General features: G+C 73.3%; 44 protein-coding genes and 1 riboswitch (1 of these 45 running past the window's edge). Of the genes, 22 read left to right on the forward strand and 22 right to left on the reverse strand.

Annotated elements, in window-relative coordinates; genetic code table 11:
* The first annotated feature begins 93 nt into the window (after positions 1 to 93).
* The 7 genes from shc to ACFVS9_RS26785 all read left to right on the forward strand — a co-directional run bounded on the left by shc (position 94) and on the right by ACFVS9_RS26785 (position 8,265).
* A complete protein-coding gene (gene shc / locus ACFVS9_RS26755; RefSeq protein WP_389936155.1) occupies positions 94 to 2,106 on the forward strand; it encodes a squalene--hopene cyclase in 2,013 nt (670 codons plus the stop codon).
* A gap of 4 nt (positions 2,107 to 2,110) precedes the next feature.
* On the forward strand, positions 2,111 to 2,770 hold the full coding sequence (locus ACFVS9_RS26760) for a 1-hydroxy-2-methyl-2-butenyl 4-diphosphate reductase (RefSeq protein ID WP_383119008.1): 660 nt from the start codon (positions 2,111 to 2,113) through the stop codon (positions 2,768 to 2,770).
* 6 nt (positions 2,771 to 2,776) lie between these two features.
* The gene (hpnH, locus tag ACFVS9_RS26765; RefSeq protein WP_383119009.1) at positions 2,777 to 3,796 is read left to right on the forward strand and encodes an adenosyl-hopene transferase HpnH; all 1,020 of its coding nucleotides are present in this window, start codon (positions 2,777 to 2,779) and stop codon (positions 3,794 to 3,796) included.
* A gap of 206 nt (positions 3,797 to 4,002) precedes the next feature.
* Positions 4,003 to 5,913, forward strand: coding sequence for a 1-deoxy-D-xylulose-5-phosphate synthase (dxs, locus tag ACFVS9_RS26770; RefSeq protein ID WP_389936160.1), 1,911 nt, complete (start codon positions 4,003 to 4,005; stop codon positions 5,911 to 5,913).
* Positions 5,910 to 7,304 carry an aspartate aminotransferase family protein gene (locus ACFVS9_RS26775; RefSeq protein ID WP_389936163.1) on the forward strand — a complete coding sequence of 465 codons (1,395 nt, stop codon included), beginning with the start codon at positions 5,910 to 5,912 and terminating at the stop codon, positions 7,302 to 7,304. Before dxs ends, ACFVS9_RS26775 begins: the two co-directional genes overlap by 4 nt.
* 83 nt (positions 7,305 to 7,387) lie before the next feature.
* Positions 7,388 to 8,002, forward strand: coding sequence for a helix-turn-helix domain-containing protein (locus tag ACFVS9_RS26780; protein WP_383118918.1), 615 nt, complete (start codon positions 7,388 to 7,390; stop codon positions 8,000 to 8,002).
* An 89-nt stretch (positions 8,003 to 8,091) separates the two neighbouring features.
* Positions 8,092 to 8,265, forward strand: a complete 174-nt coding sequence (locus ACFVS9_RS26785) for a DUF6126 family protein (protein WP_383118919.1) — start codon at positions 8,092 to 8,094, stop codon at positions 8,263 to 8,265.
* 35 nt (positions 8,266 to 8,300) lie between these two features.
* Here ACFVS9_RS26785 and ACFVS9_RS26790 read toward each other — a convergent pair whose 3' ends face one another.
* Positions 8,301 to 9,128, reverse strand: a complete 828-nt coding sequence (locus tag ACFVS9_RS26790) for a tyrosine-protein phosphatase (protein WP_383118920.1) — start codon at positions 9,126 to 9,128, stop codon at positions 8,301 to 8,303.
* A gap of 424 nt (positions 9,129 to 9,552) precedes the next feature.
* Positions 9,553 to 9,711: riboswitch (cyclic di-AMP (ydaO/yuaA leader) on the forward strand.
* Positions 9,712 to 9,715: 4 nt separating this feature from the next.
* Here ACFVS9_RS26790 and ACFVS9_RS26795 point away from each other — a divergent pair.
* On the forward strand, positions 9,716 to 10,618 hold the full coding sequence (locus ACFVS9_RS26795) for a peptidoglycan DD-metalloendopeptidase family protein (RefSeq protein WP_389936168.1): 903 nt from the start codon (positions 9,716 to 9,718) through the stop codon (positions 10,616 to 10,618).
* 163 nt (positions 10,619 to 10,781) lie between these two features.
* Positions 10,782 to 11,609, forward strand: coding sequence for an SGNH/GDSL hydrolase family protein (locus tag ACFVS9_RS26800; RefSeq protein WP_389936171.1), 828 nt, complete (start codon positions 10,782 to 10,784; stop codon positions 11,607 to 11,609).
* 75 nt (positions 11,610 to 11,684) lie between these two features.
* Here ACFVS9_RS26800 and ACFVS9_RS26805 read toward each other — a convergent pair whose 3' ends face one another.
* The 7 genes from ACFVS9_RS26805 to ACFVS9_RS26835 all read right to left on the reverse strand — a co-directional run bounded on the left by ACFVS9_RS26805 (position 11,685) and on the right by ACFVS9_RS26835 (position 18,685).
* Positions 11,685 to 12,608 carry an STM4011 family radical SAM protein gene (locus ACFVS9_RS26805; RefSeq protein WP_383118188.1) on the reverse strand — a complete coding sequence of 308 codons (924 nt, stop codon included), beginning with the start codon at positions 12,606 to 12,608 and terminating at the stop codon, positions 11,685 to 11,687.
* An 8-nt stretch (positions 12,609 to 12,616) separates the two neighbouring features.
* Entirely contained in the window at positions 12,617 to 13,984 is a 1,368-nt protein-coding gene (locus tag ACFVS9_RS26810; protein WP_389936175.1) for an STM4012 family radical SAM protein, read from the reverse strand.
* On the reverse strand, positions 13,981 to 14,793 hold the full coding sequence (locus ACFVS9_RS26815) for an STM4013/SEN3800 family hydrolase (RefSeq protein ID WP_389936288.1): 813 nt from the start codon (positions 14,791 to 14,793) through the stop codon (positions 13,981 to 13,983). The genes ACFVS9_RS26810 and ACFVS9_RS26815 overlap by 4 nt, the downstream gene beginning before the upstream one ends.
* 37 nt (positions 14,794 to 14,830) lie before the next feature.
* The gene (locus ACFVS9_RS26820; protein ID WP_389936178.1) at positions 14,831 to 16,057 is read right to left on the reverse strand and encodes an STM4014 family protein; all 1,227 of its coding nucleotides are present in this window, start codon (positions 16,055 to 16,057) and stop codon (positions 14,831 to 14,833) included.
* Positions 16,054 to 17,019 carry an STM4015 family protein gene (locus ACFVS9_RS26825; protein WP_389936181.1) on the reverse strand — a complete coding sequence of 322 codons (966 nt, stop codon included), beginning with the start codon at positions 17,017 to 17,019 and terminating at the stop codon, positions 16,054 to 16,056. Before ACFVS9_RS26825 ends, ACFVS9_RS26820 begins: the two co-directional genes overlap by 4 nt.
* A gap of 7 nt (positions 17,020 to 17,026) precedes the next feature.
* A complete protein-coding gene (locus tag ACFVS9_RS26830; RefSeq protein ID WP_389936184.1) occupies positions 17,027 to 17,986 on the reverse strand; it encodes an STM4015 family protein in 960 nt (319 codons plus the stop codon).
* A gap of 276 nt (positions 17,987 to 18,262) precedes the next feature.
* Positions 18,263 to 18,685 carry a hypothetical protein gene (locus tag ACFVS9_RS26835; protein ID WP_389936187.1) on the reverse strand — a complete coding sequence of 141 codons (423 nt, stop codon included), beginning with the start codon at positions 18,683 to 18,685 and terminating at the stop codon, positions 18,263 to 18,265.
* Between the two features lie 174 nt (positions 18,686 to 18,859).
* Here ACFVS9_RS26835 and ACFVS9_RS26840 point away from each other — a divergent pair, with 174 nt between their 5' ends.
* Positions 18,860 to 19,186, forward strand: coding sequence for a hypothetical protein (locus ACFVS9_RS26840; RefSeq protein ID WP_383118193.1), 327 nt, complete (start codon positions 18,860 to 18,862; stop codon positions 19,184 to 19,186).
* 128 nt (positions 19,187 to 19,314) lie between these two features.
* Entirely contained in the window at positions 19,315 to 20,316 is a 1,002-nt protein-coding gene (locus ACFVS9_RS26845; protein WP_389936190.1) for a DUF6745 domain-containing protein, read from the forward strand.
* A gap of 706 nt (positions 20,317 to 21,022) precedes the next feature.
* Here the strand turns inward: ACFVS9_RS26845 and ACFVS9_RS26850 are convergent.
* Together ACFVS9_RS26850 and ACFVS9_RS26855 are read right to left on the reverse strand one after the other, a co-directional pair.
* Positions 21,023 to 21,634 carry a TetR/AcrR family transcriptional regulator gene (locus tag ACFVS9_RS26850; protein WP_383118195.1) on the reverse strand — a complete coding sequence of 204 codons (612 nt, stop codon included), beginning with the start codon at positions 21,632 to 21,634 and terminating at the stop codon, positions 21,023 to 21,025.
* Between the two features lie 9 nt (positions 21,635 to 21,643).
* The gene (locus ACFVS9_RS26855) at positions 21,644 to 22,888 is read right to left on the reverse strand and encodes a Glu/Leu/Phe/Val dehydrogenase dimerization domain-containing protein (protein ID WP_389936193.1); all 1,245 of its coding nucleotides are present in this window, start codon (positions 22,886 to 22,888) and stop codon (positions 21,644 to 21,646) included.
* Positions 22,889 to 23,042: 154 nt separating this feature from the next.
* Here ACFVS9_RS26855 and ACFVS9_RS26860 point away from each other — a divergent pair, with 154 nt between their 5' ends.
* Together ACFVS9_RS26860 and ACFVS9_RS26865 are read left to right on the forward strand one after the other, a co-directional pair.
* A complete protein-coding gene (locus ACFVS9_RS26860; protein WP_389936196.1) occupies positions 23,043 to 23,483 on the forward strand; it encodes a PPOX class F420-dependent oxidoreductase in 441 nt (146 codons plus the stop codon).
* 120 nt (positions 23,484 to 23,603) lie between these two features.
* Positions 23,604 to 24,800: an MBL fold metallo-hydrolase gene (locus ACFVS9_RS26865; RefSeq protein WP_383118198.1), complete on the forward strand. Its 1,197-nt coding sequence runs from the start codon at positions 23,604 to 23,606 to the stop codon at positions 24,798 to 24,800.
* A gap of 283 nt (positions 24,801 to 25,083) precedes the next feature.
* On the opposite strand, the gene ACFVS9_RS26870 is transcribed toward ACFVS9_RS26865, so the two are convergent.
* The 3 genes from ACFVS9_RS26870 to ACFVS9_RS26880 form a co-directional block, all read right to left on the reverse strand.
* Positions 25,084 to 25,710, reverse strand: a complete 627-nt coding sequence (locus ACFVS9_RS26870) for an SMI1/KNR4 family protein (protein ID WP_389936199.1) — start codon at positions 25,708 to 25,710, stop codon at positions 25,084 to 25,086.
* 126 nt (positions 25,711 to 25,836) lie between these two features.
* Positions 25,837 to 27,057 carry a metallophosphoesterase gene (locus tag ACFVS9_RS26875; protein WP_383118200.1) on the reverse strand — a complete coding sequence of 407 codons (1,221 nt, stop codon included), beginning with the start codon at positions 27,055 to 27,057 and terminating at the stop codon, positions 25,837 to 25,839.
* Positions 27,058 to 27,491: 434 nt separating this feature from the next.
* Positions 27,492 to 28,430 (reverse strand): LysR family transcriptional regulator, encoded by a 939-nt coding sequence (locus ACFVS9_RS26880; RefSeq protein ID WP_383118201.1) that lies wholly within the window; start codon positions 28,428 to 28,430, stop codon positions 27,492 to 27,494.
* Between the two features lie 273 nt (positions 28,431 to 28,703).
* Between ACFVS9_RS26880 and ACFVS9_RS26885 the strand changes: the two genes are divergently transcribed.
* Both ACFVS9_RS26885 and ACFVS9_RS26890 read left to right on the forward strand, forming a co-directional pair.
* Positions 28,704 to 30,035: an MFS transporter gene (locus tag ACFVS9_RS26885; RefSeq protein WP_389936202.1), complete on the forward strand. Its 1,332-nt coding sequence runs from the start codon at positions 28,704 to 28,706 to the stop codon at positions 30,033 to 30,035.
* Positions 30,036 to 30,075: 40 nt separating this feature from the next.
* Positions 30,076 to 31,722 carry an amidohydrolase gene (locus ACFVS9_RS26890; RefSeq protein WP_383118203.1) on the forward strand — a complete coding sequence of 549 codons (1,647 nt, stop codon included), beginning with the start codon at positions 30,076 to 30,078 and terminating at the stop codon, positions 31,720 to 31,722.
* 398 nt (positions 31,723 to 32,120) lie between these two features.
* Here ACFVS9_RS26890 and ACFVS9_RS26895 read toward each other — a convergent pair whose 3' ends face one another.
* The 6 genes from ACFVS9_RS26895 to ACFVS9_RS26920 all read right to left on the reverse strand — a co-directional run bounded on the left by ACFVS9_RS26895 (position 32,121) and on the right by ACFVS9_RS26920 (position 46,090).
* On the reverse strand, positions 32,121 to 33,152 hold the full coding sequence (locus ACFVS9_RS26895) for an LLM class flavin-dependent oxidoreductase (RefSeq protein WP_389936205.1): 1,032 nt from the start codon (positions 33,150 to 33,152) through the stop codon (positions 32,121 to 32,123).
* A gap of 140 nt (positions 33,153 to 33,292) precedes the next feature.
* A complete protein-coding gene (locus tag ACFVS9_RS26900) occupies positions 33,293 to 35,110 on the reverse strand; it encodes a hypothetical protein (RefSeq protein WP_389936208.1) in 1,818 nt (605 codons plus the stop codon).
* Complete coding sequence (locus ACFVS9_RS26905) at positions 35,107 to 38,838, reverse strand: DUF5682 family protein (protein WP_389936211.1); 3,732 nt, start codon at positions 38,836 to 38,838, stop codon at positions 35,107 to 35,109. The genes ACFVS9_RS26900 and ACFVS9_RS26905 overlap by 4 nt, the downstream gene beginning before the upstream one ends.
* A 3-nt stretch (positions 38,839 to 38,841) precedes the next feature.
* Positions 38,842 to 40,077: an AAA family ATPase gene (locus tag ACFVS9_RS26910; protein ID WP_383114677.1), complete on the reverse strand. Its 1,236-nt coding sequence runs from the start codon at positions 40,075 to 40,077 to the stop codon at positions 38,842 to 38,844.
* A complete protein-coding gene (locus tag ACFVS9_RS26915) occupies positions 40,074 to 45,233 on the reverse strand; it encodes a hypothetical protein (protein ID WP_389936214.1) in 5,160 nt (1,719 codons plus the stop codon). The genes ACFVS9_RS26910 and ACFVS9_RS26915 overlap by 4 nt, the downstream gene beginning before the upstream one ends.
* Entirely contained in the window at positions 45,230 to 46,090 is an 861-nt protein-coding gene (locus tag ACFVS9_RS26920) for a DUF4132 domain-containing protein (RefSeq protein ID WP_389936217.1), read from the reverse strand. Before ACFVS9_RS26920 ends, ACFVS9_RS26915 begins: the two co-directional genes overlap by 4 nt.
* Positions 46,091 to 46,487: 397 nt before the next feature.
* On the opposite strand from ACFVS9_RS26920, the gene ACFVS9_RS26925 reads away from it, so the two are divergent.
* Positions 46,488 to 47,078: a TetR/AcrR family transcriptional regulator gene (locus ACFVS9_RS26925; protein ID WP_383114674.1), complete on the forward strand. Its 591-nt coding sequence runs from the start codon at positions 46,488 to 46,490 to the stop codon at positions 47,076 to 47,078.
* A 12-nt stretch (positions 47,079 to 47,090) separates the two neighbouring features.
* Here ACFVS9_RS26925 and ACFVS9_RS26930 read toward each other — a convergent pair whose 3' ends face one another.
* Entirely contained in the window at positions 47,091 to 48,113 is a 1,023-nt protein-coding gene (locus tag ACFVS9_RS26930) for an SMP-30/gluconolactonase/LRE family protein (RefSeq protein ID WP_383114673.1), read from the reverse strand.
* A 196-nt stretch (positions 48,114 to 48,309) separates the two neighbouring features.
* On the opposite strand from ACFVS9_RS26930, the gene ACFVS9_RS26935 reads away from it, so the two are divergent.
* Positions 48,310 to 50,112 (forward strand): flavin-containing monooxygenase, encoded by a 1,803-nt coding sequence (locus ACFVS9_RS26935; protein WP_389936221.1) that lies wholly within the window; start codon positions 48,310 to 48,312, stop codon positions 50,110 to 50,112.
* A 575-nt stretch (positions 50,113 to 50,687) separates the two neighbouring features.
* On the opposite strand, the gene ACFVS9_RS26940 is transcribed toward ACFVS9_RS26935, so the two are convergent.
* Positions 50,688 to 51,575: a ScbA/BarX family gamma-butyrolactone biosynthesis protein gene (locus tag ACFVS9_RS26940; RefSeq protein WP_389936224.1), complete on the reverse strand. Its 888-nt coding sequence runs from the start codon at positions 51,573 to 51,575 to the stop codon at positions 50,688 to 50,690.
* A 171-nt stretch (positions 51,576 to 51,746) separates the two neighbouring features.
* On the opposite strand from ACFVS9_RS26940, the gene ACFVS9_RS26945 reads away from it, so the two are divergent.
* Both ACFVS9_RS26945 and ACFVS9_RS26950 read left to right on the forward strand, forming a co-directional pair.
* Entirely contained in the window at positions 51,747 to 52,373 is a 627-nt protein-coding gene (locus ACFVS9_RS26945; RefSeq protein WP_383114670.1) for a ScbR family autoregulator-binding transcription factor, read from the forward strand.
* A gap of 82 nt (positions 52,374 to 52,455) precedes the next feature.
* Positions 52,456 to 53,229, forward strand: a complete 774-nt coding sequence (locus tag ACFVS9_RS26950) for an SDR family NAD(P)-dependent oxidoreductase (protein ID WP_383114669.1) — start codon at positions 52,456 to 52,458, stop codon at positions 53,227 to 53,229.
* Between the two features lie 64 nt (positions 53,230 to 53,293).
* On the opposite strand, the gene ACFVS9_RS26955 is transcribed toward ACFVS9_RS26950, so the two are convergent.
* A complete protein-coding gene (locus ACFVS9_RS26955) occupies positions 53,294 to 54,562 on the reverse strand; it encodes an IS701 family transposase (RefSeq protein ID WP_389936228.1) in 1,269 nt (422 codons plus the stop codon).
* A gap of 410 nt (positions 54,563 to 54,972) precedes the next feature.
* Between ACFVS9_RS26955 and ACFVS9_RS26960 the strand changes: the two genes are divergently transcribed.
* The 3 genes from ACFVS9_RS26960 to ACFVS9_RS26970 all read left to right on the forward strand — a co-directional run.
* A complete protein-coding gene (locus tag ACFVS9_RS26960) occupies positions 54,973 to 55,587 on the forward strand; it encodes a TetR family transcriptional regulator (RefSeq protein ID WP_383114667.1) in 615 nt (204 codons plus the stop codon).
* Between the two features lie 492 nt (positions 55,588 to 56,079).
* Positions 56,080 to 57,324 carry an NAD(P)/FAD-dependent oxidoreductase gene (locus ACFVS9_RS26965; protein ID WP_383114666.1) on the forward strand — a complete coding sequence of 415 codons (1,245 nt, stop codon included), beginning with the start codon at positions 56,080 to 56,082 and terminating at the stop codon, positions 57,322 to 57,324.
* Positions 57,325 to 57,388: 64 nt separating this feature from the next.
* Positions 57,389 to 57,671, forward strand: the 5' portion of a protein-coding gene (locus ACFVS9_RS26970) for a cupin domain-containing protein (protein WP_383114665.1). 71 nt of this gene lie beyond the right edge of the window; 283 of the gene's 354 nt are visible here — the first part of the coding sequence; the start codon lies at positions 57,389 to 57,391; its stop codon lies off the right edge, out of view.

Below are 57,671 nucleotides of genomic sequence, written 5' to 3' on the forward strand. Positions count from 1 at the left end.
ATTTCCCTCCCTGTCGCGGGGGGGCCCCCCAGGGGGCGCCCGCCGACGGAGACCCCAGCACAGCAGAGGACCAAACTGCACGAAGGGGAAGCCATGACAGCGACGACCGACGGAAGCACCGGGGCCGCGAACCTCCGCGCAGTCCCGGCCAGCGATCCGACCGAATCAACCACCGCCGCCGACGACCTGACGACCGTCGCACGGCATGCCGCCGAACGCTCCGTGAAGCACCTCCTCGGCAGGCAGGACGAACAGGGCTGGTGGAAGGGCGACCTCGCCACCAACGTCACCATGGACGCCGAGGACCTGCTGCTCCGTCAGTTCCTCGGGATCCAGGACCTGGACACCGTCAAGGCCGCCGCCCGCTTCATCCGCGGCGAGCAACTCGGCGACGGCACCTGGAACACCTTCTACGAGGGACCGCCCGACCTCTCCGCCACCATCGAGGCGTACGTCGCGCTACGGCTGGCCGGGGACCGGCCGGACGATCCCCATATGCTCCGCGCGGCCGGCTGGGTCCGGGAGCAGGGCGGTATCGCGGAGTCACGGGTGTTCACCCGGATCTGGCTCGCGCTCTTCGGCTGGTGGAAGTGGGACGACCTCCCCGAACTCCCTCCCGAGCTGATGTTCTTCCCGAAATGGGTCCCGCTCAACATCTACGACTTCGGCTGCTGGGCCCGCCAGACGATCGTGCCGCTCACCATCGTGTCCGCCAAGCGGCCCGTACGTCCGGCGCCCTTCCCCCTGGACGAGCTGCACACCGATCCGGCGTGCCCCGCCCCCTCCAGGCCCACCGCCTCCGTGACCAGCTGGGACGGTGTCTTCCAGCGGCTCGACAAGGCGCTGCACCTGTACCACAAGGTGGCCCCGCGCGGGCTGCGGCGCGTCGCCATGAACGCGGCCGCCCGCTGGATCATCGAACGCCAGGAGAACGACGGCTGCTGGGGCGGCATCCAGCCGCCCGCGGTGTACTCCGTCATCGCCCTGCACCTGCTCGGCTACGACCTCGACCACCCGGTCATGCGGGCGGGACTCGCCTCGCTGGACCGGTTCACCGTATGGCGCGAGGACGGCGCCCGCATGATCGAGGCCTGCCAGTCCCCGGTGTGGGACACCTGCCTCGCCACCATCGCCCTCGCCGACGCGGGGGTCGCCCCCGACCATCCGGCGCTCGTGAGAGCCGCCGACTGGATGCTGGGCGAGGAGATCGTCCGCCCCGGCGACTGGTCCGTACGCAGACCCGAACTGGCCCCGGGCGGCTGGGCGTTCGAGTTCCACAACGACAACTACCCCGACATCGACGACACCGCCGAGGTCGTCCTGGCCCTCCGCCGTGTCCGGCACCCCGACCCGGCCAAGATCGAGGCGGCCATCGGACGCGGAGTGCGCTGGAACCTCGGGATGCAGTCCCGCAACGGCGCCTGGGGGGCCTTCGACGCGGACAACACCAGCCCGTTCCCCAACCGGCTGCCCTTCTGCGACTTCGGCGAGGTCATCGACCCGCCGTCCGCCGACGTCACCGGGCACGTGGTGGAGATGCTGGCCGTCGAGGGGAAGGCGGAGGACCCGCGTACCCGACGGGGCATCGAGTGGCTCCTCGCCGAACAGGAGGCGAGCGGCGCCTGGTTCGGCCGGTGGGGCGTCAACTACATCTACGGCACGGGCTCCGTGGTGCCCGCGCTCGTCGCGGCCGGGCTGCCCGTCGCACACCCCTCGGTGCGGCGGGCCGTCGACTGGCTGAAGTCCGTGCAGAACGACGACGGGGGCTGGGGCGAGGACCTGCGCTCCTACCGCGAGGAGAAGTGGATCGGGCACGGCAGCTCGACCGCCTCCCAGACGGCCTGGGCGCTCCTCGCGCTGCTGGCCGCGGGGGAACGGGAGACCAGGTCGGTGGAGCGGGGCGTCGGCTGGCTGGCCGAGACCCAGCAGGCCGACGGTTCCTGGGACGAGCCCCACTTCACCGGGACCGGTTTCCCCTGGGACTTCTCCATCAACTACCACCTCTACCGGCAGGTGTTCCCCCTCACCGCCCTCGGCCGCTACGTGTACGGCGAGCCCTTCGCCACCGCCGCCGGTATCGGCGCCGGCACCGGTAAGGGGGTCTGAGCCGATGGGTGGTGCACCGGAGCCGGCCGGTCCCGCCACGCCACTGCTGATCGCCTGCGCCCTCGGGATCGAGCGCTTCGCCCTGCGCACCGGCAGGCGGAGCGGAGTCCCGGGCCCCGGGCCCGTCAGCATCATCAGGTCCGGGATGGGTCCCCGGGCCGCCGAGAACGCCGTCAGGCGCGCGCTGGGGCAGCCCGGGGCCGGAGGCACCGCGGTCATCGCCTCCGGCTTCTGCGCCGGGCTGGAACCCGGCATGCACCCGGGCGACCTCGTGGTGGCCGAGGAGACCCGTGACACCGGCGGTACCACGGCCTGCGCCGGCACCGGCCTGCTGGTCGACGCACTGGTCCGGGCCCTGCCCGGACGAACGGTCCACACCGGTCCGCTGGCGGGCTCCGGACATGTCGTCCGGGGCCCGGAGCGGGCCGGGCTCCGGGCGACGGGCGCCGTCGCGGTGGACATGGAGTCCGCCGCGATGCTCCGCACGGCCGTACGGACGGGGCCACGCCCCGTTGCGGCCGTACGGGTGGTCGTGGACGCTCCGGAGCATGAGCTCGTCCGCATCGGCACGGTGCGCGGTGGAATATCGGCATTCCGCGTTCTTCGTGCTGTCCTTCCGGCTTTCCACGAATGGCACCGATCTTTGCTGCTCCCCAGGAGGTGAGCCCAGATGGCCATGCCGCTCCGTCAGTCCATCAAGGTTGCGACGTATCTCTTCGAACAGAAGCTCCGCAAGCGGGAGAAGTTCCCGCTGATCGTGGAGCTCGAACCCTTGTTCGCCTGCAATCTGGCGTGCGAGGGCTGCGGGAAGATCCAGCACCCGGCCGGAGTGCTCAAGCAGCGCATGCCGGTCGCCCAGGCGGTCGGGGCGGTGCTGGAATCCGGTGCCCCGATGGTCTCCATCGCCGGCGGCGAGCCGCTGATGCACCCGCAGATCGACGAGATCGTGCGTCAGCTGGTGGCGAAGAAGAAGTACGTCTTCCTCTGCACCAACGCCATGCTGATGCGCAAGAAGCTCGACAAGTTCACCCCGTCGCCCTACTTCGCCTTCGCCGTGCACATCGACGGACTGCGTGAGCGGCACGACGAGTCGGTCGCCAAGGAAGGCGTCTTCGACGAAGCCGTGGAGGCGATGAAGGAGGCCAAGCGGCGCGGTTTCCGGGTCACGACCAACTCCACCTTCTTCAACACCGACACCCCGCAGACCGTCATCGAGGTACTCAACTTCCTCAACGACGAGCTGAAGGTGGACGAGATGATGATCTCGCCCGCCTACGCCTACGAGAAGGCACCCGACCAGGAGCACTTCCTGGGGGTCGAGCAGACCCGGGAGCTCTTCAAGAAGTCCTTCGCGGGCGGCAACCGCGGCCGGTGGAGGCTCAACCACTCACCGCTCTTCCTCGACTTCCTGGAAGGCAAGGCCGACTTCCCCTGCACGGCCTGGGCGATCCCCAACTACTCGCTCTTCGGCTGGCAGCGCCCCTGCTACCTGATGAGCGACGGGTACGTTCCCACCTACCGCGAGCTCATCGAGGACACCGACTGGGACAAGTACGGCCGGGGCAAGGACCCGCGCTGCGCCAACTGCATGGCGCACTGCGGCTACGAACCCACCGCCGTGCTCGCCACCATGGGGTCGCTGAAGGAATCCCTGCGCGCGGCGCGGGAGACCGTCGGCGGGGGCCGGTGACGGCCTGACGGCGTGAGAGCCGGCCGCCCCGGGTCACCCGGGGCGGCCGGCGTCGCCGCGTGCGGTGCGGGCGGGCAAGCCCGCGCCGTGCGCGGCGGGGCGAGGGGGCCATGAAGACCGCGGCGGGTGCGGACGAGGCCGGCCCCCCACCGGGGCCCCGGCCCTTGCCGTGGACCGAGAGCAGCACGAGAGAGAGGGGCCCGAGCGTGACGTTGCTGGAAACCGTCAAGGGGCCGCAGGACCTCAAGGCGCTGAGCCGACCGGAGCTCGGTGAACTCGCCCGGGAGATCAGGGCGTTCCTGATCGGGGCGGTGGCGAGGACGGGCGGTCACCTCGGCCCCAACCTCGGAGTCGTCGAACTCACCATCGCCCTGCACCGGGTCTTCGACTCGCCGGTGGACCGCATCCTGTGGGACACCGGCCACCAGAGCTATGTGCACAAGCTGCTGACAGGCCGTCAGGACTTTTCCAAGCTCCGCGGCAAGGGCGGTCTCTCCGGCTACCCGTCCCGCGAGGAGTCCGAGCACGACGTCATCGAGAACTCGCACGCCTCCACGGTGCTCGGCTGGGCCGACGGCCTCGCCAAGGCCGACGAGGTCCTGGGACGCGAGCGCCATGTCGTGGCGGTCATCGGCGACGGAGCCCTCACCGGCGGCATGGCCTGGGAGGCGCTCAACAACATCGCCGCCGCCGGGGACCGGCCGCTGATCATCGTGGTCAACGACAACGAGCGCTCGTACGCCCCCACCATCGGAGGCCTCGCCGACCACCTCGCCCTCCTGCGCACCACCGACGGCTACGAACGCTTCCTCTCCTGGGGGAAGGGGGTGCTCCAGCAGACGCCGGTCATCGGCCAGCCGCTGTACGGGTCGCTGCACGGTGCGAAGAAGGGCTTCAAGGACACCTTCGCCCCGCAGGGCATGTTCGAGGACCTGGGTCTCAAGTACGTCGGACCGGTGGACGGGCACGACACCGCCGCGGTGGAGTCCGCGCTCCAGCGGGCCAAGCGCTTCCACGGCCCCGTCCTCGTGCACTGCATCACCGAGAAGGGCCGCGGCTATCCGCCCGCCCTGGCCGACGACGCAGACCGCTTCCACACCGTCGGCAGGATGGACCCGCTGACCTGCGAACCGCTCGTCGTGCCCGCCGCACCGTCGTGGACCTCCGTGTTCGGCGACGAGATCGCGCAGATCGCCGCCGAGCGTCCGGACGTCGTCGCGATCACGGCGGCGATGCTGCACCCGGTCGGACTGACCCGTTTCGCGCAGGAGTTCCCCGACCGGGTCTGGGACGTCGGCATCGCCGAGCAGCACGCGGCGGTCTCCGCCGCGGGCCTGGCCACCGGAGGCCTGCACCCGGTCGTCGCCGTCTACGCGACCTTCCTCAACCGGGCGTTCGACCAGCTGCTCATGGACGTCGCCCTGCACCGCTGCGGGGTCACCTTCGTGCTGGACCGGGCCGGTGTCACCGGGGCCGACGGCCCGTCGCACAACGGCATGTGGGACATGTCCGTGCTCCAGGTCGTCCCGGGGCTCCGGATCGCCGCCCCGCGCGACGCCGACCGGCTGCGTGAGGAACTGCGCGAGGCGATGGACGTGGACGACGCGCCGACCGTCGTCCGGTTCCCCAAGGAGCCGGTGGGGGAGCCGGTCGTCGCCGTCGGAAGGGCCGGCGGGATGGACGTCCTGCACCAGGACCCCGACCCCGACGTCCTGCTGGTGGCCGTCGGGGTGCTCGCCCCGGTCTGCCTGCGGGCCGCGGACCTGCTCGCCGGCTCCGGCATCCGCTGCACCGTCGTCGACCCGCGCTGGGTCAAACCGGTCGACGAGCAGCTGCCCGTGCTCGCGGCGCGGCACGAGCTGGTCGCCGTCGTCGAGGACAACAGCCGGGCGGGCGGGGTCGGCTGGGCCGTCGGACAGGCTCTGCGGGACGCCGGTGTCGACGTACCGCTGCGGACGTTCGGCATCCCCGAGCGGTTCCTCGCGCACGCCGGGCGCGGTGAGGTGCTCGCGGAGATCGGACTCACACCGGTGGAGATCGCCGGAAGCATCGGCGCGGCGCTGGAGCGCCGCAGGACGGCCGGGGAGCGGAACGTGCCGGAGGAGGACGGGGCATGAAGGACGGACGACAGGGATTCGACCTGGCGCGGCTCATCGAGGAGCGGGGCGCCGAACGCTACGAGCTGCACGCCCGCCACCTCAACCACCAGCTCCCGCGCATGCTCCACACCCTCGGCTTCGACAAGGTCTACGAGCGGGCCGAGGGCGCGTACTTCTGGGACGCGGAGGGCAACGACTACCTCGACATGCTCGCCGGATTCGGGGTGATGGGCCTCGGCAGGCACCACCCCGTCGTACGCCGGGCGCTCCACGACGTGCTGGACGCCTCGACGGCGGACCTGACCCGCTTCGACTGCCAGCCGCTGCCCGGACTGCTGGCGGAGCAGCTGCTGGCGCACAGCCCGCACCTGGACCGGGTGTTCTTCGGCAACAGCGGCACGGAGGCGGTCGAGACCGCCCTGAAGTTCGCCCGGTACGCCACCGGCAGGCCACGGATCCTCTACTGCGACCACGCCTTCCACGGGCTGACGACCGGCTCGCTCTCCGTCAACGGCGAGAGCGGCTTCCGGGACGGCTTCGCGCCCCTGCTGCCGGACACCGCCATCGCCCTCGGCGACCTAGACGCGCTGAGGCGGGAGCTGAAGCGCGGTGACGTGGCCGGGCTCGTCGTCGAGCCGATCCAGGGCAAGGGCGTCCACGCCTCACCCCCCGGCTTCCTCCGCGAGGCGCAGGACCTGCTGCACCGGCACAAGGCCCTGCTCATCGCGGACGAGGTGCAGACCGGACTCGGCAGGACCGGTGACTTCTACGCGTACCAGCACGAGGAGGGTGTCGAGCCCGATCTGCTCTGCGTCGCCAAGGCGCTCTCCGGCGGGTACGTGCCCGTCGGTGCGACGCTCGGCAAGGACTGGATCTTCAAGCGCGTCTACTCCTCCATGGACCGGGTCCTCGTCCACTCGGCGAGCTTCGGCTCCAACGCCCAGGCCATGGCGGCGGGGCTCGCGGTCCTCGCGGTGATGGAGCAGGAGGAGACCGTCGCGAACGCCCGCCGCACGGGCGATCTGCTGCGGGAACGGCTGTCGGCGCTCGTGGGGCGCTACGAGCTGCTGCACGAGGTGCGCGGCCGCGGACTGATGATCGGCATCGAATTCGGCCGGCCGTCCTCCCTGAAGCTCCGCAGCCGGTGGACGATGCTCCAGGCGGCCCGCAAGGGTCTCTTCGCGCAGATGGTGGTCGTGCCGCTGCTGCGGAAGCACCGGATCCTCACCCAGGTCTCCGGCGACCACCTGGAGGTGATCAAGCTGATTCCGCCCCTGGTCATCGGGGAGCCGGAGGTCGACCGCTTCGTGACGGCCTTCACCGCGGTCATGGACGACGCGCACAACGGGAGCGGCCTCATGTGGGACTTCGGCAGGACCCTGGTGAAGCAGGCCGTCGCCAACCGCTGAGCACGGCCGGGTCGCACCCCCACGGGTTTTGCCTCAGAGGCAAGTTATTTGCCCGGGAGGAAAGATCCTGGCTCAATGGAGGTATGAACACTCCTGAGGAAGGGGTGGCCGACGAGCTTCCGGGGATCGCGCCACGCCTGCGTGACCTGCGCCGCAACCGCGGTCTCACCCTGGAGGCCGCAGCCGGGCGGGCCGGACTCTCCCCGGCTCACCTCTCCCGGCTGGAGACGGGCCGGAGGCAGCCCTCGCTGCCGATGCTGCTCGGCCTCGCCCGTGTCTACGGTACGACCGTCTCGGAGCTCCTGGGCGAGATGCCCCCGGAACGTGACGCGATCGTCCGCGGCGGCGCCGAGGGCGCGGGTGGCACCGGAGCCGGAGGCTGGGTCTACCGCCAGGCCGGCGCACCGGGCCGTGCCATGCAGGCACTGCGCGTCCGCGTCCCGTACGGCACCGAGGGCGACCTCGTACGCGTCCACCCGGGGGAGGAGTGGCTGTACGTCCTGGACGGGCGGCTCCGGGTGGTGCTCGGGGAGACCGTGCACGACCTCGCCCCGGGGGACAGCGCGCACTTCGACTCGCTCACCCCGCACCGGATCGCGGCGCTCGACCTGGGCGGGGCGCGCCTGCTCTTCGTCCACACGCTGCTGCAGAGCCCGGCCGCCGAGCTCTGCCTCGGCGGCGGGATCCACCGGCTCTGATCCCGCACGCCGTACACCACACACCGCGCCCCCCGGCCCCGACGGCCGGACGGTCAGCCCGGCCCCAGCGGCCGGAAGAGAGGACTGCCATGTCCGATTCGGAGCACTACGACCCGCTCACCCCGCGCAGGCCGAAGAGCGCGGACACCCAGGAGCGGCGGATGCCCCGCGGCGTCGTGATCCGGCTCATCGCCTACCTGGTGGCCGGACACGTCATCGCGGCCTTCCTCTTCCTGCTCTTCACCGTGGCGGGGAAGGGCTGAGCGCGCCGCGGCGGGGAAGGGCTGAGCGCGCCGCGTCACACGCCTTCGACGAGGCGCTCGCGCAGCTTCGCGCGGGTCCCGTCGCCGACCTTCAGCCCGTCGCGGAGGTAGCGGTCGGTGCCGCCCCAGACCTCCTCGATGGTCGCGAATGCCGCCGCGAGGTACTCGGCGCGCGCCCCGAAGAGCGGATTGAGCAGTTCCATCACCTCGTCGGACATGCCGGCCGGCGAGGTGTCGGTACGCCGCACCCTGTAGCGCCGGTGCGCGTCGTTCGACTTGAGGTAGTCGGCCTCGATGGCCTCCCTCTCCACGCCGACCGCGAGCAGTGAGACCGCGACCGACAGGCCCGCCCGGTCCTTGCCCGCCGCGCAGTGCATGAGCGCCGGCACGCTGTCCTCGGCCAGCGCGTGCAGCACGCGGCTGTGTTCGGCGGTGCGGTCCTTGATGATCGAGCGGTACGAGGCGATCATCCGCTCCGTCCCCTTGCCGTCGGCCAGGATCGAGCGCAGCTGCTCGATGTTCCCGTCGCGCACCAGCCGCCAGAACTCCGCCCCGTCGGCCGGATCGGAGAGGGGAATGCTCACATTGCGGACGCCGGGCAGCTCCACGTCGAGCCCGTCCAGCTTGTGGTCGGCGGCGTTGCGGAAGTCGAAGACCGTGTGCAGGCCGAGCCCCGCGAGGAAGGCGGCGTCGGCCTCGGTGGCATGGGCGAGGTGGCCGCTGCGGTAGAGGCGCCCGTACCGCACGGTACGGCCGTCCTCCGTCGGAAGTCCGCCGACGTCGCGGAAGTTGCGGACCCCGGTCAGGGCGACGTCGTCCTTCGGCTCGGGGCCGGCCGGCGGGAACTCTGGCAGCTGCGTCACGAGGGCTCCTGGGGTGTCGGGCGTCGGCGCCGCTCGCCGACGGGGCACGCCCGCGACGATACGACATGGCTGCATCGGGCAACCGTCCTCAGGGTCCGCCGGTGGGGCCGGGGCCGGTCGGCGGACGTGGCGGCGACCGGCCTGTGTCCGTATTGCCTTATTTAATAGAACATGCCCCGCTTGTGCGGGAGATGGGGGGAGGCGGGTGAGCGGGATCATATCCGTGACGGTGTGTGGTGAAGCCGCCGACGGGTATTCCGGACGCCGTGCGGAATGCCAAGATCCGTAATCCACGGAGTGTGACGGGAATTCTCCGCAGGAATTGAAGCGTGGATTCCGGTCGGCAATCCGTGGCTTGTTCGCGGCGTCCCGGCTCGCTTACGGTCACGGTCAATCCGGTCGGAACGCCTAATCCTGCCGCCGCCCGGAATCCGCACCGACCCACGTGTGGCAGGAGCGGGGGAACCAGGTAAGTCGCCGGCCGGAGGGATCCGGTACGGCTTGGGGTCAAGTCGCGCACCGCGCGGCCGGGCATCTCCAGTCCGAACCCGACAGCTCACCTCGCAGGCGCCGGAGAGGACACCCCCATGCCCGCACAAGGCAAGCACCGACGTACGAAGACCGGCGCGATCTCCCGAGGCGTCCTCGCCGCGGGGACCGGTGGCGCCGTTCTCGCCCTTCCGCTGATCGGCGCCACCGGCGCCCACGCCGCCGAGCAGGCCGCGCCGGCCAAGGCCGTCGCCGCCCACAGCGCTCCCGCCTCGGTGGCCAAGAGCTCCCCGAAGACCTACACGGTCGTCTCCGGCGACTACCTGGCGAAGATCGCGACCGCCCAGAAGATCAAGGGCGGCTGGCAGAAGCTGTACCAGGACAACCGTGACGTCGTCGGCGAGAACCCGAGCCTGATCCTCCCGGGCATGAAGCTGACGCTCGGCGCCAAGGCCTCCGCCCCCGCCGAGGCGGCGCCCTCCAAGGCCGCCCCGTCGGCCGCCGAGACGGCCGCCCCGGCCGAGAAGACCGCCGCCCCGGCCCAGGAGACGGCTGCGAAGACCGCCGACTCCGCCGCCTCGGAGAGCAACAGCTCCGGCTGGACCACCCCGGTCGAGAACGCCAACGTCACCACCCAGTACCGCGCCTCCGGCGCCAGCTGGTCCAGCGGCTACCACACCGGCTCCGACTTCCAGGCCGCCTCCGGCACCAGCGTCCGGTCCATCGGCGCGGGCACCGTGGTCTCCGCCGGCTGGAGCGGTTCGTACGGCAACGAGGTCGTCATCCAGCACAGCGACGGCATGTACTCCCAGTACGCGCACCTGTCCTCGCTCGGCGTCTCCGCCGGCCAGACCGTCAGCGGCGGCCAGCAGATCGGCCTCTCCGGCTCGACCGGCAACTCCACCGGCCCGCACCTCCACTTCGAGGTCCGGACCGGCCCGAGCTACGGCTCGGACGTCGACCCGATCGCCTACCTGCGTTCGCACGGCGTCTCCATCTGAGACACACCACCCGAGGGTGGAGGCGAGGGGCGGTGCGCTGCGGCGCACCGCCCCTCGCCTTATTCCGGCTTTACCAAAAACTGACCGGGTGGTCTTTCTCACCACCCGTCAACCCCTTATTACGGTCGCGTAGGTCACATTCGAAGGTGCAGGATAAGCGCTTGTGGCAGACGATTCGAGAAACAGACAACGAGGCACCATCGGGTCGTACGCAGCGATTGGCGACAGCTTCACGGAGGGCGTCGGCGACCCCGGCCCCGGCGGGACACCCGTCGGCTGGGCGGACCGCCTGGCGGTCCTCCTCGCGGACCAGCTCCCGGCCCCCGATGCGATGGTCGGCCCCGCGGACGACCCGCACGGGAATTTCCGGTACGCCAATCTCGCCGTACGCGGACGACTCCTCGACCAGATAGTCGAGGAACAGGTCCCCCGCGCCAAGGAGCTGGCACCTGACCTGGTGAGCTTCTGCGCGGGCGGCAACGACATCCTCCGCCCGGGCTCGGACCCGGACGACGTGGCGGAACGCTTCGAGCGCGCCGTCGCCGAGCTGACGCAGGCGGTCGGCACCGTCATGGTCACCACCGGCTTCGACACCCGTGGCATCCCCGTGCTCAAGCACCTGCGGGGCAAGATCGCCATGTACACCGCGCACGTCCGGTCCATCGCCGACCGGTACGACTGCCCGGTGCTCGACCTGTGGTCCCTGCGGTCCGTGCAGGACCGGCGGGCCTGGGACAACGACCGGCTGCACCTCTCCGCCGAGGGCCACACCCGGGTCGCGCTGCGCGCCGCCCAGGTCCTGGGCCTCGACGTGCCGGCCGACCCCGACCAGGCGTGGCCCCCGCAGGCGCAGCGCGGGACGCTCGAGGTGCGGCGCGACGACATCCACTGGGCGCGCGAGTACCTCGTCCCCTGGATCGGACGCCGGCTGCGGGGGGAGTCCTCCGGTGACCACGTCGAGGCCAAGCGCCCCGATCTGCTCCCGCTCTGACCCCCACGGCGGCGGACCTGCCCTTCAGGCCTGCCGCCGCCGCGCGGGCCGCTCCCCTCGCGGGCCGTCGCCCCGTCAGCGGCTGACGAAGGGGAGCGGGCGACGGCCCCCGGCCGGTACGACGAGCCCGTCCGGCTCGGGCCTCCGCCACGGACGGGCGGGTATCCGCTCCAGCACGCCGCCCGCGAAGACGTCGTACAACGGCAGTGTCTCCAGGTGCACATAGCCGATGTGGCAGTCGCACACGTCGAGCGGACAGCCGCGGGGGCCTAGCGCGCTCCGGTAGCTGCCGTCGTAGAGGTTCCCCAGCTCCGCGCGGACGAAGTGACAGCGGCGCACCGTCCCGTCACCGTCCACCGAGACCACCGACTCGCCGGTCCGGCAGGGCAGGCCCGCGGAGCGGTGCGGATGCCTGCTGTAGGGGAACAGCGGGTCCAGGGCCGTCCACCGGTCCGCCTGTTCGTCCGTGTAGGTGTGCCCCTCGGCGGCGTTGACCCAGAGATACACCTCGGGCGGCAGCGCCGAGCGCAGGCGGCGGGCCTCCTCCAGGTGCTCGTCGAGACCGACGATCCCGACGCTGTGACGCACCCCGAGGTCCGTCAGCTCCCGGCACCGGCCGAGGAAGCGCTCGTACGGTGTCTGGCCCGGGTGGTAGGTGCACCACAGGGCGACCTTGTCGCGATCGGCCTCGGCCAGCCAGGCCGTACGGCCGCTCAGATTGGTCTGGACGGCCACCCGCGCGACGTGCGGCAGCCGTGACATCCCGACGACCGCCCTCCGGTACCAGGACCGCACCAGGCCCTCGCCCCACGGGGTGAACAGCACCGACAGCCGGTCGCCGGTCTGCGCGGCCGCCCACGCGGTGAACCGCTCCAGGGCCGCACGGTCCGTCCTCAACTGCTCCCCGGTGTCCCGGCGCTTGGCGAACGGGCAGTACGGGCAGTCGTAGTCGCACGAGGCCAGGGGGCCCCGGTAGAGGATCGTCAGGTCCGTGCCCACGGGCCCGCTCACTTCGCCTCGTACGCGGCCATGGCGGCCCGCACCGCCGGGGAGAACAGCTCCGGGCCCAGGGCGTCGGAGTGTGCCAGGCCCTCGGGCGAGAGGCGCAGCAGGCCGGGGCCCGCCGAACCGTCCAGCCAGCCGCGTCCGGCGAAGAGCTCCAGTTCGGTGCGGAAGTCGTCGTACGCGTCGGTGCCGAAGCGCGCGTGGTACTCGGAGGGCCGCATGCCCTCGGCCTGGAGCAGCGACTGCAGCAGGTGGCGCCGGCGGGCCTCCTCGTCGTCGACGTACCTGCCGACCTCCGCGCGGGAGAAGTCCTCGGTGCCGGTGAAGCCGTCGATGATGCCCCGGATCTCGCGCATCTCCACCGCGTAGTCGAAGGAGTAGTGCAGGCGCGAGGTGTACGAGCGTGCCCCGCAGCCGAGACCGATCATGCCGTCGGTCTGGCAGGCGTAGTCGTCGGGTCCCGCCGGCGGGGCGTCCGCGCGGCGGAACATCCGCATCGACACCTGCTCGTAGCCCCGGGCCAGCAGATGGTCGCGGCCCGCCCGGTACAGCCGCAGCCGCTGTTCGTCCCAGGCGGTGTCCGGGCCCTCCGGCTCCTGTGCGCCGGCGCCCAGCCGTCCGAGACCGGTCAGCGGGCGCACGTACAGCGGGTAGAGGTACAGCTCCTCCGGGCTCCACGCCAGGGCGGCGTCCAGCGAGGTGCGCCAACTCGCCTCGGTCTGCCCCTCGATGCCGTAGATCAGGTCGATGTTGAGGACCGGGATGCGGGCGTCGCGGATGCGGCCGAGGGCAGCCTCCACCTCGGAGCGGTGCTGCGGGCGGACCGCGGCCCTGGCCTCGGCGTCCACGAAGCTCTGCACCCCGATGCTGATCCGCGTGGTGCCCCGGTCGGCCAGCACACCCAGCCGGTCCGCGGTGGCCGTCGACGGCGAGGTCTCCACCGACAGGGGGACCGCCCGCAGGGCGGCGCCCATCCGCTTCTCCGCGATGTCGCAGAGCCGCTCCAGCTCCCCGGCGGTGAGGAAGGTGGGGGTGCCGCCGCCGAACGCGGCGGCGGCGAAGCGCACGGGTTCCCCGTCCCCCAGGGCGTCCCGGACGGCGGTGGCCTGCCGGTCGAGCGCGTCGAGGTAACGCGTCGTCAGCTCGTCGGGGGCGCCGATCCTGGTAAAGAGGTTGCAGAACCCGCAGCGCACCTCGCAGAACGGTATGTGGACGTAGAGGGAGAGCGCGTCCTTGCGCTCCGCCGCCCAGAGTTCGCCCAGCTGCGGACGGCCGGCGGGGTGGTTTTCCAGGGGGCGGTAGGCGGTCTTGTGCGGGTAGGCGTAGACGTAGCTGCGGTACGGGCTGGTGCGGTGCGTGGTGCCGGTCATCGGCTCGCCCCCTGTTCGAGGAAGAAGTGGGCATAGGGAACGGTCCATACGGCCTCGTGACCGATCCGGTGGCCGGTGTAGCCGTCGTCGCCGTAGGCGGTGCCGTGGTCGGAGCAGACGATGGCGAAACACCTGCGCCTGCTGCTCGCGGCCGCGAAGAGACGCCCGATGTGCCGGTCCACGTACTCCAGGGCCGCGGCGTGGGTGGCCCTGGAGTCCCCCGCTCCGGGGGTGGCGCCGGGCAGGTGGAACCAGTTGGGCTGGTGCAGCGCCGACACGTTGACGAAGAGGAGGAGCCTCTCGTCCGCGGGGAGTTCCGAGACGACCTGCTCGGCGCGGGCCACCTGGGCCTCGAAGGACGTGGGGGAGGCGACCGAGAACTCCGGCTCCCAGTGGCTCTCCTGGAACATGCCGGGCAGCACCGAGCCGAGCGGGGGACGCCGGTCGAAGAAGCCCACGCCGCCGACGCACACCGTGCGGTAGCCCACGGCGGCGAGGCCGGACAGGATGTCGGGGGACTCGTGGACGAAGGTGCCGGGCGCGGTGGACTCACTGCCCGCGAACCGTGCCGCGAACAGCCTCGGGTGAGGGCCGGGCGCGGCGGGCGTCGGCAGGAAGCCCGCGAAGATCGCCTGGTGGGAGGCGTACGTGAAGCTGCCCGGAGCATGCCTCTTCTCCCAGGTGCCGCCGGGCAGATGCCGGGCGAGGTTCGGGATGCGCCCGGCCGCGGCCAGTTCCTCGGCGACGTCGTAGCGCAGCGTGTCCAGGGTGACGAGAAGGATGTCGTGGCTGCCCACGACCTCGTTCATGTCGGGCTCCGTGGCCAGCGGGTCGGGGTTCGCGGGATCAGGGGGTATCGATGACACGGTCGTTCCTCGTTCGGTCGTCACTCGTCGGGCCGGTCCTGCGGCGGTCGTCCTCCGGGCGGGCGGAGGGCGGGGAGGACGCCAGAACGGCGGCTATCTGCGCACCGTAGGTGTCCAGGCCCTCCGCGCCGCTGCCCGGCAGGCCCGTCAGTCCGGGCAGGAGGTCCCCGAAGGCGTTCACCTCGCCGACGGCGAAGCGCCGCCAGCCGGTGGCGGGCAGCAGGTCCACGCCCACGCACAGCGTGTCGGGGAAGCAGGCCGCGGCCTGCTCGCACACGGCCAGGGCGGCCTTCCAACTGCCGCCCGCCGCCTCGACGGAGGCCCGGGCCCCGTCCAGATCACCGCGCGCGCCGCCCAGGTGCAGATTGGTCATGGGGGACCTGCTGGTCCGCACGACGGCGTGCGTCGCCCGTCCCGCCACCACCACGACCCGCAGGTCGGCGGCCCGCCCCCGCTGGGAGGCCTTGGGCAGCCAGCGCTCGATGTGCAGACCGTCCGGCGCCAGGGCGTCGACGAGCGCCGCCACCTCGCCCTCCGTGGTGAGGTGGCGCACCCGGAGGGAGTTGAACAGCCGGCCCTCCCCGTCCCGCTCCACGGAGGTCGCCGCCCTGATCCGGCCCCGGCCCGCCGTCTCCACGGCCATCACCCCGGAGGCGGAGGAGCCGTGCGCGGGTTTCACGAACACCCTCGGCATGCGGTGCTCGGCCATCAGCCGGCGCACGTCCGTCCACCCCCGCACGGGGGCCGCGCCGGACCCCGAGGTGGGGGAGTCCGGCACCGGGACCCCGGCGGTGTCCAGAACGCCGTGGCAGAGCCGTTTGTCGAACATCACCCCGATGTCCCGGGGGCCGTCCAGCAGCACCGCCCCGGCCGACGCCGCCGCCCGCGCCACCTCGTGGACGGCCGCGGTGAAGCGCGCGTACCAGCGGGCCGAGCCCTCGACCCTGGTCGGATCGTCGCCCCCGCGCAGCAGCCGGTCCACCTCGGCGTCCTCGCCCGGTGAGTCGACGCGCACGGTCTCCCCCGGAAGGAAGACCGCCTCGCCACGCAGCACCTCCGGCCAGGACACGGTGCGCGCCGCCGGCAGCCCGGCGGCGCGCACTGCGTCCTGGAAGAGGCCGACCCTGCGGTCGGCGGGGATGCCGACGACCGCGAGGCGCGGCCCGCCGCTGGTCGCCGGCAGCCGCACAGCGGCCCGCGTACTCATTCGCTGACGGCCACGTAGCGGGCCTCGTCCTCGGCGTCCCAGCGGTCCGCCGCGTCGAGCAGGACCTGGACGCCCGCCCGGGCACACAGCTCCTCGATGCGGGAGACGACGGGATCCGAGAGGTAGTGATGGTGCAGATCCAGCACCGACAGGTGGGTCAGGGGCTGGCCGTCGAGCAGCGCCCCCGCCCCCGCGTCGCCGAGGGTGCCCATCGCCAGGGACAGGGATTCCAGCCGGGCGACCACCGGTGCCGAGGCGACCGCGGCCGCCAACTCGTCCTGCAACTCGCTGTTCTGCAGCCCCAGGTGGCGCAGACGCGGGAACGAGGGGCCGGAGAGCACGGGCGCCAGGTCCGCGACCGTGGCGTCCCCGCCGTACCCCTCGGAGCCGAACCAGAACTCCAGGTGTTCGAGCGCGGGCAGTTCGGACGCGCCGACCGCGCGCACGACGTGCCCCGGAAGCCCGCCCGACTCGAAGCGGAGCACCTTCAGCGACGGATGCCGCACCGGCCGCAGCCGGAGATTCTCCTCCCCGGGCACGGCGTCACCGCAGCCGCGTACGCCCAGTTCCTCCAGCAGGGGCAGCGCTTCCAGCACCGGGGTGATGTCGCAGAGCTGAAGCCAGGACACCTGGCACTCCTCGTCATCCACATCGGCGAGGAACAGGGCGCGCAGGGCCGGGAAGCGGTGCGCGTCCGAGACGAGCGCCGCGACGACCGGCTGGAGGGAGATGTAGTCGTCGTACCACCAGGGGCCGATCAGCAGTGCGCGGACCCGCTCGGTGTCGACCTCGTCGAGGAAGCGCCGCCAGACCTCCTCGAACGGCGCCTCGTGAGGCGGGCAGTCCAGCCGCCACGCCACGGATCCGGCGGTGGGCGGTGACCCGGCCCCGGTCGCGCCGGGCGGCGGCGGGGTGTGGACCGGCAGGCCGTGGAAGACGTCGGGATGGCTGGTTCCGGTCATCGGGCCCTCACTCCGAGACCGCGGTGTAGCGGCCCTCGGGGCCGCGGTTGTCCCACGGCTCGCACCGGTCGGCGAGGTCGACCGACACACCGTGCGGCTCCAGAGCCGCGGTGACGCGGCCCTCCATCGGCTCCGTCAGGAAGTGGTGGTGCAGGTCGAGCGAGGCGAGGTGGGTGAGCGGCTGGCCCTCCAGCAACGCGGCCGCGCCCTCGTCGCCCAGCGTGCCGTTCGACAGGTCGAGGGAGCGGAGCTGCGCGACGACGGGCGCCGAGCCGATCGCGGCGGCGATCTCGTTCTGCAGCTCGCTGTTGCGCAGGCCCAGGTGGCGCAGCCGGGGGAAGCGGGTACCCGCGAGCAGCGGCGCCAGATCGGGGAGGGACGCGTCGCCCCCGTACGCGGACACACCGAGCCAGAGCTCCAGACGCTCCAGCGCCGGGAACCCGCTGTCCAGCACCCCGCGCACGGCCTGCGCGGGCAGACCCCCGCTCTCGATGACGAGCTCCCGCAGGGAGCCGTGCTCGACGGGCGGGAACTCCAGGTCGGTACCGCCGCGCACCCCGAGGTGGGTCAGGTCCGGGAAGGCGGTGAGCAGGGCGGTGACGTCGGACTGCTCGATCCACGAGATCTCGGCCTCCTCCATCACCAGGTCCCCGACGAACACCGCCGTGAGCGAGGTCAGCCGGCGGGCCGCGGCGACAACGAGCCCGATGGGATAGGCCGACGTCTCCTCGTACGACTCACCCCACTGACCGATGATCAGGGCCCGGACACCTGACGGATCGACGGCTTCGAGGAAGGCGTCGAACTCCTCCTCCCAGCTGGCCGAACCCTCGTCGGGGCCGTACGGGTCGACGCTGACGCGCCAGGCCACGGCATCGGCCGGGGGACGCGCCGCCCCCTCGGTCCCACGCCGGAAATCGACGGCCGGGAGGCCGGACAACTCGTGCAGACGGTCCGCGTCGGACATGGCGCTGAGCTCCTGGTGCTGGAGGCGACTGATGTCTGCCAGGTTTATCAAGCGCCACTGACAACGGCGCGATCGGCCCCGCGACCACGGGCCGTTCCGGGACCGGGAGACGGCAACCGGCGGCTCGCGCACCTCACGTCCTCCTGCCGGTGCACCCCACTTCTCCCCGCCGGTGCACCCCAGTTCCCCCCGCCGGTGCAGGCCGCCGCGACCCGTCCCGGGGGCCGTCGGCGATGCTCCCGCCGCCGGTCGGGGAAGCGGAGAGCCCGAGGGCGGTCAGGTTCGGTACGGGGGGAGGGTGACGTTCTCCGTTCCGACGTCGATCTCCACCCAGGACTCATCCACGCCGACGGGGATGGGGGACGCCAGGTCGAACAGCACCGGCCGGTGGCCCATCCGGAGGCGGGCCGCCCCGTAGTCGGCCAGGTGGAGGAGGCCGCGCATGACCACCCGGTCGCCCTCCTGCCGGAGTTCCGGCACGGTGCCGGCGGCCGGCCGGGTGTTCCGGCCCCGGCGGAGGTCCGCGTCGACGGTCCGTTCGACGAGGTGCCGGCCGTCGGGTTCGTGCGGGACACCGATCCAGGGCACCACGGCGGACCCGATGGGGGTGTGCACCCGAACCCTCATGTGCGGCCGCGGGACCTGCGGCAGGCTCTCCGTGCGGACGAACATCGCCCCGTCGTGCATGACGCCACGCATCGGAGCCACGGTGAACGGGCCCCGGCTGCCCCTGCGGCCGGACGGCCCGGCAGGGCGTCAGCGGGACCTGAGCCACGACCGCCGGAACCCGCTGCGGGTACCGATGTCAGACCCCCCTCGTAGCGTTTTCCCTGTGGCCGGCACAGCGGGTGCCGGGACGGAGGGGAGACGTCTGTGTACCGGCAGGGCGATGTACTGATGGTGGCTCTGGACGAGTCGGAGGTGCCCGCGCACTTCCTCGAGGCGCCGGGTGAACTGCGCGACGGGCGGGGGAGGCTGGTCCTGGCGCTGGGTGAGGTCACCGGTCACGCGCACGCCGTTCAGGGGCCGGGCCGGCTGATGCGGGAGGCCGGGCCGTTCGGTCCGATGCTGCTCCATCTCCCCGAGGGCGGACGCGTGGTGCACGAGGAGCACGCCGCGATAGCCCTCCCGAAGGGCTGGTTCCGGGTGGTGCGTCAGCGCGAGTACGCCCCGGGCGCGGTCCGGATCGTCGCGGACTGATCCTGCGGTGCTGCGCGGTCCTTGGTGGTGCGGTGTGCGGGCCGGTTCCTCCGGAGTCGGTGGTGATCCGGTGGGAGGCGGCCCGGTGAAGTGTGGTCGAGAACAGGAACAGGGGACGGGGAATACCGATGCAGTACGTGAACGCGTGGCGGTCCGTGGCGGCGGCGACGGGCAGGGCCGACCGGGCCGCGGCCGAGGACGGGGTGCGGCGCGCCTACCGTGGCGCGGGGCTCGCGGAGCCGGAGCGCTTCATCTGGGCGGACTCGCCCAGGGCGGCCGTCGAGGTGGTGGAGAAGCTGGCGGGTGCGGGACGTTCGGTGCGTGAGGAGGTCCGCACCCGCCCCTGGGCGGAGGAACGCCGCCGGATGTACGACGAGCTGGGCCCGGCCGGATGGTCCGCCCTGTGGTCGGCCACCGGGGCCCAGCTGTGGGAGACGACGGCCGCGCTCGCCGAGCGGATACGGACGGGAGTCGTCGCCGAGCTCGCCCCGCGGCCCGAGGACGAGGCGTCCGTCCGCCTCGTGCTGCTCGACGCCGTCCTCGGCCAGCACGACGCGGCCTGGCTCGCGGCCTTCGACGGACGTGGGGACCGGCTGACCGGGCTGGCCGAGGTGGCCAGGAACGCCGGCTGGTGGTGGCCCTACGAGCACGCGGTGGTGATCAGCGAGAGGCCCGAGGCGCTCCACCGCGACGAGGCCGGACGGCTCGACCGGGGTGACGGCCCGGCCCTCGCCTACCCGGACGGATTCGCCCTGTACGCCTGGCGGGGCATGCCGGTTCCGGCCGAGTTCCTGGACGGCCTGACGAGCCTGACCCCGGACCGGATACGCGCGGAGGGGAACGCCGAACTGCGCCGCGTCATGCTCGAGTACTACGGCTACGACCGCTACCTCGCGGAGTCGGGAGCCAAGCCCGTGCACAGGGACCGTACCGGAATCCTCTGGCGTATCGCGATGGAGGGGGACGAGGACGTCGTGATGGTCGAGGTCGTCAACTCGACGCCCGAGCCCGACGGGACGCACCGCACCTACTGGCTGCGGGTGCCGCCCAGGACCCGCAAGGCGAAGGAGGGTGTCGCCTGGACCTTCGGGCTCGAAGGGGAGGAGTACGCGCCGGTGCGCCAGACCTGACGGGCCGTGCGGCCGTCCGCAGAAGCCTGCCGGACGGGGGGCCGGGGTTGCTGCGTTGCCAAGCTGGGGGCAGGGGTGAGGGGTGACGGGGGCTGCGGCCCCGGCGGGGGCCGGGCCAGTGGGCGGGGGAGGTGGCCGTGCGTGCTCGGGCGGGGCTGCGGCCGTGGTGCGCGCGGAGGGGGCCATGCACGGGGGAGCGATGCGCGGCGGTTCGGGTCGGCGTATGGCGAAGGGCGCCGGGTGTGCCTGGGCGGGAGCGCGGCCAGGGATGCGGGGAGGCCGCGGCGAGGGCGTTCGGGCCGGTGGCGGTGGTCCAGCGGCCGAGAGATCCGGACCGTGTACGGCTGTGAGGGCCAGGGGCCAGGGGCCAGGGGCCGGAGGCTGCGGGGTGTCCGCGCGCCATGACAGACCTCCGGTCGCCGGAGATCCAGGGCCCGTACGTATCCCGGCCCGTACGAATTCCGGCCCGTACGAATTCCGGCCCGTACGAATCCCGATCCGTGGGACTCCGGTCCGTGGGGTCCCGGTCCAGGGGCCGCCGATCCTTCGTACCCCTGATCCTTGGGGCCCTGGGCTGTGGGGGACCGGGCAGGGCTGTGACCCCCGGGGGTGGGACCTCACCGGGTTCTGGGACGGCGCCGGACTTGGGGGACGGTGCCGCGCTGTGGGAGACACCGGGCCTGGCGATGGTCTGCGGCAGTTGGGCTCAGGCGGTCAGAACCTCGTGGTCGATGCCGAGTTCGCGCGCGAGCGCCTCTTCCGTCCACCGCAGCATGGTGGCCCTGGAGAGCGGGCCCGCGTAGGACGTCATCTGGACGGCCAGCCCGTCCAGGAGGGCGGTCAGCCGCCAGGCCACGGACATCGGGTCCTCGCAGCGGAACTCACCCGCTGCGGCTCCCTCCTCGATGACCTCGGCCAGCTCGGCCTTCCACTGCTGGTCGAGATCTCCGGCCACGTCGCGCAGCACCGGATCACGCAAGGAGGAGGACCAGCCCTCGATCCACAGCCGCCACCCCTTGGCCTGACCCGTCGGCGCGTACCAGCGCACGGCGGCCCGGAGCCGCCGGACCGCGCTGGTGCGGCGGGTCAGCAGCCTGCGCAGATGGGCGAGGTCGGACTCCGCGGCGTAGGCGAACGCGGCGGCGACCAGCTTCTCCTTCGACGAGAAGTGGTAGAGCACCAGGGCGTTGCTCACTCCGAGGACGGCGGCCACATCGGCGATCCGTACCGCCGACACGCCCCGGACCTCGATCTGTTCGACGGCAGCGCGCAGAAGTTCCTCGCGACGCTCCGCCACGCTCAGCCGTACTCTCGCCACGCGGTCACCTTAGCCAACGCCCTGCTCCGCACGTCCGCCCGCGTCCCCGCCGGACGGCCCGTACCAGCCGAACCGCTCGGCCATCACCGGCAAGCGGTCCGCGACGAGCGCGTGCGCCGCCGCACGGGGAGTGCTGCCGTCCGCCGCCGCTCGCTCCAGCACGCGGTCGACGAGGGCGCGCATGGAACGGCGGGTGTACCCGAAGGCCTCCTCCGCGCCGGGTCCGATGTCCCCGAACAGCGTCCACCACCACCACGCGTTGGTCGCGGAGTTGACGACCACATCGGGCAGCACCGTGATCCCGCGCGCGGCGAGCAGCGCCTCCGCCTCCGGAAGCACCGGCATGTTCGCCGCCTCGACCACCCAACGAGCCTTGACCAGAGCCTGATTCACGGCATCCACGGCGTAGGACACGGCCGCCGGAACCAGGATCTCGGCGTCCGCGGCCAGCCAGGCGTCGGCGGGCAGCTCCAGGTCCCGCGCGCGCAGCGCGCCGCGGTCCACCGTCCCGTAGGCATCCCGCGCGGCGAGCAGCGCCTCGACGTCCAGGCCCGCGGGATTGGCGATCGTGCCCTTGACGTCGGCGACCGCGACGACGGTCAGGCCGGCCTCCGAGAGGAAGCGCGCCGTCGCCCCGCCCATGGTGCCGAACCCCTGGAGGGACACCCGGGCACCGCCGTGGGCCACACCCGCCCGCTCCAGTGCGGCGAGGGCGGATTCCGCGACCCCGCAGCCGCCGACCAGCTCGTCCAGCCCGATCCCGTCCACCGTGACCGCGAAGGCGTCCGCGAGGCGCCGCCGTGCCTCCGCCTCGTCGTCCAGCAAGGGGTAGACGGCCTGGACCGTGGAGACGAGCCCGGCCTCCGCCGCGGCCCGGTCGACGAGGTCCTGGCGGAGCCCGAGATCCTCGCCGGTCGTCCAGACGCTCTCCACGTACGGGCGCACGGCCCGCAGGAAACGGACGAGCACCCCGTAGGCGGCCGGGTCCCGCGGGTCGCAGTCGATGCCTCCCTTGGCGCCGCCCAGGGGGATGTAGCGCGCCCGCGGGGCGTCGGCGTCGAAGTGCAGCGCCTCCTTCATCGTCATGCCCCGTGCCAGGCCCGCCACCTCCGCGAGGGTGCAGCCCTCCCGCATCCGCAGCCCCCCGCTCGACACACCGCGCACCAGCCGGTCGACGACGAGGTACCCCCTGGTGCCGGTGACGTGGTCCGTCCAGGTCAGGGAGATCAGCGGGGCGGGGGCGGGGGACGGCACGGCGCGGCTCCTGGGTGGCCTGAGTCGATCTACTGAACAGCGAGTCAGTATCGGGAAGCGCCGCACCGCTGTCAACGCGGTCCGGAGGGCGGGGGTGACATCGCCGTGCGGCGGAACGAGGAATCCTTCGGCTGGTACGGACGTTGGAGTCGGCATGACGGACATCGAATCCGCGCGCGAAGCGCTGCTCCGGCTCTTCGGGGAGTACGACGGCGGAGTGCTGGTCACCCTCAAGCGTGACGGCAGGCCCCAGCTGTCCAACGTGAACCACGCCTACTACCCCGACGAAGGGGTGATCCGTGTATCCATCACGGAAGGCCGTGCGAAGACCCGTAACCTCCGTCGGGATCCCCGGGCCGGCTACCACGTGACCAGCGACGACCGCTGGGCCTGGACGGTCGCCGACGTCACCGCCGAGCTCACGCCGCCCGCCGCGGACCCCCACGACGCGGTCGTGGAGCAGCTGATCGCCCTCTACCGGGACGTCCGGGGCGAGCACCCCGACTGGGACGACTACCGCAGGGCGATGGTCGAGGACCGCAGAGTCCTCCTGACCCTGAGAATCGAACACGTATACGGCCAGCCGCGTGCCTGACGCCGCACCCGCGACACGGCTCCGGGGAGGGCGCGAACGTTGCTCCGTTCACCGTCGTGCTCTCGCTCTGTCGTACCTCCCGACCATAATGAGACGACACCGACTCCCTCAGGAGATGTTGTGACCGGCGCAGACAACCAGCCCTCGCTCCGTACAAGACTGCGCTCGCTGCGCCCCGACTCCTTCGGAGCGGACCCGGCGGGGGCGCGGATGGAGCGGATCCGCCGCTCGCCCAATTTCGCCGACGGAGTCTTCCAGAACCCGGAAGGGGCCCGGACCAGGCCCACGGGCTCCATGCTCGAATTCGCCAAGGTGTACTTCCAGAAGGAGGAGCGGGCGCGCAGGTCCCCGCTCGGTACCGTGCCCGTCCACGCCACGACCCTCGCCGACCTGGCCGCTCCGGCGGCGACGGGCCTGAGGGTGACCTGGCTGGGCCACTCCAGCGTGCTCGTCGAGATCGACGGACGCCGGGTGCTGTTCGATCCGGTCTGGGGGGAGCGCTGCTCGCCGTTCCCGTTCGCGGGACCCAAGCGGCTGCACCCCGTACCGCTGCCGCTCGCCTCCCTGGGACCCGTCGACGCAGTCGTGATCTCCCACGACCACTACGACCACCTGGACCTGCCGACGATCAAGGCCCTGGCGGGGACGGACACGGTCTTCGCCGTGCCCCTCGGGGTTGGCGCCCACCTGGAGCGATGGGGCGTCCCCCTGGACCGCATCCACGAGCTCGACTGGAACGAGACCGCCCGCGTCGCGGGCATCGGCCTGACCGCCACCCCCGCGCGGCACTTCTGCGGCCGGGGCCTGCGCAACCAGCAGCACACACTCTGGGCGTCGTGGGTCGTGACGGGGCCGGAGCACCGGGTCTACCACAGCGGGGACACGGGGTACTTCTCCGGCTTCCAGGACATCGGTGCCGCGCACGGCCCCTTCGACGTGACCATGATCCAGGTCGGCGCCTACTCGGAGTACTGGCCCGACATCCACATGACACCGGCCGAGGGGCTGCGGGCACACCTGGACCTCCAGGGGGGCAAGGCGCACGGTGCGCTGCTGCCGATCCACTGGGGCACGTTCAACCTCGCCCCGCACCCGTGGTCCGAGCCCGGGGAGTGGATGCGGGAGGCCGCCGCCGAGGTCGGGCAGGCGGTGGCGCTTCCCCGTCCGGGTGAGCCGTTCGAACCTGCGGGGAAGCTGCCCGCGGACGCCTGGTGGCGTGCCGTCTCGGCGCCCATCGCGCCCCACTGGCGCCGTGCGGAGGTCGCGGAGACCGCACCGGTGCAGCAGGAAGAGGTGGACCTCGCGGGCGAGCGGTGACGGGGGAGCGCGCGGTGCCCGGCGACGGCCTCGGACGCTGAGCGGCCTGCCGCGCGAGGCACGGGATCGCGTTGCGGGCGGCCGTCCGAGGTCCCGTACGGGAGGGAGGCCGGGCGGCGGTGCGGCGACGTCCGTGCTCCCTCCCCTGCGCCCGGTCCTCCGCAGCTCGCCGTAGTCCCATGGAGGTGGGGGCGGGTGTGGTCCCGGGCGGAGGTTCGGGGCCACGTGAGGACGGCGTTGCCGCCCGCAGGGTGCCCGGCCTCTCGGGGTGTCCCGGCCGGGTTCACCAGCCGACGAGGTCCGTGGAACGTCGAACGAGCCAGTCCGTGAACGACACGGGCTCACCGTCCAGGTGCAGAGGCAGGATCTGGTCACAAGTGGCCCGGCCGTCGAACCACAGGGAGCCGGAGTGCGGACCGGTGACGACGAGCAGGGTCGAGAAGCCGCAGCCGTTGTCCTGGAGGAAGACGGCTCCGGACGTCTTGCGTTCCTGGAGCACCGCGTATTCGGCGTCCCACTGTTCGTACGCCGCCCGGTAGCCGCTGTGGTCCGGGAAATGGTCCGGCAGGGGCTCGCGCGCGTCCAGGTCGTCCTCATGGGCGCGGTACGAGTCGGGATGCGGGAAGGCCGTGGCGAGAAGCCCGTAGTTGGTGTGCGTGTCCCCGTGCCAGCCCCACCCCGCCGCGGATCGGCACAGGTGGTTCACCGTGCCGCGCACCTCCTGCCGGAGCAGGTACTGACGGTACTGGTCCGGGAACGCGATGCCCAGCGCCGCCTCCGCTTCGCCGATCTCCGCTTCGGACAGCGGCGCCGCCCGGCAGGAACTCCGCACCGATGGGGGAGAGCTGGACTGCGCGAACCGCCGCCCCCGGGCCAGGCGTTCTGCTTCCGCGATCCAGTCGTTCGTCACGGGAGCGAGGGTAGACCGGCTCCCGCTCCGGACCGGGTGGGGAGCTGACGATGCCCCGTAGCCCCGTAGCCCCGTAGCCCCGTAGCCCCGTGGAGCGCTTCGGGCGGAACGCGGGCCCGCCTTCCGTTACGGGGCGGGAGGCCGCTGAGGGGAGCGCAGGACGAGCAGGGTGATCTCGCTGGGGGCGAAGACGCGGAACGGCGGGCCCCAGAAGCCGGTGCCGCGGCTGGTGTAGAGGAGCGTGCGGGCGCCGTGGCGGCTGAGGCCGGCGAGGGCGGGCTGGTCGATGCGGACCAGGTGGTGGAAGGGCCAGATCTGGCCGCCGTGGGTGTGGCCGGAGAGCTGGAGGTCGACACCGCCGGCCGCTGCCTGGTCGATGAACTTGGGCTGGTGGGCCAGGAGCAGCACGGGCAGGTCGGGGTCGGCCCCGTCGAGGGCTCCGGCAAGGTGGGCGCGGTGGCCGGCCAGGCCGGAGGACTCGGCGGTGACGTCGTCCACCCCGGCGACCACGAGGGTGTCGCCGCCGCGTTCGAGCAGCAGATGGCGGTTGCGCAGCGGCTCCCAGCCCAGTTCGTCCATCAGGTCGACCCAGCCCTGGGCCTCGCTGTAGTACTCGTGGTTTCCGGTGACGTAGACCAGGGCCCGCGTGGCTCGTACGGTGGCGAGCGGCGCGGCCTGGGCGCGGCGGCGTTCGGCCGTGCCGTCCGCGATGTCGCCGGTGTGGCAGACCAGGTCGGCCTCCAGCGTGTTCACCGTCTCGCAGACCCGTGCCGACCAGCGTGCGCGGTCGAGCGGGCCGTAGTGGGTGTCGGTGATCAGGGCGACCCGTGTGCCGTCCAACCCGGCCCCCAGGCGCGGGAGTTCGACGTCGAGCCGGCGTACCCGTGGCACTCGGCGGGCCTCGGCGTACCCCCAGGCGAGCAGCACGGCCGAGGTGCCGAGGACCGCCCAGGTGACGATGCGGGCCCGGTCCTGGCCGTCCCCTACGCCGGCCACGGCCAGGGCGGGACGCAGCAGGACGCCGAAAAGGACGGACCAGGTGAACAGGACCCAGACGGCGCCCAGCAACGTGTCCCCGACGATCGCGGCCCGGTCCTGCTGCCGCCGGCCGTGGCCGCGCATCATCGCGATGGGCATGCCGATCAGGCCGAGGGCGAACAGGGCGGTGCCGGTCAGTGCGACGGGGAGCGGCCAGCGCTGGCCGGTGTGGAGCAGCACCCAGCAGGGCACGGCCCACAGCAGGACGGGGGCGATCAGGGGGATGTACCGCATCAGGCGGCCCAGCAGGGTCCGCCGATTCGCGTCCGCCGTGCTGTCGCTGGGCCGGGTCTCGCTGGTGTCGGTCACGCTTCCCCTCCGGAAGTTGCCGGGCTGCCGTCGCGCGCACTGTATCCGGTGGTGCTCGGGCCGGTGCCACGGGCGGGGTGCTCACGGTGGCAGCCCCGTGCGCGGTCCCGTACGGCGAAAGCGTCGAGGCGGCCACCACGGCCAGTCTCGCTCACCCGGCGTCGGCCCGGTCCTCGCCCGGCAGCCTCCCGGGGCGCCGGGCCGACGTGTGACCGCCCGCCGTTCCACCCGGGGTGGCTGAACCGCGCCTCGCGCAGAGCGTTGCCGCAGACCTCCGGGCCTCGGGGCCTCCGGGCTTCCCGGGGCGGTGGCGTCCCCCGCCCTCCGGCCATGGACGGCGCGGTCGGGCAGCAGCAGCACCCTGCCACGGGCGTGCCCACCCCCCCCGGCGATCACCGTCCGTCGAACGGTGCCGCCGATCCGTCGAACGGTCCTCAGGCGCCGGGGCCGGGTCGGTGCCGGTCGTCGGCCGGGTTCGCGCGGCTGCCGGGCCTCCTGCCGCCGTCGTTGGCCATGAGCCAGCTCGACAGCTCCCGCATGGCCGCGTCGATCTCGTCGTGCGCGTAGTGGTCGGGGTCCCATCCGGCGTACAGGGAGATGGTGAGCGGACGGCCCAGGCAGGTCAGGCCGCGGGTGCGCAGGTCGAACTGCGGGTGGTCGACGACGACGCAGACGCCGTGGCCCGCGGCGGCCAGCGCCTGGGCCATGGCCTCGGACTGCGGCTCGAACGCGGGGCGCAGCGGTGTGCCCTGCTCGTACAGGGCGCCGTCGAGGGCGCGGCGTACGGCGCTGGCCCGGCTGCTCACGATGACCGGGTGGCCGAGCACGCTCACCAGCTCCAGGTCGCCGCTCCCCTCCAGGGCCAGGGGGTGGGAGGAGGGAATCTGGACGCTGATCCTCCGGCCGCCGAGGCGCCGCGCGGCCATACCCCCGGGCGGCGGACCGGTCGAGATGCCGATGTCGACGTCCCCGGCCGCCAGCCGGTCGTAGACCTGATCGGGTTCGCAGGCCCGGGCGTCGGCGAAGGGGCCGCCGAGTTCGGCGACGAACGGAGCGATGACGTGCGCGATGGTGGAGGCGGGGCAGGCCACCCGGAACTGGAGCGGGCTCTGCCCCGAAACGGCTTGCAGCAGTTCCGTACCGCGGGCGGCGCGCAGGGTGAGGTCCCTCGCCACGGGTACGAAGCGCCGTCCGGCGGCCGTCAGCTGGACCCCCGCGCTCGTCCGCCTGAGCAGTTCCGCGCCCAGTTCGCGCTCCAGGGACCGCAGCTGCCGGGAGATGGAGGGCTGGGCCACGTGGACGCGTGAGGCGGCCGCCGTCATGGAGCCGGTGTCGACCACCGCCAGAAAATAGCGCAGGACCCGCAGTTCCACAGTGCCTCCTCATGCCGGGCAGGTTCGCCTTCCCGGCGCCCTCGCAGCCCCGGTCGGCTGCACTCGGCGAGGGCCATGCCTCCGGGCTATGGCCGTGCAGCTCAGAAGGTACTGGACTGTATGGCCGGTCCGCCACGACACTATGGCGAACCGGACAACGCAGATCGAACGGGCACCCGCAGCGTCGCGGTCAGCGCAGGGCCCAGCCCATCGCACCTCGCGCCCCGCACCGGTCGAATCCGCCGGAACCGCAGCTCACTCCCGGAGTCAGCCATGCCCCAAGCCACACCCAGCCGCAACGCCAGACGCGCCACCACCGCGTCCTTCATCGGGACCGCCGTCGAGTGGTACGACTTCTACATCTACGGCACCGCCACCGCCCTGGTGTTCGGCAAGCTGTTCTTCCCCGGCGCGAGCCCCGCCGCCGGTACGCTCGCGGCCTTCGCCACCTTCTGGGTCGGCTTCCTCGCCCGCCCTCTCGGCGGGCTGATCTTCGGCCACATCGGCGACCGGGTGGGACGCAAGAACGTCCTCGTCACCACCCTGGTCCTGATGGGGACCGCCACCACCCTCATCGGCCTGCTGCCCACCCACGCCAGCATCGGCGTCGCCGCACCGGTCCTGCTGGTCCTGCTGCGCGCCATCCAGGGCATCGCGGTCGGGGGTGAGTGGGGCGGTGCCGTGCTCATGGCCACCGAGAACAGCGACCGCGAACGCCGCGGCATCGCCGGCATGTGGGTCCAGCAGGGCTCACCGGCCGGGTCCATCCTGGCCACCCTCGTCTTCATCGCCGTGGGCCGCCTGCCCGACGACGCGTTCATGACCTGGGGCTGGCGCGTGCCCTTCCTGCTCTCCGCCCTGCTGGTGGTCATCGGCCTGGTCATCCGGCTGAAGGTCACGGAGTCCGCCGAGTTCGAGGCGGCCAAGCGGCAGGAGGACGCCGCTCCGAAGATTCCCGTGGTCGAGCTGTTCCGCAGCTCCTGGCCGCTCGTCCTGCTCGGTGTGGGCGCCAGCGCCATGGGCATCTCGTCCGCCTACTTCACGAACACCTTCGTCCTGTCGTGGGCCACGAGCGACCTGGGCGTGCACCGGGGAACGATGCTCAACATCCTCCTGGTCCTCGCCGTCATGCAGTTCCTGTGGCAGCCCCTCGCGGCGCTGCTCGCCCAACGGGTGGGAACCGTACGCCTGATGGCGGGCGCCTTGATCGCCAACATCGTCGTCGCGGTGCCGATGTTCCTCCTGATCGCCACCCGCGACAGCACGCTCATCGGGGTGGGGCTCGCCCTGGGCGTACTCACCGGGTGCAGCTACTACGCGCTGCTGGCCGGCTTCCTGTCCCAGGCGTTCCCGGTCAAGGTCCGCTACACGGGGGTCTCGCTGGCGTACCAGCTGTGCAGCACCATCATCGGCGGCTCCACGCCCTTCGTCGCCCAGTGGCTGCTCACCCGGGGAGGCGGCCACTGGCCGGTGGTCGGGTACTACATCACGCTCCTGCTGCTGACCACGGTCTGCGTACTGGCCCTGGCCCGGCGGAGCTCCGGCCGCCCCGAGGCCGCCGGATCCGGCACCCGGGAGCCGGAGGACGTGCCCACCGTCGCGTAACTCCCGCCGCACGCACGAACTCCCCCGGAGGGAACCAGCCATGCACCTGGACGCACTGTTCACCAACGGCCGCTTCACCACGCTCGACGCGGACCGGCCCACCGCCCACACCGTCGGAGTCGTCGCCGGACGCGTCGTCGGCCTCGACGACGAGGTCTCCGGATGTACCGCCGACCACGTCCACGACCTGCGGGGCGCCCCCGCGGTCCCCGGCTTCAACGACGCCCACCAGCACCTGAGCCTGCGTGGCCGCCGCCTCCTCCAGCTCGACCTGCACGCGGGCACCGTCCCCACGCTCGACGCCCTCTACGCCGCGGTACGGGAACGGGCGTCGCGCCTCGGCCCCGGCGAATGGCTCTTCGGAGCGGGCTACGACCAGAACAAGATCGGTGCCCACCCCACGGCCGAGGCACTCGACGCAGCGGCCCAGGGACACCCCGTATGGCTGGAGCACGTCTCCTGCCACATGGGAGTGGCCAACACCGCCGCCTTCGCCCGCGCCGGATACACCGACCGGACCGGCGTTCCCGACATCGACGGAGGCCACGTCGAACGCGCCCCGGACGGCCGCGCGACCGGTCTGCTCCAGGAGACCGCGCAGCACCTGGTGACCCGGGCGTTCCGCCCCACGCCCGTGGACGCGGTCGTCGCCGCCATCAAGGCCGGCAACGACCAGGGCGTGACGGAGGGCATCACCAGCATCACCGAACCGGGGATCGCCGCCGCCGAACACGTCGGGCACGGGCCCGCCGACCTGCACGCCTTCCACCGTGCCGTGCAGGAGGGCGTGCTGGACATCCGCACCACGGTCATGCCCTACATGACCGTGCTGCACGACCTGGGCGCCGTCGGTGACGGGGACACCTGGTTCGGACTCGACCTGGGGCTGCGCAGCGGCTTCGGCGACGACCGCCTGAAGATCGGCGCCACCAAGATAGCCACGGACGGCTCCCTCATCGGCCGCTCCGCGCACATGTGCTGCGGGTACCACGACGAACCGGAGAACTCCGGGTTCCTGCAGTTCGACGAGGACTGGCTGCACCGCACGATCACCGAGGCGCACCGGTGCGGCTGGCAGGTCGCCGCCCACGCCATCGGGGACGCCGCCATCGACGTCGTCCTGGACGCCTTCGAAGCGGCGCAGGCCGCACACCCGCGCCCGGACGCACGCCACCGCATCGAGCACTTCGCCGTCGCCTCCGACGCACAGGTCCGCCGCCTCGTCGCCAACGGCGTCGTCCCCGTCCCGCAGGGACGTTTCGTCTCCGAGATCGGCGACGGCATGATCACGGCCCTGGGCCCCGAGCGCTCCGCCCTCTGCTACCGGATGCGCAGTCTCCTGGACGCCGGAGCCGTCCTCCCCGGCAGCAGCGACGCACCGGTCGCGCACGGCAGCCCGCTGCTCGGCATCCACGACATGGTCAACCGCCGCACGGCCACCGGAGTCCCCCTGGCACCCGCCGAGGCGGTCACCCCCGCACAGGCGCTGTACGCCTATACCGTGGGTTCCGCCTACGCCGAGCATGCCGAGGACCGCAAGGGCAGGCTGGCGCGGGGCATGCTGGCGGACTTCGCCGTCCTCTCGGACGACCTGCTGACCGTCGCTCCGGACCGGATCGCCGGTCTGTCCGTCGGGGCCACGGTGATCGGCGGCCGGGTCGTCCACGACGACGGCGCACTCGGCTGACGTGACCTGACCTGACCTGACCTGACCGGCCGGCCCGGCGACGTCGCCGGGCCGGCCGTCGGGGCCGTGCGGCACCGATGGGACGTCAGGACCGTGCGGCGCCGGGCCGTCCGGCCGAAGCGGCGGAGGAACCGCCCGCGCGGGACGCGGTGTCCGCCCGCGGTGTGCGAGCGGTGTGCGAGCGGTGCCGATCGGGCGGACGGGGTGGGTCCGGCTGCCGGGCCGGGGGCGCCGGGACGCGTGCGTGCGCCCGGTGCTCCCGGCCCGCGCCCGTTCACCGCGTCCGCCCACGAGGCCGGCCGGGCGGTGCGTTCCGTCCGGCCTGTTCCTCGCCGTGGCCACGGAACGCCCCGCGGCCCGTCCGCGTACGACCGGTCCGGCCCCGGGGTGGCCCTGCGTCAGGGGCCGGATGTGCGGCCGAGCGCAGGGGCCAGCTTCATCGCGATGTCGGTGAGTATCTGCTCGTAGTCCTCGTGCTCGAAGGTGAAGGGAAGCGCGAAGGCCACCTCGTCCACCTCACGGAACGCCGCGTGCGCCTGCAACCGCTCGGCGATCATGTCCGAGGTACCGACCAGGTCGGGCGCGAACATCATGCGTGCCGGGCCCTGCGGCGCCGTCGTACGGGGCAGCCGCTCGGCGGCGTACCGCTCGTACCTGGCCCGCTGCTCCGGTGACGCCGAGTCGGTGGGAACGACGACCAGGCCCTGGGAGACGCGGGCGGCCTCCCCGTCGGGGTGGGCGGCCCGGAAGGCGCGGATGTGCGAGAGCTGGATCGCGGCGAAGTCGGCCGGCTCGTCGGCGGGTGTCTCGGCCTTGACGACGCTGCTGGTCAGCAGGTTCATCCCGTGCTCACCCGCCCACCGGGCCGACCGCAGGCTGCCGCCGCCGTACCACATCCGCCGGGACAGCCCCGGTGCGTGCGGCTGCACCCGGTCGGAGAAGACCTCGAAGCCCTCCGTGCCGCCGGATCCGGTGGCGGGTTCGCCCCGCACCAGGTCCAGCAGCCTTTCCACCCGCCCGTAACCGAAGTCCTCGGCGTCCCCGGTCTCCGGGTAGAGGGCGTCCTTGACCCGGTCGTAGAACATCGGAGGACCGACGCTGACACCTGGATTGAGGCGGCCGCCCGACAGGACGTCCACCGTGGCCAGGTCCTCGGCGAGCCGCAACGGGTTCTCCCAGCCGAGCGGGGTGACCGCGGTGCCGAGCTCGATGCGCCGGGTGCGCTGCGTGGCGGCCGCCAGCACGGCGACGGGGGAGGAGATGCCGTACTGCAGATGGCGGTGGCGGACCCAGGCACTGTCGAAACCGAGCCGCTCGCCCAGCTCGATCAGCTGGAGCGTGGACTCGTGTCCCCGGCCCGGGTCGGTCCCGTCGAACAGTCCTATGGTCAGGAACCCCAGCTTGCGCAGCGGTCGTGATGTGAGTGGCACTCAGCCCTCCAACGGTGGGTCGCCCAGCCCTACGGGCGTGACAACAGGAGGCCGTCCCACGGTGTTCCCGCCGGCCGGGTGTGCTTCCCGGCCCGGCCGGGAAGAGGGCCGCCGTCCGCCCGCTTCCCGGAGAGGGCTGGTCAGGCGGGGGCGGGGAGTATGTCCGGTGCGGCCGTCCCCGCCCGTGCGGCGTCCCAGGCCGCCGCGCACAGCGAGTCGGACACGGCGGACACGTAACGGGCGGCGGAGAGCCAGTGGGTGGCGAAGCCGTCGGGGTCGGCGGGCAGCAGGCGGCCGAAGGGGTCGCGACCGCGCCGGGCCGCCGAGTCGCACAGGGCCGAGAGCAGGCCGGCGGCCGTGGGAAGGCCCGCCGTGCGGAGGCGGCGGGCCTCGGCGGAGAGGTCACCGAGCATGCCGAGTGCGGCCCGGCCCCCGGGGACGGCCTGTTCGACACGTCGCTCCAGGAGGTGCAGGGGTGAGCCCGCGTCGCGGTCGCCGGGCCCCGGCGGCACCGGGTGCACGCGAGCGGCCGGGGCGGGAAGGTCGGCACGGCGCAGACGGTCGAAGCCGAGGTCGACCGTGCCCTCACCGGTGGGGTGCGAGCAGGCGAGGAGTGCGAGCCGGGGATGGGGCGCGGGTACCAGGCGGCCGATGACCCGCAGCCGCGTCCCCGGCGCCGTGGCCAGGAGCATCACGTTGTCCCGGTGGGCCAGGGCGGGGTCGTCGTCGGCGACCGTGAGCCGGACGGGGATGCCACCGTCGCACAGGGCGAGCAGGCAGGTACCGCCCGGATCCCGTACGGCGCCCAGGAGTTCGACGTCCAGGAAGAGCAGGTCGCTGCCGCCGCCGTCCGGGTCCCCGTAACGCGACACGGCCGCCAGAGCCCGTGCGGCCTGCTCGGAGGGCGGTACCTCCCACAGGGCGGCGAGCGGCGGCTCCGTCCACGCCGCGCCCCGGGCGGTCACGGCCCTGACCCCCTTGCCGGCGCCCAGCCGGCCGTCCGGCGAGACCGTGGCCCCCGAGACGGCCAGCCCGGCCCGGCCCAGTTCCCGGTGGGTGAGCGCGCTCTCCCCGAGGCGGACCGCCCGGTCGGCCACGCCCAGGGCGCGTCCGACGCCGCCGGGTGCCACGTCGCCGACCGTGCAGAGACGGCCGTCGGCCCCGGCGACCCAGGTACGGGCGCCGCCGTGCCCCGAGGCGGTCACCACGGGTTCGGTGAACAGGCCGTACAGGCGCAGCGAGCCGTCCGGGCTGTACGGGCGGCGTGCCCGGCCCCGGACGGCGGCCAGCTCCTCGCCGGACGCCGTCCCCACCCGGTGCGCGGTGCCCAGGACTTCGGCCAGCGCGGTGACGAGGTCGGCGGTGCGGTAGGACGGGTCACCGGCACGGGCCGCGCGCAGCAGCGTGACGACGGACAGAGCGGCGCCCGCGGCACGTGGCAGGTGTTCGAGCCGGGCGGTGTGCGCGGCACGGAGGAGTGCCGCCTGGGCGACGGCACCGGCCCCGTCGACGCCGGCCTCCAGCACGGCAGCGGCCGCCGACCACACGGCCTCGGCCGCCGCGCGCTGGGCGGGGCTCGCCACCTCGGGTGCCGGGGCGGTGCCGTCGGGGTGCGGTGCGGGCAGCGGCGCGGCCGGGGCCGGCTGCCCGGCCGGCCCGGGGGCCGGGTCCGAGGCCGGCGCGGCACAGGCGGCGGCCGCGCGGTGGACGCAGGCCGGGGCGAGAAGACAGCCACAGGTGATGGCGTCCGCCGTCGCCACCACCCCGCCCGGGGCGTGCAGACGCAGATCGGTCTCCTCGTCGACCGCGATCGTCACCGTGTCCCCGTCGCGGCGCGCCGGACGGGCGCCGAGCTTGGTGACCGCCGCGTCCAGCCGCTTGCGCAGCCGGGGCGAGAGGTCCTCCACCAGGGTGGCCGTGACATCCGGCGCGACGGGCGGCAACTGGGCGGCGGTCATGCGGTCTTCTCCCCTATCCAGCGGGCCAGTTCGAGCGGGCTGAGCGCGGCCACGGGCATACCGGCGGCCACGAGCTGTCCGGCGACGCCCGTCGAGTAGCGGGGGCGGCCCGCGTCGTCGAGACTCGCACACCCCAGGACGTGCGCCCCGGTGGCCACCAGGGCCCGCACCTCGGCCAGCAGTCCGCCGAGCGGGGCGCCCTCCTCGAAGTCGCTGATGACGACGACGAGCGTGCGGGTGGGCACCGTGACGAGGCCGCGCGCGTGCCGCAGCCCGGCGGCGATGTGCGTGCCGCCGCCCACGCTCACCTCCAGCAGGAGCGAGAGGGGGTCGTGGACATGGCCCGTGAGGTCGACGACCTCCGTGGAGAAGGCGAGGAAGTGGGTGCTCAAGGCCGGTACACCCGCCAGTACGGACGCGGTCAGCGCGGACCAGATCGTGGACGCCTCCATGGATCCGGACACATCGGTGACCAGGATCAGCCGCCAGTCGGCCGAACGGCGGGCGCGGCTGCGGAACACCGGCTTCTCGGGGATCACCTGGACCGTGCCCCCGGCCGTCCGGCGGGCGGTGGCCAGATTGGCGCGCAGCGTGCGCGGCAGGTCCAGCCGGCCGCCCGGGCGCCGGGTGGGCCGGGCCAGCACGGTGCCGGTGAGGGCGGGCCGCAGCCGGGTGGCGAGCTCCCGGGTCAGTTCGTCGACCAGCCGGCGGACCAGGGGCCGCAGCGCCGCCAGACGTGCCTCGGGCAGGCCGCCGGCGTAGCGCAGGACCGTACGGAGCAGCTCCACCGAAGGGGTCGCCGCCGCCGGGTCGATCTCGGCGAGGACGTCCTGCCGGCCCGTCGCGGCAGCGGCGGCCAGGACCTCCTCGCGGACGCCGGGACCGAACAGGGCGGCCAGCTCCTCCGACCATTCGCGGACTCCTGGGAACGACGCCTCGCGCCCGCCGTTCCTGCCCGGACCGGGAAGACCGCCGCGTGAGCCCTCGCCGCGCCCCTCCCCGTAGAGCTCGTCCAGTGCGGTCGCCAGCCGGGCCGCACCGGACGGCAGCCGGTCGGGGCGCCGTCCGAGGACGAGCCGCCACCGGTCGGCGGGCGCGAGGGTCCGCGCGGGGGCGGCCGGGGTGCCCGCCCCGGCGAACGGTGCCGGGGGAGGGGTGAGACGGTCCGGCCCCGGCGGGAAACGGCCGTCGTGCGCGCCGGACGGTACGGGCAGGCCGAGCCCGGTCAGGAGCTCGCGGGCCGAGAGGTCGGCGGCCGTCCTGGCCGCCAGTTCGGCGGGGTCGTCGGCGTCGAGACCGTCGACCCGCGCACCGAGCCTCTCCTCGACGGTGTCCAGCAGCCGGTCACGCGCGGCCGGGCTGAGGGTGTCGAAGCCGCCGCGCAGGGCGGGCAGCCGGACCAGGAACCCGGCGTCGTCCAGCTCGACGACGCGGGTGAGCAGGGGATCCAGCGTGGCCGATCCGACGGTCAGGAGCGGGCCCGCCGCCGTCAGGACGCCGGTGAGGCGGGCGGTGAGCGCGGTACGGGAGGCGCTGTCGACGGCGCCGTCCACCCAGGAGGCGACGCGCACCCCGAAGGCCTCGGCCTCCTCGTGGCCCGTGAGCACCCGGACGGCCCCGGCAGCCGCGGCGATCAGCGGGGTGCCGTCGGCGGCCAGCCGGGCCAGGGCGTCGGTGAGCCGGATGCCGCCCACCCGGTCGGCGCGCTGGGACAGTTCGAGCAGGGCGCGGGCGTCCTCGGGCTCCTCGGACCCGGTCAGGCCGTCCACCTGGCGGACCGCCGCCGAGGTCAGGAGCTCCGCCGCGTGCGCGATGCGGGCGGCACGGACGGGAGCGGGGGCGACGGAGTCCGTGGCGGCCCCGGAAGCCGACGGCGCGTCGGGAGCGGCGAGCCCCGGCAGGTGGCCGGCGCCCACACGGTCCAGGAGTCCGAGCCCGGTGAGGATCTCGGGCAGGGTGCCGCTGGACGGGAGCACGGCCGCCAGTTCCGCGAGCCGTTCGTCGGCCAGGCCGGGGAGCCCGCACCCGGCGGCCTCCGTGAGACCCCTCATCACCTGGGCCGCCGTGGGGCCGCCCTGCGCACGCTCGGCCGAGTGCCGCTGCCGCAGCACCCCTTCGGCCGCCTGGGCCGGGGTGACACCGCGGGCCCCGGCCGCCACGAGCATCGCGGCCGTCGCAGGCGTCCATCCCACCTGCCAGCGGGTCGTCAGTCCCTCCGAGCCCGCGGCACCCGTCACCTCCAGCTCGTTCGCGTACGGGATACCGCACACCGCCAGCCTGCGCAGCAGCAGTTCGCGCCGCCGGTCGAGGGGGGAGCGGACCGGGTCGAGCCGGAGATCACGCGGCGTCCGCTCGTGCGCGTCCTGCGGCCCCGGGAGCGACAGCGCCGCCGTCTCGGCCTCCACGGCCGGACCCAGGCCGCCGCGCGGAGCGGCGGGAGCGGGCCGTCCGGTGCGGTCCCCGACGAGTACGCGTTCGAGGGCCCGGGCGACGGCCCGGCCGGTGCCGTAGGTCTCGCCACGCCCGAGCACCGTCGTCACGGCCTCCAGGAACTCGCCGCGGCCGGGGGCGGGCAGATCGCGCAGGCGCGCCAGGTCACCGGCGACCCGGACGACCTCCCTGCCGTCCGCCGGGCCGTAGGGGTGGCCCTGTTCGCGCAGGGCCGCGCAGACACGGACCGCGGTGCGGATCAGTGCCTCGTGCGTCGCGGGCGGCGAGCCTGCGGCCTCCAGGACCAGGTGCTGCCACTCCGGGTCCCGGATGCCGGCCGGATACCCGGACCGTGAGTCCAGGAGCGGATACGTGTACGGGATCAGGGAGACCGTGCAGGCCTCCGGCGCGGCGGCGCCGGTCACGTGGGCCCCGGTGTCTGCCTCCGGCGGGACGGCGGACACGTCGGGCTCCCGCGAGGCCGGTGCCTCGCGGGCGTACGCCAGCAGCGCCGGGGTGTGGAAGGCCCCCACCACCACGGCGGGACGCCGTCCGCCCGCCAGGGCCTCGGCGACATGCCCGCGCATACAGGCCTCGCGCGTCAGGTCCCCGGCGTCCACGCCGCCCCGTGCCCCGGCCTCGTACCGCAGCGCCCAGCCGGTGAGCAGGGCGGCGCGGCGGAGTGCCTCGGGTGTCGAACCGGGAGCCGGGGCCTCCACCAGCCGGTCCCAGAGGTCGTCGCCGTCGCGGCCGGTGAGCCGGGACCGCAGCGCTGCGGACAACCCGTCCCCTTCCCCGCGTACGGGCAGGGGGCCGGTGTCCGGGACGGGCGCCGAGGCCGCCGGCCCGCCCCGTGCCCAGGCCCGGTCGGCCAGCGGAAGATCGCAGGCCACCGCCGGGACGCCGTTCCGCGCCGCCCAGCGCAGGGCGACGAGTTCGGGCGAGAAGTCCGCGAACGGGTAGAAGGCCGGCCCCCGTTCACCGGCCTCGCCCGTCCCGTCGGCGGGCACGGCGGCCAGCGCCACCGGAGCCCGGGTCTCCTCATGGGCCAGCCAGCCCAGCCAGGGCTGGAACTCGGCGGGCAGTTCGACGAGGAGGACATCGGGGGCCGCCGCGTCCAGGAGCGCCGGCAGGGCGGCCGCCAGCGAGGGCGCGTGGTGGCGCACCCCGATCAGGAACGGCAGCCCCGGACCGGTCGCCGCGAGCGCCGCGACCGCGGCCTCCGGAGTGGTGGGCCCGTCCGCCGGGACCGGCGGTGAACCGGCCGGCGACGCCCCGGCGTTGATCGACTGGTTCATCCCTCAGCTCTCCAGTACCGCGCGGAGCTCCCACAGGGCACGCCAGGTGGCCGACCCCTGCTCCGCACGCCTGCGCACCGGCCCGTCCCAGTACCCCAGCAGCCGTGCCGCGTCGGCCGGGTCGTCCTTGCGTACGACGCCGAGCAGATGGCCGGGCAGGAGGGACAGCACGTCCCGGTCGCCGGGGAAGTAGGCGGTGGCCAGTGCGAGCGACCCCGCCACGGAGACCGCCTCGGCCGTGCTCATCACCGTGGACGGGCGCTCGACCTCCCAGCCCTCCACGGAACGGCCGTCACGCAGGTCCCGGAAGGCGGTGACGAGGGCTTCGAGGACCGCGTCGTCCACCTGGTAGGCGGCACCAGCCCGTTCGACGGCCGCCCGCGACTGGCGCCGGACGAGCGCGGTCTCGGCGTCCACGTCCCCGATCGGGCCCACCGTCTCGAAGTTGAAGCGCCGCTTCAGCGCGGCCGACATCTCCGAGACGCCCCGGTCCCGCAGGTTGGCCGTGGCGATGAGGGTGAACCCGGGTGCCGCGTGCACGTGGGAGCCCTCGCCGCCCGCGAGTTCGGGCACCGAGACGCGCCGTTCGGACAACAGGGAGACGAGTGCGTCCTGGACTTCGGGCAGGCACCGGGTGACCTCCTCGACGCGGGCGACGGCGCCCCGCGTCATGGCGCTGAGCACCGGGGAGGGCACCAGGGCCTGCTCGCTGGGGCCCTGGGCGAGCAGCAGCGCGTAGTTCCAGCCGTACTTGAGCTGGTCCTCGGTGGTGCCCGCGGTGCCCTGCACGGTGAGTGCGCTGGTCCCGCAGACGGCCGCCGACAGCAGTTCGGAGAGCATGGACTTGGCGGTACCGGGTTCACCCACCAGCAGCAGGCCGCGCTCCCCGGCGAGGGTGACCACGCAGCGTTCCACCAGGGCGCGTTCGCCCACGAACTTCTGCTCGATCACCAGGCGGCGCGGCACCCCCGCACCGGGCCGCGCGGACTTCGGCAGGCCGAGTGCCTCGCCCGCGCTGCCCATCACGAACGTGACGACGGCGCGCGGGGTGAGCAGCCAGCCGGGCGGGCGCGGTCCCGCGTCGTGGGCGGCCAGGAAGGCCAGCTCGGTGCCGTACCGGTCCTCCGGCGGGGTGACCTGGCGGTTCGCCCGGTCGCCGGCACCGGCGGGAGGCGTCGTCCGGTCCGGGACCCCGCCCGTGCCGGTGCTCTCGGTGGTGGTCGTGGTGTCGCTCGTCATCGGCGGCGGCCCTTCCGGGGTGCGCGGGTGTGCAGTTCTTCGAAGGCGGGGGCGTCGCCGCCCCGGGCCCGTGCCCAGGCGGCGGCGAACAGTTCGGGCACGGGGGTGTCCGGCAGGGTCCTGGCGGACCCGTCGACGGGGTACAGCCGTTCCTTCCAGGTCTCCAGCGGCAGCCCGGGCGCGGCGCGTTCGAGCCAGCCGCAGGGGAGGAAGAGGGTACGGCCGGCGCGGGAGCGCCGTGCCTCCACCACCCGGTCGGTGGCCGCGAGTTCCACCCGGGCCCTCTTCATCCGCGCCGGCTTCCACCCCGTCCAGCGGGCGCAGTTGCGGTCCGTCGGATCGGGCAGGGCGAGCAGCATCAGGTACAGGGCGGCGGCATCGGCGCTGAGGCCGAGAGCCGCGGCTGCCTCGTCCACCAGGTCCGGCACCGAGTGTGCCGGGTCCTGGGCCGAACGGTGCGGGGTTCCGTCCGGGGCGCCCGCCGAGAACAACGCGTCGGTCTCCCCGCTCAGCAGCGCACGCAGAGCGCGGAGTTCACCCACCCGGTACCGGGCGACGGTCCCCTCGACCAGGCCGAACACCGGGTCGTCGGGGCCTTCCAGGGCGGCCGGGCGGATCAGGAGCTTCTCGTGTCCGTGTCCCGGTACCAGGAGCAGCGCCGCGCCCGCCCGGACCAGGCCGTCGGGCCCGGCGCCGCCGGTCTCGGGGAGCTGGTGGGCGGCCCGGACCACGGGGCCGATCGAGCCGCCCGCCTCGGTCCAGTCCAGCCCGAGGTCCAGCACCAGGTCCGGATCGGCGAGGGCACCGCGCAGGGCCGCGAGCCCGACGGGCAGGTGCGCCCGCAGGGGGTGCCCGTACGGCAGGACGTAGGCGAGGGTCCGCAGCGCCGTCAGGGCGGCGGACAGCGAACCGTGCGCACTCACCCGGCGCGGGCCGGTGCCGTCCTCGGCCCGGGAGCCCTGGCCCAGCCATGTCCGGGAGGCCGGGTTGAGGACCAGGTCGACGGCGCCGGGGGTGGTGCCCGACAGGTCGAGGTCCAGTTCCTCGGGGACGCGGACGAGCGAGCCCAGGCGGGCCTGCCAGACCTCGGCGGCGGCCCGGACGTCCGGGCCCGCGGACCACAGCTCGGCCGGATCGGCGGGCAGCAGGGCCTGGACCAGAGCGTGGCGGTCGGCACGGGGAAGGGCGTCCAGCCTGGTCAGGGCCCCCTCGAAGGCACGGGGCCTGGCCCCGAGCAGCGCGAGCGCCTCGGCGCCCGGCTCGTCGACGGCGGCCGACACGAGGGCGGCGGACTGGAGGGGACCGATCCCGGTGGCCGCGTGGAAGGCCTCGGCGGCCTCGGGCCGCCAGGGCGCCGGGCCCTTCTCCCGCACCAGGGCGGTGAGCCGGGTCAGCCGGTCGCGGGCGATGCCCTGCCGGTGCACGTGCTCGTGGTCCAGGGTGAAGCCGGGAACCGGCCCGAAGACGCCGGTGGGATCGTGGTCCAGGGCGAGCCAGAGCGCCGTGTCCTTCCCGTGGTTCCGGCCGCGTTCGGTGAGGACCACGACGGTGCGGGCGCCCTTGCGCAGCACCTGGCCGAGCCGGTGCACGGCTTCGTGGCGCCCCTGCCCGGGCGTTCCCCCGTACGGCTCGGCGAGCTCCACCAGCCGGACCGTGCCCGCGGGGTCCGCCAGCGGGCCCCCGGCGAGCGCGTCGAGCAGGACCACGAGGCCGGCGCGGTGCTCGGGCGAGGTGGTCGCCGAGGCCGCTCGGTAGGCCAGTTCGGGCAGTTGGCCGAGCAGGGCGGTCCAGTCCTGGGACTGACCGGGAACGGTGTACTCGTCGCGCTGCCAGCCGTCCACGGAGGTGAAGGGGACCTTGGAAGGCACGGGCGGACCGAACGCCGGCTGTCCGCCGAGGACGTGGTTGACGGCCAGGATCTGCCGGATCACGGTCCACCGGCTGCCCCCGCCCCACCATCCGCCGTACAGCCGCTCGGAACCCCAGGCGGTGGCGTGCAGGAGGGTCGAGTCGTCACCGTGCTCGGGAGAGTGGTCGCAGAACATGCCCTGGGTGCGCGTGGTGCCGCGCGGAGCGGCCGGCTGAGGCGGCTCCAGGTAACGGACGGCCGCGGCGGCCCTGTCCACGGCGTCCCGCACGACCGCGGTGACACCTTCGAGCAGCCGCGGGTCGGACACCTCGGGCAGCACCCGGGCGACCGCTTCCCGGCTCACCTCACGCGACGAGGGCCCGGTGTACTCCTTCACGGCCCGGAAGGCTTCCCGATGCCGGGCGACCGCGGTGGCGACCTCCCCGAACAGCTCGGCCGCCCGGGAGCCGGCCAGATTCCGCAGGGCGGCGGAGCCCCGCTCGTCCCTGGGCCGCATGGCGTGCCAGTAGGCCACGGGAGGGAGGTAAGGGGTGCCCGCGGCCGCGTTGCCGCCCGAGGAACCGGGAAGGACCGACCACAGGCTTCCGCCGCTGCCCTCCGTGTCCGCCGGGTAGGCCTCGACGGACCGCCCGGCGAGCGCCATGACGGGGCGTGAACCGCCGGGGAGGGTGAGGGCGCCGAGCGGCACCCGGGAGCCGTCGGGCAGTGGGTGCGCCAGGGTCACCGTGCCGCCGTCGGGGCTGCCGGCCGTGATCCGGTGCCCGCCCTCGGGTTCGGGCATACCCGCCTCCGGGACCGTGTGCCGGACCCAGCGGCCCAGGACCCTGCCGTCGGTGCCGAACGGGGTGTGCTCCAGACCGGGCTGGAGGGGCAGCACCTGGCAGTGCTCGGCGAGCAGCCGACTGCCGTCCCGCACCCCCGAGTCGAGGAAGGCGGGCAGCGAGGCACGGCCGTGCGTGCCGCCTGCCGGGTCGTACTCCAGCCAGACCCGCCGCGTGCCCTCGTGCCCCTCCCGCCAGAGACCGGTCCCGTCGGACAGGACGGCGCGCTGTGCCGGGAGGGAGGTGTCACCCGCGTGCAGGGCCTTGCCGCCGGTCGCCCGGCCACCGCCCGGCAGGGGCACACAGACGTCGTCGGAGGGGCTCGACGCACCCCAGCGGGGGATCTGCTCGCCGCCGACGGTGAACACCTCGGCGGGGCGGTGCGACCAGTAGCCGCACTGCTTGCCGTCCTCCCACCACAGGACGAGCAGCTCGCCGTCGGCGTAACGGAAGGCGAGCTGCCGCCAGTGGTCGACGGAGGCGGGCAGCCGCAGGGCGTGGTGCAGCAGAACGCCTTCCGGGCCGACGACGACGGCGCGTTCACGGGTGTTCAGGATCAGTGCGGGCCAGGCGCCGGTCACACCGACGCCCTCCGACCGGTCACGCCCCACCCGTGCGGCGGCCGCCTCCGCAGCCAGCTCGGCGTAGGCATCGTCCAGCGCGGGCCAGCCCAGTTCGTCCAGGACCCCGGTGCGCAGGGTCGAGGCGAGCAGCGGGACGACATCGTGCCCCTCCAGGAGCCGCACCGCGGCCGGGGCGTTCTCCGCGACGACGGAACGGTACGCCGAGAGCTTGTCGAGGGCGGTCCGCAGGCCCGGAAGCCCGTGCGCGGCCGTGTACTCCTCGGCGCAGGCGGTCAGCCACTCCCGCAGGATCCCGGAGAGCACCGGGTGCGCCGCCAGCTTCGCCAGGCCGGCGTCGCCCGGATGCCGGCCGTGCCCGTCGCCGAGGCCGCCGACGGTCCGGCCCAACAGGGCGCGGAAGAAGGGGTGTTCGGCGACGGCGGCGAGATCCCGCTCCCCGGGCGCCCGGTCGGTGAGCCACGGGTCGAGCGGAATGCCGGGGCCGTACCGGGTCTCCGTGTCCTGGCTGTCCGGCTCGGCGACGGGGACGCCCGAGGCCAGGCAGAGGTCGAGGAGGTCCAGATCGGCGGTGCGCTGCCAGCGGCCCTGGAACAGCTCGACGGGCCGCCCGTCGGCACGCAGCCGTCCGGCCATCCGGGCGGCGAGGGCGAGGGTCTGCGGGCTGCGGCCGGAGGTGGCCCGGTTGCGCCTGCGGTGCGCCTCCCAGCGGGCGAGCCAGTCCGCCGGGGAGACCGAGGTGTCACCGGAGGCGGCGGGACCGGAGGGCTCGGGGGAGGCGGTCAGCAGGTCCTCGGCGCCGGACTCGGCCAGCAGCAGGAGCCAGCCGTGTTCCCCTTCGGTGTCCCGGCCGCTCTCGTCGAAGGTCTCCGGGAAGAAACCGAGGAGCCGGGCGCGCACGGCGGGGTCCCGCCGGGCGAGGGTGACGAGCGCGGAGCGGTAGGCGGTCCAGAACGAGGCGGGGGCGCGGACGATGCCCGGAGAGCCGACCAGATCGGCCACCAGCTCGCGTTCGGCGTCCTCGCGGTCCACCCCGGCGGCCTTGACCAGCGCGCGTACGTCCTGCGGAAGAGCCGCGTACGGAGGCATGCCGGCGGCGCACCGCTCGATCAGCAGACGGCGGAACTGCGCCCAGGCGTCCGCCGGTGCCAGCCGGGCGACCAGGTCGCGCACGTACTGCCGCAGCGCCTTGACGGTCAGCGCCCCGGCGAACGCGAACTCCAGGAAGACGGCCCGCTGCCGGTCCTCGTCCACCGCCAGCCCGTGGACCCGTTCGGCCTCGCGGGCCTTGCCGAAGAACGAGGCGGCGTAACCGGTGTTCTCCGCCTGGAGGAAGAGGCGCGCCACCTGCTCGTAGTAGGTGGGCAGGAAGTGCGGTACGGCGCGGCCGAGCCGGGTGCCGAGTGCGTCGAAGCCCTCCTTGGCCGCTCCGGCGCGGCTCCTGGCCTGCCGGCCCAGCCGCTCGATGTCCTTGACCAGGGCCAGGGCGTGGTGACCGTTGGCCGGGTCGTTGACCAGGGCCCAGGCCGGGAAGCCCAGGGTCTCGCGGCGCACTTGGCCCACCACGGGGGCCTCGGCGGTCCGGGCCAGCCCGAGGAACTCCAGGGCCAGGTCCTCGGCTTCGCCGAGCGTGCCGGGCACGAGCCGGACCACGGGGCGGTCCCCGAGGGCGGTGTGCGTGTAGGTGCGGGCGGTCAGCGCGTCGGCGTCGTCCCGGTCGGTGCTGCCGGCGGGGAGGACCGCGCCCGCCTCCAGCAGGGCCGCCACGCGGGCCTCGGTGGCGGGGGCCGGAGCGCTGCCGCCCCCGGCCGGGAGGGACACCGGGCCCGTCGCGGTGGTGTTCATGTCGGTGCTCGTCCTCGTGCTCGTCGTCGTGGTGCTCATGCCGCCCGCTCCTCGTCCGCCACGTCGCGGCCCGCGTGGAGCGCCGCCGCCATGCGCATGCCCTCGGACCAGGTGACAGGTCCGACCTCGTCGGCCCTCAGGGCCCGCCCCGCGGGGTCGGTCCAGCCCAGGGGTCCCGTCTCCGTGCCGTACTCGTCGTATCCGTCGTGCTCGCCGATCCAGACGCGGGCCTCGGTGGTGGCCCCGTCCTCGACGACCGGGCAGACCGCGTACCCGCCGCGTGACCGGTATCCGAGCTGGGTGGCGCGGCCGTGCAGGAAGCGCAGTTCCTTGAACGCCCCGCCGGCGTAGGTGTCGACGGAGGCGATGTCCGGGGCCAGTGGCCGGGGGCGGTGCCACACCTCGCGGAACAGCTGCTCCACGCTCTGGCCCACCCCCAGCTCGACCGCGAACTCCCGCAGGTCGTCCAGGTCGTCGAGGAGGACGGGGTGGGGCACTCTGACGACGTCCGGGGTGATGCGGACCGTGTCGCCGTCCAGGTCGACCAGGCCGAGACCGCGCACGGGGTCGACATCGCGCAGGAAACCGGCGACCCCGCCGTCCGCGCCCGTCACCACCACGTCCCGCAGGGCGCTCCGCCACGCCGGATCGGGCCACACCCGGGCGAGGACCGCGGTGGGAACGGGCAGTGAACGCACCATCCACTGCTCGACGTCGGCCAGGCAGCGGTGTTCGTGCCGCTCCAGCCACTCCGTCAACTGCCTGAGCCCGACGACCGCCGGATCGTCCTTCAGCCTGGCCGGGACGGACTTCAGCCGACGGCCCTTGCCGTTGCGGCACACCACCGTGCCCGCCTCCAGGGCGACTTCGTAGTCGCCCGCCGCTACCCACCCCATGCGCTGTTCTCCCCGTTGTTCCCGACGCCGCCGGTCCGGCGGCACGCTGATGAGACCCGTCGGCGGCAACGCACCGTGACGAGTGGGAGAGACTCTAGGCGGCCGCACTGACAATGAGTTCGGGCTCCGTCCGCATGGTCGTACGGGCACGCGCCGACGCCCCGGACGCGGTCCGCGGTACACGCCGCGGGCACGGCTCGGGGCCGGGAGCCCGGGCCGCCGATGAGGGCCCCGACGCGTGCTCCCGCCGCGGCGTGACGACGAGCCGGCCGTCCGCGCGGAGACCGGGCGGGCCGGACCGACGGGGCCGGCCGCGCCGGGGTCCGCCCGTGGGCCGGCGGTGGAAGAGCCGTGCGGGCGGCGGTCCCTTCCGCCGGTGGGCCGGTACCCTTTCGGGATGGCCCAGACCCTTATGCCCACCGAGCGGCGGCCCGCGAATCACGGGCCGAAGGCGGCTGCCCGCAACCGGGACGCCCTCATCGTCGCCGCGCGTGAGATCTTCGGGACCCAGGGGCTGGACGCCCCGCTGTCCGCCATCGCCCGCCGTGCCGGGGTCGGCCAAGGTGTGCTGTACCGGCATTTCCCCGACCGGGCAGCCGTGGCGATCGCCGTCCTGGAGGAGAACGTACGGCAGGTGGAACAGGCGGCCGCAGCCGAGGGCGCGCTCTTCGCCGACGTCCTCGGTGTGCTGACCTGGCACCTGAAGGAGTCGGCCGCGTTCCTCGGCCTGCTGCACGCCAACGGGGCCACCGGCCACACGGACGCCCTCGCCCACGCCCTGGTCCTGTCCGGCCGGGTCGAGTCGGCCCTGCGCCGGCACCTGCCCGCCGGACACCGGCTGGCCGGGGCCGACGACCTCATGCTGGCCGTCGCCATGGTCTCCGGCGCGACCAGCGGTCCCACACGCGAGGTGCGGGAACGCCGGGCGAGGGCCGCGTGGGGGCTCCTCCACGTCGAAGTGGGTCCCGTCCGGCCCTTCGAGGGGTGAGAGCCGGGGGTGTCAGCCCCCGTTGGACTGGCGGGTGCCCCTGCCCAGGGCGTCGAAGGTGTACAGGTAGCCGCCGGCCGGTCCGCTGACGGTCATGTAGGCCTTGGTCCCGCCGGGTGTGATCGCCACGTTCGTCGCCGACTCGAGCCCCTTGGTGCCGCCGGGGATCTCGACGGTCGCCAGGCGCTCGCCGTGCCGGTCGTACACGATCATGGCGGCCCGGCCGTGGAGTGCCTGGTAGAGGTTGCCGTCCGCGTCCACCGCGATCGAGTCGGTCTGGGCGATCCCGCCGTCCACGCGGATCGCGGTGTGCCGGGAGGTCGAACGCCCCTCGGCGTCGAGGCGGAGGTAGGAGATCCGGTTCTGGGTGAGTTCGCTGACCCACAGTCCCCGGTACTCCGCGTCGAAGGAGATTCCGTTCGTCGCGGCCAGCCCGTCGGCGACGACGGTGGGCCGGTCGCCGTCCCGCCCGATGCGCACCACACGTCCCCGTGCGTCGCCCGGGGAGAGGCTGCGCGAGTCGCTGACGTACAGGTTGCCCTCCTCGTCGAACGCGATGTCGTCCGGATTCATCTTCGCCCCGTCCACTTCGCCGGAGAAGAAGGTCCGCGGGTCGCTGCCGTCGGGGGCGAGGCTGACGACCTCGCCGTGGGCGTAGTCGGTCAGGTACAGCCGGCCGTCGTACGGGCTGAACTGCGCCGAGGTGTACGCCCCCCGGTCGTCGGAGTGGACGGCCTGCGACGTCTTCCTCTTCACGTCGACCCGCATCACCTTCGGCTTCCCCGCCGGTGCGGTGACGTCGACGACGATCAGCTTGCCGTTCCCGTCGAAGACCGGGCCCTCCAGCAGGGTCATCCCGGTCTCCTCGTGCACCTTCGTCAACCGCATGAGCTGGTGGGCGCGGATGACCCTGTCAGGGCCGGCGGAGGCCGGTGCGCCGACGGCAGAGCCGCTCGTCTCCGTACCGCATCCGGTGAGGGCCAGGGTGCCGACGGCGGCGAGCACCGCGAGGGACCGGACCGGGAGTCGTGGCATGGGGGGATCACTCTTCCTGTCTGGGGGGAGCCCGTCGGCCACGTGGTTCGCATGGCGCGCACGGGGGCACGGAGGCGCCCTGCACGGGTGTCTTGGCGCACCCGTGCCGCAACCGGACAGCGTTGTCCGGTAGTTGCTACGGTAGCGGATGGCCGCTCGATCCGGTGCGGCCCGTCCACAGGAGTGAGACCCCCACATGACAACCACTCAAGCGTCGGAACCCATGGACCTCGGCGCACTGAGGGAGCGCTACCGCTTCGAGCGTGAACGCCGGGTGCGGCCCGACGGGGCCGGCCAATACCAGTCGGCCGAGGCCGAGTTCGGCTACTACGCCGCCGATCCCTATGTGGACGGGACGGCCGGTCGCGAGCCGTTGCGGGACACCGTCGACGTCGCCGTGGTCGGTGGCGGGTTCGGCGGCATCCTCGCCGGTGCGCGGATGCGTCAGCAGGGTGTGGCACGCGTGCGGATCGTCGAGAAGGGCGGCGACTTCGGGGGCACCTGGTACTGGAACCGCTACCCCGGAATCCACTGCGACATCGAGTCGCACGTCTACCTGCCGATGCTCGACGAGACGGGCTACGTGCCGGAGTGGAAGTACGCTCCCGGCGAGGAGATCCGCCAGCACGCCATGCGCATCGCGCGGAAGTACGACCTCTATCCCGACGCCCTGTTCTCCACCGCGGTCACGTCGCTCACCTGGGACGAGGCGTCCGGGACGTGGCTCGTGGCCACCGACCGCGGCGACGCGTTCCACGCCACGTACGTCGTGACCTCCACCGGGACCCTGTCCGAACCGAAACTTCCCGGGATACCCGGCATCGAGACGTTCCGGGGCCACACCTTCCACACGTCGCGCTGGGACTACTCCTACACGGGTGGCACCCCGGAGGGCGGCATGACCGGCCTGAGCGGCAAGCGGGTCGGCATCGTCGGCACCGGCGCCACCGGTGTCCAGGCCATCCCGGTGCTGGCCGAGGACGCCCAGCACGTCTACGTGTTCCAGCGCACCCCTTCCAGCGTGGACGTGCGCGCCAACCGCCGCACCACGGCCGAGGACGTCGGCGCCGATCACGACGGCTGGGCCCGTGAGCGCCGCGAGAACTTCCTGCGCATCGTCTCCGGCGAGACGGCCGGCCAGGACCTGGTGGCGGACGGCTGGACCGCCTCGGCCGGCCTCCTGGAAAAGCTCCTGCCCAGCTTCAGCCGGGACCAGGCGGGGGCGGCCTTCGAAGCCGCCTACGAAGCGGCCGACGCGGCGAAGATGAACGAACTGCGCACCCGTGTCGAGCAGTCCGTCACCGACCCGGACACGGCGGAGAAGCTCAAGCCCTGGTACCGGTACGCCTGCAAGCGCCCCACCTTCTCCGACAAGTACTACGCGGCGTTCAACCGCGACAACGTCTCCCTGGTCGACACGGCGGACACGCACGGCATCGAGCGCATCACCGAGGACGGCGCCGTCGTCGGTGACGACACCTACGAACTCGACTGCCTGATCTTCGCCACGGGGTTCTCCGTAGGGGTCTCCGGCATCCTCTCCGGCAAGCTCCCCGTCCAGGGCCGGGGCGGCGCCCAGCTCCTGCACGCGTGGGCGCGGCAGGGTCCGCGAACCCTGCACGGCTTCTCCAGCAACGGTTTCCCGAACCTGATCCACATGGGGTCCCTGCACAACGCCAGCAGCGTCAACTTCACGCACGTGCTCGACGAGCAGGCCGTCCACGCCGCCGCCCTCGTCGCCGCGGCCGAATCCGGGTCGGCCCTCATCGAACCGTCCGCCGAGGCGGAGGACGCCTGGATGGCCGTCATGGCCAAGGACGCCGCGGACCACGAGTGGTTCCACGCCGAGTGCACGCCCGGCTACTACAACCGCGAGGGACTGGGCCGCCCGAACACCGCGAGCGCCTACCCCCACGGGGCCGCCGCGTTCCACGAACTGCTCAAGCGGTGGCGCGAGGAGTCCATCGGGGAGGTACTGCGTCCCAGGGCCGCGCGGTAACGCGGCGACGGCGCCCGCCGTGACGGCCGGGTCTCACCGGCCCTGGTCCTGCCACGGGCGGGTGTGCCGTCGACCCCTTGCGGGGCGGGGGAGCCGGGCTCGGTGCACCGAGCCCGACTCCCGGGGACGGCCGCTGCCGTACCTCACGGAGGCCGGCCGGGCGGGCCACGGCGTGGCGCGCATGCCGTGGGCCCACCGGGCGCCGGTGCGGAACGCGCGCCGAGCCCGAGCCCCGGATCACGTACGCGGCGGAGTCTCCCGTCCCTGCCGGGCCCACGCCGCCCGCAGGCGTGGGCGTGGGTCCGGTGTCGCGGACCGTGCCGCGCTCGGGATGCCGCCGCCACCCGGCCCGTCGGACTCGTCCGGCCGTCCCCGGCGTACCCCGCGACCTGCTGCCCCGGTCCGGACCGGCTGCCTCCGTCGCGCACGGCGGAGGGTCCGGGGCCATGTGCCCGGTGGTGTGGGCGGCGGTACCTGCGAGCGTGAGGATCCCGGACCGGTACGCCGGGGCGCCGTCCCCTCCCGGGTGTCCTGAGCCGGGGTCAGGACACCCGGGAGGGGATCCTGAGCCGGGGTCAGGTGCGCTCCGTGGCGGAGACGCGGATCGAGAAGACCTCCTGTCCGTTCTGCCGGCCCGTGACCAGGGTGGTGATGATGCCGAGTTCCTTCCGGCGCACGGGAACCGATTCGATGAGGCAGGGGGAGTCCAGTTCGACGTACCGGAGGAAGCGCGCGTCGAAGGCGGTGGGCAGCGTTTCGAGCGCTCCCGACTCGGCGTGCGCGGCCTGGGCGGCCGCTTCCAGCAGGACGAACCCCGGGACGTGGTCGTGGTCGTGGTCGAAGAAGATGCGATTGGTGACGTCGACGCGCAGCTGCCACCGGTGCGGCTCACCCAGCGGAGTCAGCACCGCGTGTTCCAGCGGGGTCTGGTCGCCGCGTACGGAGGGGTCGAGGGCCGGGCCGAGGGGCAGGGAGCGGGCAACCGCGGCCCTGGCGTCGGCGTGGACGCCTCTCAGACGGTCGTATATGGCCGGAGGGTGGGCGATGTAGCGGACTCTGGCTATCCCCAGGGGTTCGTCGTCGCGGGTGATCATGATCTGCGCGGCGAGTCGTGCGGATCCCCTGCGGCGGCGTTCCACTTCCGTGTGCGTGATCGTCAGCCGGACGGTGCCGTGGTCCGGCCGGGTGCTCAGAGCCGCGGTGACGATGGAGGTGTCGAACGTCTCCCACCCCAGACGGTGGTCCAGCGGTATTCCGTGGACCGTGTGGGAGAGCACCGTGAGCGCCTGCCGGATCGTCTCGGCGAGGAGCAGCGGGTGGTAGACCCCGCGGTGGGAGGTGTAGAGGCTGTGGTGCTTCGGCCAGGCGGCGAGGACCGTGTGGGAGACGCCGTCGCCGTGACTGCCCCAGCCGGTGAGGAGCACTTGATCGGCATATACCTTGCGGGCCAGGTGAGTTGACACGGGCTGGATGCTGACTGCGGGCATGATTGAGCCAGTTGTGACTGTCATTCGGGTTCCCCCCGGAAGCCGTACGGGCGTTGGTCGACAGCTGCTGCACATGCGTTCGAGTAACCGTGTGAATTAACATAGAGATTACTATTTTGCTTGTCGAGGGGTGACGGAGACCGGCTAGTGCCACCACGTGAACTGAAGCAGCAACGCAGCGCGCGCACCCGCGCCGCCATCCTCAGGGCCGGGGCCGAGGTGTTCGCGGAGGCGGGTTTCGCGGGCGCGAGCGTCAGCCGCATCGCCCGCCGCGCCGGCCTCACCCTGGGGGCCCTGTACTTCCACTTCCAGTCGAAGGAGGAGCTGGCCCGCGAGATCGTGCGCGCGCAGCCGGAGCAGGTGCCGGTGGCTCCCGCCGCGCACGGACTCCAGGCGGCGGTCGACACCTCGGTCCTGTGGGCCACGCGCCTCCTGGAGGACCCCGTACTGCTGGCGGGGGCCAGGCTGGTCATGGACCAGGAGTACTTCGTCGATCCCCAGGAGGACAACTCCTACCAGCAGTGGGTGGATGTGCTGCTCCCGTTCCTGCGGGAGGCGGCCGGGAGCGGCGACCTGAGGGAGGGGGTGGACCCGGAGGCGCTGGCGCGGCTCGTGGTCAACGCGGCGACGGGGCTCCAGATGAACGAGCAGCTCTCCACCGGCCGGCGCCATCTCCCGGACAAGGTCAGGGAGATGTGGCGGTTCCTGCTGCCGCTGATCGCGACGGAGGAGGGCGCCGGGCGCATCGTCATGTCCCAGCGGTCCGGCATATGACCGGGCGGTGAACGCGAGGAGTGGCCGGATCGGGCCTGTCCGTAGGGGCGCATGAAGTGGCCCCGTACGGTTGAATCTGCCCATGGTCAACGTTTCTGGGATGTTACAGGGCAGGACAGTCATGATCACGGGCGCCTCGGGGGGCATAGGGGCCGCGGCCGCCCGGCTCTTCGCCGAGGAGGGTGCCTCCGTCGTCCTGATGGCCCGTCGCAAGGAGCGGCTGGAGGCGCTGGTCGAGGAGATCGGCGCGAGAGGGGGCCGCGCGGTGGCGGTCCCCGGCGACGTGCGAAGACCCGCCGACGTGGTGCGGGCTGTCACGCGGGCCGTGGAGGAGTTCGGCGGACTCGACGCCGCGTTCAACAACGCCGGCTGGGGATCGGTCGGCCCCGTGCTCCACGAACTGGACGACAGTGCCTACGACGCGGCGATGGACGTGAACGTCCGGGGGGTCTGGAACTGCATGCGCCAGCAGATTCCCGTCATGCTCGGTCAGGCGAGCGGCGGCGCCGTCGTCAACATGTCCAGCGTCGCCGGGTACTCCGCGACCGGCGCGAGTGCGCCCTACGTGGCCGCCAAGCACGCGGTCCTCGGACTCACCCGCGCGGCCGCCGCCGAGTACGGCGACCGGGGTGTACGGGTGAACGCGCTCATGGCCGGCAGCACCCGCACCGACCTGCTGGAGCCGTACATCGCGAACGCCCCCCAGGTCGAGGCCGAGATGACGCGGAGGGCCATACAGAAGCGGCTGGCCGACCCCTGCGAGGTGGCCCAGGCCGCCGTGTGGCTGTGCAGCGACCGCGCCTCGTTCGTCACCGGCGGGGCCGTTCCCGTCGACGGGGGCTGGAGCGCGGCGTGAGCGCCGGCGGAGGCGCGTGAGCGAAGGGGTGAGGGGGGGCTCCGAGGCGCCCCCCTCACCGTCGTCAGCTCAGCGCGGGCAGGGCTCCCGCACGCGCGGGCGGGGTCAGGGCGGACCGCGGGCCCGGATGCCTGCTGTGGGGCGGCCGGGCGAGGCCGGTCCCGAAAGGGGGCGGCGGCGTGGGATCCGCTTCGGCCAGCCGGCTGTACGCGCAGGCAGCGGAGACCAGTGTCACGTTGCGGTGCCAGCCCGGGTAGGACCTGCCCTCGAAATCCTGGAGCCCGAAGCCGCCCTCTATGCGGCGCAGCGCGCCGGGCGTCCAGGCATGCGCTCCGGCCAGCTCCAGCAGCTCCGCCAGGGGCCGGTGCACCAGGCTGGTCATCCAGACCGACGGGGTTCCCCGGCCGTCGGCCCGGTACTCGGCGAACAGCCGGCAGAAGCGCGGCGCGCGCAGCCCGCGCGGCAGGCTGGCCACGGTGGTCACCACCCTCTTCGTCCCCGCGGCGCTGCCGTGCGGCGAGGCCAGGACCGTGCGCAGGACCTCGCCGTGGCTGTCGAGGAAACGGCGCGCGCTCATCAGGGGTGCGGCATCGCTCCCGCCCGTGTGCTCCTTCGCCAGGGGAAGCACCAGGGGGAGTGTGTCGGGGACGGCCACGACGAAGTCGTGGCCGCGCTGCCGCAGGCCGTGCAGCAGCCGATCCGGCTGCTCGACGCCACGGAGGTCCGTCACCAGGGGGAGCGGGGTGGCGAGGGAGGAGGCCAGGGTGTCGGCCAGATCGAGGATGTGCACCCAGTCGGGGACGGGTTGCACGGACTCGGGGATGCGGGCGCGCTCGCGCAGCGGTGCGTCGAGCCACGCGCCGGGGAGGTGCAGGCGCCAGTCGACCGGGATCTGCTGGCGGCCGGACGCGAGGAACAGCCCCGTGCCGACCTGGCAGTTGATGATCCGCCCCGCCGCGTGGTCGAAGCGGCGGTGCACACCGCACGACTGGTTCCCGCGCTTGGGCACCACAGCGGTTCCCACGGTCCAGGCCGTGGGTCTGAGTCGCTGTTCGACCCAGCGGGTCAGCTCGGCCCGGGCCGGCTGCCACTCCCACGGGCTGGCGTTGACGAACCGGTGCATCGACTGGGACGCGGTGGGCGAGTCGGTGACCGCCGCCGCGAGGCTGCGTACGGATTTTCTGCCCGAGACGGCGAGCAGGCCGAGTAAGTAGGCGGCGGCCCAGCGCCGTTGGTCCGCTCTGGGCAAGTGCGTGAAGACCTGATCGGCGAACTGGGTGACCCTGCGTCCGGCGGCGAGGACGTGGTCCGGATTGTGTACGGCACTGGCCATGGGTGATTGCCTCCTGGCGGTTCGGGACGACAAGAAAATAATAGAGTTCGCTATTATTTTCGTGCATCGAACCAGCCAACCCCATAGCGCGGCTCGCGCGCTCCACCTCCCGCTCCCGCTGTACACGTGAACCAGCCAACCCGAATGGCCTCCCTTGATGTGGCTGACCTGCGGCCGCACACTGTCCGTCACGACGACCGGACACCCGGATCGGCCCGCAGTCGCGTCCGCGCGACGGACCCTGCCGGTGCGGCCCCTCCGGGACGGCTTCGCGGCTGTGCACCACCAGACCGCGCCGGCCGGGCGCGGCCCTGGCCCGAGGAGCGCGGTGGCGCGCGTCCGCGCGTCGGGCCGGCGACGGAAGGCGGCGATCTCTCGCCCATGGCCGACAAGCGCAAGCGGAGATACGCATGGTGAGGCAGGAACGAGCTGTACGCACCCGGCAGGCCTTGCTGGACGCCGCCGCGGAGGAGTTCGACCGCCATGGCTACGACGGAACGTCACTCAACCGCGTCTGCCGTGCGGCCGGAATCACCATCGGCGCCCTGACCTTCCACTTCTCGACCAAGGCCGAGTTGGCGGACGCCGTGCAGACGCAGGGGCAGATCATCACCAGGGCGGCGCTGGGGAGGATGCCGGCCCGCCCGGCCCCCGCACTGCACCGCGCCGTCGACCTCATGCTCGAACTCGCCCGGTTGCTGGAGGCGGAGTCCACCGTCCGCTCCGCGGCCCGGCTGAGCCGGGAGCGCCCGGAGCCGGCCCTGGCGTGGACCGCCTCCTGGCTCATCTCCGCCCAGGATCTGTTCGAGGACGCCTATCTGGAGGGCCAGTTGAACGCGGGGGTGCGCCCCGCGTCGCTGGTGTCGCTGTCGGCGTACCTCACGGTGGGCGTGGAGTGCCGGGCGCGGGCCGAACACGAGGACCCGCTGGCCGCGGACCGTGAGCCGGGCGCGGTCGACGAACTCAGACAGCTCTGGGACATGATCCAGTACGGCATCAGCCGCCGTCCCGCCACCAGCCTCTGATCGCGCACATGTCCGGATGACTCGTATGACAGTGCGAAACTCATGGACGATTTAGTCAAGTCGGCATTGCCGCTCCAACCGTCTCCCCGGGATGGTGTTACCGCGAACGACACACCTACGAGGAGTGAGCGTGGTGGCGACGGATCCAACGAGCAAGCCCTCACCGGACACGGCCCGCCGCCGCACTCCCGCAGTCCCCGCCGCGGACCCACCTTCCGCCGGCGGCGCTCGGGGCACCGGGAAGCGGCCGCGCGGTACTTCTCGGCCGGGCTGACCGCCGTCCTCCCGTAGCGGGACCACGGACCTTCCCTCCGTCCGGTCCCGCGTCCGCACGTGCCCGTACCGCAGGAGAGACCGCCCCGAGCGGCCTCGCGTCATGCGCCGCCACGCACCCGTGACGGCCCATCAGCCCCACCAGCTCGGATCTTCGGCTGCCCGTTCTCGGGACAGCCCGCGCAGTCACGCCTCGAAAAGTCTCTTCGGGAGGGTTCCATGGCGACAGGCGAACGTATGGACGTGGTGGTGGTCGGAGGCGGAATAGCCGGCTCCGCCCTCGCCGCGGCACTGGCGGGAGACGGCTACGAGGTGCTGCTCCTGGAGCGGCAGACCGTCTACCGGGACAAGGTCCGCGGCGAGGTGATCAACTGCTGGGGCGTCGTGGAACTCCTCCGGCTCGGGCTGGAGGAATGCCTCCTGAAGGCCGGCGGCAGCTACGTCGACCGCTTCATCGGGTACGACGAGATCGTCGACCCCGAGGTCGCCCGGGCCAACGCCCTCCCGCTGGACGAGATGATTCCCGGGATCCGCGGAGTGATCGACGTGGGCCACCCCGAGGCCTGCGAGGCGCTCGCGACCGCCGCGGCCGAAGCGGGGGCCACCGTCGTACGCGGGATCGGGGACGTCACCGTGACCGGCGGCGCGGATCCCGTCGTGCGCTACGAGTACAACGACGTCGAGTACGACGTCCCGTGCCGGCTGATCGTGGGGGCGGACGGCCGCACCTCGACCGTGCGGCGTCAGCTCGGCGTCTCCCTGACCCAGACACCGCCCAACTCGCTCGGCGGCGGCATGCTCGTCGAGGACCTGCCCGACTGGCCCGTCAACGTCACCTCGATCGGCACCGAGGGGGACCTCCTCTACTTCGTCTTCCCCCGCGAAGGCGCGAAGGCGCGGCTCTACCTGCTCCACGACGTCGCCCAGAAGGGCCGCTTCACCGGACCCACGCGCCAGGCCGACTTCCTGGAGGCCTTCCAGTTCCGCTGCATCCCCGACAGCGGGATGTTCGGCTCGGCGACCCCGTCCGAGTCGTGCGCCTTCTACCCGATGAACGACGCGTGGACCGACTCACCCGTGGTCCCCGGCGGCGTACTGATCGGCGACGCGGCCGGATGGACCGACCCGGTCGTGGGACAGGGCCTGTCCATCGCGCTGAGGGACGCCCGCATGGTGCGGGACGCCCTGCGCGAGCGCCCCGACTGGTCCTGCGACACCCTCGCGCCGTACCGGGAGGAGCGCGAGGAGCGGATGCGCCGGCTGCGCATCTCCGGCTCGGTGCGGACCACGATGAACATGACGTTCGGACCCGAGGGCGCCGCCCGCCGCAAGGCCTACGCCAAGGCCTGGCCCAACGACCCGGTCCTGGCCGGCTCCCGCCTCGCCACGTTCAGAGGGGCCTTCGGAGTCCCCGCCGAATCGTTCGACCCCGCGACCATCCAGACCCTGTTCGCGCTGAAGTAGCCCGTCCGTCCCCACACCGGTGCCCGCCCCGGGCCGCCGGTGCCGACCAGGAAGGCAACCACTCATGCACGTCAAGACCGATGCCGCTGACGCACGGATCCGCAAGAACGGCTGCGACATCCGTGAGCTCTACCCCTGGAACGGCGTCGTCACGCCGCCCTGGAACAGCACCCTGTGCTCGATCCGCCCGACGGAGTCCAGCACCCCGCACGGCCACGCCACCGACGAGACGTTCATCTTCATCAGCGGCGAGGGACACCTGCGGGTCGGCACGGAGGAGCGGACGATCACGCCGGGGGACGTCGTCTACATCCCGCACGACACCGACCACATCGTCACGAACACCA

The sequence above is a fragment of the Streptomyces sp. NPDC058008 genome (assembly GCF_042886395.1).
GTDB lineage: Bacteria > Actinomycetota > Actinomycetes > Streptomycetales > Streptomycetaceae > Streptomyces.

Coding starts and splice junctions, on each gene's coding strand:
- ACFVS9_RS26835 (WP_389936187.1), bottom strand. CDS start 18,685: ATGCGTGGCGTCATGCACGACGGGGCGATGTTCGTCCGCACGGAGAGC.
- ACFVS9_RS26905 (WP_389936211.1), bottom strand. CDS start 38,838: ATGAACCAGTCGATCAACGCCGGGGCGTCGCCGGCCGGTTCACCGCCG.
- ACFVS9_RS26860 (WP_389936196.1), top strand. CDS start 23,043: ATGACGGACATCGAATCCGCGCGCGAAGCGCTGCTCCGGCTCTTCGGG.
- ACFVS9_RS26890 (WP_383118203.1), top strand. CDS start 30,076: ATGCACCTGGACGCACTGTTCACCAACGGCCGCTTCACCACGCTCGAC.
- ACFVS9_RS26885 (WP_389936202.1), top strand. CDS start 28,704: ATGCCCCAAGCCACACCCAGCCGCAACGCCAGACGCGCCACCACCGCG.
- ACFVS9_RS26920 (WP_389936217.1), bottom strand. CDS start 46,090: ATGGGGTGGGTAGCGGCGGGCGACTACGAAGTCGCCCTGGAGGCGGGC.
- ACFVS9_RS26915 (WP_389936214.1), bottom strand. CDS start 45,233: ATGAGCACCACGACGACGAGCACGAGGACGAGCACCGACATGAACACC.
- ACFVS9_RS26935 (WP_389936221.1), top strand. CDS start 48,310: ATGACAACCACTCAAGCGTCGGAACCCATGGACCTCGGCGCACTGAGG.
- shc (WP_389936155.1), top strand. CDS start 94: ATGACAGCGACGACCGACGGAAGCACCGGGGCCGCGAACCTCCGCGCA.
- ACFVS9_RS26815 (WP_389936288.1), bottom strand. CDS start 14,793: ATGAACGAGGTCGTGGGCAGCCACGACATCCTTCTCGTCACCCTGGAC.
- ACFVS9_RS26925 (WP_383114674.1), top strand. CDS start 46,488: ATGGCCCAGACCCTTATGCCCACCGAGCGGCGGCCCGCGAATCACGGG.
- ACFVS9_RS26785 (WP_383118919.1), top strand. CDS start 8,092: ATGTCCGATTCGGAGCACTACGACCCGCTCACCCCGCGCAGGCCGAAG.
- ACFVS9_RS26825 (WP_389936181.1), bottom strand. CDS start 17,019: ATGACCGGAACCAGCCATCCCGACGTCTTCCACGGCCTGCCGGTCCAC.
- ACFVS9_RS26795 (WP_389936168.1), top strand. CDS start 9,716: ATGCCCGCACAAGGCAAGCACCGACGTACGAAGACCGGCGCGATCTCC.
- ACFVS9_RS26810 (WP_389936175.1), bottom strand. CDS start 13,984: ATGACCGGCACCACGCACCGCACCAGCCCGTACCGCAGCTACGTCTAC.
- ACFVS9_RS26845 (WP_389936190.1), top strand. CDS start 19,315: ATGCAGTACGTGAACGCGTGGCGGTCCGTGGCGGCGGCGACGGGCAGG.
- ACFVS9_RS26900 (WP_389936208.1), bottom strand. CDS start 35,110: ATGACCGCCGCCCAGTTGCCGCCCGTCGCGCCGGATGTCACGGCCACC.
- ACFVS9_RS26965 (WP_383114666.1), top strand. CDS start 56,080: ATGGCGACAGGCGAACGTATGGACGTGGTGGTGGTCGGAGGCGGAATA.
- ACFVS9_RS26775 (WP_389936163.1), top strand. CDS start 5,910: ATGAAGGACGGACGACAGGGATTCGACCTGGCGCGGCTCATCGAGGAG.
- ACFVS9_RS26760 (WP_383119008.1), top strand. CDS start 2,111: ATGGGTGGTGCACCGGAGCCGGCCGGTCCCGCCACGCCACTGCTGATC.
- ACFVS9_RS26910 (WP_383114677.1), bottom strand. CDS start 40,077: ATGACGAGCGACACCACGACCACCACCGAGAGCACCGGCACGGGCGGG.
- ACFVS9_RS26950 (WP_383114669.1), top strand. CDS start 52,456: ATGGTCAACGTTTCTGGGATGTTACAGGGCAGGACAGTCATGATCACG.
- ACFVS9_RS26780 (WP_383118918.1), top strand. CDS start 7,388: ATGAACACTCCTGAGGAAGGGGTGGCCGACGAGCTTCCGGGGATCGCG.
- ACFVS9_RS26960 (WP_383114667.1), top strand. CDS start 54,973: ATGGTGAGGCAGGAACGAGCTGTACGCACCCGGCAGGCCTTGCTGGAC.
- ACFVS9_RS26955 (WP_389936228.1), bottom strand. CDS start 54,562: ATGGCCAGTGCCGTACACAATCCGGACCACGTCCTCGCCGCCGGACGC.
- hpnH (WP_383119009.1), top strand. CDS start 2,777: ATGGCCATGCCGCTCCGTCAGTCCATCAAGGTTGCGACGTATCTCTTC.
- ACFVS9_RS26820 (WP_389936178.1), bottom strand. CDS start 16,057: ATGAGTACGCGGGCCGCTGTGCGGCTGCCGGCGACCAGCGGCGGGCCG.
- ACFVS9_RS26830 (WP_389936184.1), bottom strand. CDS start 17,986: ATGTCCGACGCGGACCGTCTGCACGAGTTGTCCGGCCTCCCGGCCGTC.
- ACFVS9_RS26930 (WP_383114673.1), bottom strand. CDS start 48,113: ATGCCACGACTCCCGGTCCGGTCCCTCGCGGTGCTCGCCGCCGTCGGC.